The organism is Corynebacterium haematomassiliense, from assembly GCF_013978595.1.
Classification (GTDB): Bacteria; Actinomycetota; Actinomycetes; order Mycobacteriales; family Mycobacteriaceae; genus Corynebacterium; species Corynebacterium lehmanniae.
On record NZ_JACDTZ010000001.1, the window covers coordinates 1,424,522 to 1,482,192 of the forward strand.

At 64.0% G+C, this 57,671-nt stretch carries 41 protein-coding genes (2 of these 41 running past the window's edge); 10 read left to right on the forward strand and 31 right to left on the reverse strand.

Features of this window, described 5'->3' with window-relative positions; all coding sequences use genetic code 11:
• Positions 1-432 carry the 3' portion of a transporter substrate-binding domain-containing protein gene (locus H0193_RS06830; protein WP_181889136.1) on the forward strand. It extends 576 nt beyond the left edge of the window, so the window shows 432 of its 1,008 coding nt (coding positions 577-1,008); its start codon lies beyond the left edge, outside the window; it ends in the stop codon at positions 430-432.
• Positions 429-2,846 (forward strand): tetratricopeptide repeat protein, encoded by a 2,418-nt coding sequence (locus tag H0193_RS06835; RefSeq protein ID WP_181889137.1) that lies wholly within the window; start codon positions 429-431, stop codon positions 2,844-2,846. Before H0193_RS06830 ends, H0193_RS06835 begins: the two co-directional genes overlap by 4 nt.
• 158 nt (positions 2,847-3,004) lie before the next feature.
• Here the strand turns inward: H0193_RS06835 and H0193_RS06840 are convergent, their stop codons facing one another.
• The 11 genes from H0193_RS06840 to H0193_RS06890 all read right to left on the reverse strand — a co-directional run bounded on the left by H0193_RS06840 (position 3,005) and on the right by H0193_RS06890 (position 25,075).
• Positions 3,005-5,437 (reverse strand): hypothetical protein, encoded by a 2,433-nt coding sequence (locus H0193_RS06840; RefSeq protein ID WP_181889138.1) that lies wholly within the window; start codon positions 5,435-5,437, stop codon positions 3,005-3,007.
• Between the two features lie 6 nt (positions 5,438-5,443).
• The gene (locus H0193_RS06845; protein ID WP_181889139.1) at positions 5,444-9,883 is read right to left on the reverse strand and encodes a Rib/alpha-like domain-containing protein; all 4,440 of its coding nucleotides are present in this window, start codon (positions 9,881-9,883) and stop codon (positions 5,444-5,446) included.
• 480 nt (positions 9,884-10,363) lie between these two features.
• Entirely contained in the window at positions 10,364-11,569 is a 1,206-nt protein-coding gene (locus H0193_RS06850; RefSeq protein ID WP_181889140.1) for an acetate kinase, read from the reverse strand.
• A complete protein-coding gene (gene pta, locus H0193_RS06855; protein ID WP_181889141.1) occupies positions 11,570-12,913 on the reverse strand; it encodes a phosphate acetyltransferase in 1,344 nt (447 codons plus the stop codon).
• A 78-nt stretch (positions 12,914-12,991) separates the two neighbouring features.
• Positions 12,992-14,167: an ATP-grasp domain-containing protein gene (locus H0193_RS06860; protein ID WP_236883426.1), complete on the reverse strand. Its 1,176-nt coding sequence runs from the start codon at positions 14,165-14,167 to the stop codon at positions 12,992-12,994.
• 69 nt (positions 14,168-14,236) lie between these two features.
• Complete coding sequence (locus H0193_RS06865) at positions 14,237-15,040, reverse strand: hypothetical protein (RefSeq protein ID WP_181889142.1); 804 nt, start codon at positions 15,038-15,040, stop codon at positions 14,237-14,239.
• Positions 15,037-16,083: a type IV toxin-antitoxin system AbiEi family antitoxin gene (locus H0193_RS06870; RefSeq protein ID WP_181889143.1), complete on the reverse strand. Its 1,047-nt coding sequence runs from the start codon at positions 16,081-16,083 to the stop codon at positions 15,037-15,039. The genes H0193_RS06865 and H0193_RS06870 overlap by 4 nt, the downstream gene beginning before the upstream one ends.
• Positions 16,084-16,237: 154 nt before the next feature.
• Positions 16,238-17,581: a hypothetical protein gene (locus H0193_RS06875; protein ID WP_181889144.1), complete on the reverse strand. Its 1,344-nt coding sequence runs from the start codon at positions 17,579-17,581 to the stop codon at positions 16,238-16,240.
• A 69-nt stretch (positions 17,582-17,650) separates the two neighbouring features.
• Entirely contained in the window at positions 17,651-22,816 is a 5,166-nt protein-coding gene (locus tag H0193_RS06880) for a YPDG domain-containing protein (protein ID WP_181889145.1), read from the reverse strand.
• A gap of 581 nt (positions 22,817-23,397) precedes the next feature.
• Positions 23,398-23,760 carry a hypothetical protein gene (locus tag H0193_RS06885; RefSeq protein WP_181889146.1) on the reverse strand — a complete coding sequence of 121 codons (363 nt, stop codon included), beginning with the start codon at positions 23,758-23,760 and terminating at the stop codon, positions 23,398-23,400.
• 25 nt (positions 23,761-23,785) lie between these two features.
• The gene (locus tag H0193_RS06890) at positions 23,786-25,075 is read right to left on the reverse strand and encodes an adenylosuccinate synthase (protein ID WP_181889147.1); all 1,290 of its coding nucleotides are present in this window, start codon (positions 25,073-25,075) and stop codon (positions 23,786-23,788) included.
• Between the two features lie 52 nt (positions 25,076-25,127).
• Between H0193_RS06890 and H0193_RS06895 the strand changes: the two genes are divergently transcribed.
• On the forward strand, positions 25,128-25,922 hold the full coding sequence (locus tag H0193_RS06895; RefSeq protein WP_181889148.1) for a hypothetical protein: 795 nt from the start codon (positions 25,128-25,130) through the stop codon (positions 25,920-25,922).
• A gap of 327 nt (positions 25,923-26,249) precedes the next feature.
• Complete coding sequence (locus H0193_RS06900; protein ID WP_181889149.1) at positions 26,250-27,143, forward strand: PRC and DUF2382 domain-containing protein; 894 nt, start codon at positions 26,250-26,252, stop codon at positions 27,141-27,143.
• 108 nt (positions 27,144-27,251) lie between these two features.
• On the opposite strand, the gene H0193_RS06905 is transcribed toward H0193_RS06900, so the two are convergent.
• The 8 genes from H0193_RS06905 to H0193_RS06940 form a co-directional block, all read right to left on the reverse strand.
• Positions 27,252-28,424, reverse strand: a complete 1,173-nt coding sequence (locus H0193_RS06905) for an FUSC family protein (RefSeq protein ID WP_181889150.1) — start codon at positions 28,422-28,424, stop codon at positions 27,252-27,254.
• Positions 28,425-28,722: 298 nt separating this feature from the next.
• Positions 28,723-29,757: a class II fructose-bisphosphate aldolase gene (fbaA, locus tag H0193_RS06910; protein WP_181889151.1), complete on the reverse strand. Its 1,035-nt coding sequence runs from the start codon at positions 29,755-29,757 to the stop codon at positions 28,723-28,725.
• A gap of 48 nt (positions 29,758-29,805) precedes the next feature.
• Positions 29,806-31,002, reverse strand: coding sequence for a glycoside hydrolase family 76 protein (locus tag H0193_RS06915; protein WP_181889152.1), 1,197 nt, complete (start codon positions 31,000-31,002; stop codon positions 29,806-29,808).
• Between the two features lie 227 nt (positions 31,003-31,229).
• Complete coding sequence (locus tag H0193_RS06920) at positions 31,230-31,940, reverse strand: TrmH family RNA methyltransferase (RefSeq protein WP_181889153.1); 711 nt, start codon at positions 31,938-31,940, stop codon at positions 31,230-31,232.
• A complete protein-coding gene (pyrE, locus tag H0193_RS06925) occupies positions 31,885-32,412 on the reverse strand; it encodes an orotate phosphoribosyltransferase (protein WP_181889154.1) in 528 nt (175 codons plus the stop codon). Before pyrE ends, H0193_RS06920 begins: the two co-directional genes overlap by 56 nt.
• A 4-nt stretch (positions 32,413-32,416) precedes the next feature.
• Positions 32,417-33,325 carry a type III secretion system chaperone family protein gene (locus H0193_RS06930; RefSeq protein WP_181889155.1) on the reverse strand — a complete coding sequence of 303 codons (909 nt, stop codon included), beginning with the start codon at positions 33,323-33,325 and terminating at the stop codon, positions 32,417-32,419.
• A gap of 29 nt (positions 33,326-33,354) precedes the next feature.
• On the reverse strand, positions 33,355-34,197 hold the full coding sequence (locus H0193_RS06935) for a sulfurtransferase (RefSeq protein WP_181889156.1): 843 nt from the start codon (positions 34,195-34,197) through the stop codon (positions 33,355-33,357).
• A 21-nt stretch (positions 34,198-34,218) separates the two neighbouring features.
• On the reverse strand, positions 34,219-34,641 hold the full coding sequence (locus tag H0193_RS06940; RefSeq protein ID WP_181889157.1) for a DUF4265 domain-containing protein: 423 nt from the start codon (positions 34,639-34,641) through the stop codon (positions 34,219-34,221).
• A 70-nt stretch (positions 34,642-34,711) separates the two neighbouring features.
• Between H0193_RS06940 and panB the strand changes: the two genes are divergently transcribed.
• Positions 34,712-35,530, forward strand: a complete 819-nt coding sequence (panB, locus tag H0193_RS06945; protein ID WP_269951842.1) for a 3-methyl-2-oxobutanoate hydroxymethyltransferase — start codon at positions 34,712-34,714, stop codon at positions 35,528-35,530.
• A 23-nt stretch (positions 35,531-35,553) separates the two neighbouring features.
• Here the strand turns inward: panB and panC are convergent, their stop codons facing one another.
• From panC to H0193_RS06960, 3 genes are all read right to left on the reverse strand, one after another.
• Complete coding sequence (panC, locus tag H0193_RS06950) at positions 35,554-36,348, reverse strand: pantoate--beta-alanine ligase (protein ID WP_181889158.1); 795 nt, start codon at positions 36,346-36,348, stop codon at positions 35,554-35,556.
• A gap of 11 nt (positions 36,349-36,359) precedes the next feature.
• Positions 36,360-38,906 carry an ATP-dependent chaperone ClpB gene (gene clpB, locus H0193_RS06955; RefSeq protein WP_181889159.1) on the reverse strand — a complete coding sequence of 849 codons (2,547 nt, stop codon included), beginning with the start codon at positions 38,904-38,906 and terminating at the stop codon, positions 36,360-36,362.
• 1,000 nt (positions 38,907-39,906) lie between these two features.
• Positions 39,907-41,235 (reverse strand): sodium/glutamate symporter family protein, encoded by a 1,329-nt coding sequence (locus H0193_RS06960; RefSeq protein ID WP_181889648.1) that lies wholly within the window; start codon positions 41,233-41,235, stop codon positions 39,907-39,909.
• Between the two features lie 80 nt (positions 41,236-41,315).
• Between H0193_RS06960 and H0193_RS06965 the strand changes: the two genes are divergently transcribed.
• Positions 41,316-42,329, forward strand: a complete 1,014-nt coding sequence (locus H0193_RS06965; RefSeq protein WP_181889160.1) for a ferredoxin reductase domain-containing protein — start codon at positions 41,316-41,318, stop codon at positions 42,327-42,329.
• On the opposite strand, the gene H0193_RS06970 is transcribed toward H0193_RS06965, so the two are convergent.
• Positions 42,319-43,149 (reverse strand): carbon-nitrogen hydrolase family protein, encoded by an 831-nt coding sequence (locus tag H0193_RS06970; RefSeq protein ID WP_181889161.1) that lies wholly within the window; start codon positions 43,147-43,149, stop codon positions 42,319-42,321. The two genes, H0193_RS06965 and H0193_RS06970, sit on opposite strands and share 11 nt — an antisense overlap.
• Positions 43,150-43,240: 91 nt before the next feature.
• On the opposite strand from H0193_RS06970, the gene H0193_RS06975 reads away from it, so the two are divergent.
• Genes H0193_RS06975 through H0193_RS06985 form a run of 3 tightly spaced genes read left to right on the forward strand, consistent with a single transcriptional unit; the run spans position 43,241 to position 46,459 of the window.
• Positions 43,241-43,492 (forward strand): hypothetical protein, encoded by a 252-nt coding sequence (locus H0193_RS06975; RefSeq protein ID WP_181889162.1) that lies wholly within the window; start codon positions 43,241-43,243, stop codon positions 43,490-43,492.
• A complete protein-coding gene (locus H0193_RS06980) occupies positions 43,489-44,634 on the forward strand; it encodes an alpha/beta hydrolase (RefSeq protein ID WP_181889163.1) in 1,146 nt (381 codons plus the stop codon). The genes H0193_RS06975 and H0193_RS06980 overlap by 4 nt, the downstream gene beginning before the upstream one ends.
• Before the next feature lie 58 nt (positions 44,635-44,692).
• On the forward strand, positions 44,693-46,459 hold the full coding sequence (locus H0193_RS06985) for a pyruvate dehydrogenase (protein ID WP_181889164.1): 1,767 nt from the start codon (positions 44,693-44,695) through the stop codon (positions 46,457-46,459).
• A gap of 154 nt (positions 46,460-46,613) precedes the next feature.
• Here the strand turns inward: H0193_RS06985 and H0193_RS06990 are convergent, their stop codons facing one another.
• Together H0193_RS06990 and H0193_RS06995 are read right to left on the reverse strand one after the other, a co-directional pair.
• Positions 46,614-47,018, reverse strand: a complete 405-nt coding sequence (locus H0193_RS06990) for a hypothetical protein (protein WP_181889165.1) — start codon at positions 47,016-47,018, stop codon at positions 46,614-46,616.
• 25 nt (positions 47,019-47,043) lie between these two features.
• Positions 47,044-47,463 carry a hypothetical protein gene (locus H0193_RS06995; protein WP_181889166.1) on the reverse strand — a complete coding sequence of 140 codons (420 nt, stop codon included), beginning with the start codon at positions 47,461-47,463 and terminating at the stop codon, positions 47,044-47,046.
• A gap of 198 nt (positions 47,464-47,661) precedes the next feature.
• On the opposite strand from H0193_RS06995, the gene H0193_RS07000 reads away from it, so the two are divergent.
• Positions 47,662-47,997 carry a hypothetical protein gene (locus H0193_RS07000; protein ID WP_181889167.1) on the forward strand — a complete coding sequence of 112 codons (336 nt, stop codon included), beginning with the start codon at positions 47,662-47,664 and terminating at the stop codon, positions 47,995-47,997.
• A 307-nt stretch (positions 47,998-48,304) separates the two neighbouring features.
• Here H0193_RS07000 and H0193_RS07005 read toward each other — a convergent pair whose 3' ends face one another.
• The 6 genes from H0193_RS07005 to dnaK form a co-directional block, all read right to left on the reverse strand.
• On the reverse strand, positions 48,305-50,809 hold the full coding sequence (locus H0193_RS07005; protein WP_181889168.1) for a zinc metalloprotease: 2,505 nt from the start codon (positions 50,807-50,809) through the stop codon (positions 48,305-48,307).
• Positions 50,810-50,818: 9 nt separating this feature from the next.
• Entirely contained in the window at positions 50,819-53,872 is a 3,054-nt protein-coding gene (locus tag H0193_RS07010) for a Rib/alpha-like domain-containing protein (RefSeq protein ID WP_181889169.1), read from the reverse strand.
• Between the two features lie 188 nt (positions 53,873-54,060).
• On the reverse strand, positions 54,061-54,471 hold the full coding sequence (locus H0193_RS07015) for a heat shock protein transcriptional repressor HspR (protein ID WP_181889170.1): 411 nt from the start codon (positions 54,469-54,471) through the stop codon (positions 54,061-54,063).
• A 21-nt stretch (positions 54,472-54,492) separates the two neighbouring features.
• Positions 54,493-55,674, reverse strand: coding sequence for a molecular chaperone DnaJ (gene dnaJ / locus H0193_RS07020; protein WP_181889171.1), 1,182 nt, complete (start codon positions 55,672-55,674; stop codon positions 54,493-54,495).
• Between the two features lie 147 nt (positions 55,675-55,821).
• On the reverse strand, positions 55,822-56,517 hold the full coding sequence (gene grpE / locus H0193_RS07025; protein ID WP_181889172.1) for a nucleotide exchange factor GrpE: 696 nt from the start codon (positions 56,515-56,517) through the stop codon (positions 55,822-55,824).
• A gap of 36 nt (positions 56,518-56,553) precedes the next feature.
• On the reverse strand, positions 56,554-57,671 hold the 3' portion of the coding sequence (gene dnaK / locus H0193_RS07030; protein ID WP_181889173.1) for a molecular chaperone DnaK. Its footprint extends 724 nt past the window's final position; only the last 1,118 of its 1,842 coding nucleotides appear in the window; its start codon lies beyond the right edge, outside the window; it ends in the stop codon at positions 56,554-56,556.

Sequence of the window (57,671 nt, forward strand, 5' to 3'; positions counted from 1 at the left end):
CCGCGGGACCGGGGCGTGGAGGACATCAACCAGCTCGGCGGCAAAACGGTGTGCATCGTCGACGGCACGAACCTGACCCAGATCGCGCGCACGTACACCCCACACTCGAACATTCTGCGCACCCGCTCCTGGTCCGACTGTTTGATGGCCACCCAACAGTTCCAGGCGGACGCGATCGTGGCGGACGATTCCATCCTGGCGGGCCTGTCCGCGCAGGACCCGTACGCGACGATCCTGCCGGGCACGCTGGCGACGCAGTACTACGGCGTGGGCATCCCGAAGGGCCAGACGGACCTGGTGCGGCAGGTCAATTCGACGCTGGAGCGGATGCGTAACGACGGCACGTGGTACGAGCTCTACTCCACCTGGCTCGGGGGCTCCATCGCGGAGTCCTCCCCGCCGCCGCTGATGTACCGGAAGGAGGAGCAGTGAGCACTGAGCAGGATTCGCAGGACCCGCTGGAGCAGCGCACCGAGGCGGTCGCGTTCGACCCGTTCGCGGATGATGAGGAGGAGGACAATCCGGGCACCGAGGCCGTCGCGTTCGACCCCTTCGCAGACGACGATGACGACGACGGCTGGGACTCCGACGGCGAAACCGACTACTCCGCCATGGGCGAGATGGCCGGCCTGCTCAAAGACTTGGACAAGCTGCGCAAGGGCGGCAACCGCGAGGACCCCTCGCAGCGCTCGCGCCGGCTCGCCCTGGACACGTTCCGCGAGCGCCGCGGCACCCGCCGCGCCACCCGTGTCGTCGCCGACGGCATGGTGGAGCTGCCCTGGGTGGAGCCCACCGAGCCGAAGGAAGCGCTGATCGACCCGGAGCCGGCCGTGGTGAAAAAGGGCATCGCCCCGCCGGTGCTCAACCCGGGCGACGTGGTGGCCAGCCAGTACGAGATCATGGGCGTGATCGCCCACGGCGGCATGGGCTGGATCTACCTGGCCCAGGACCACCACGTGGCGGGCCGCGTGGTGGTGCTCAAGGGCCTGCACTCCACGGACAACCCGGACGAGGCGGCCGCCGCCGCTGCCGAGCGCGAGTTCCTGGCGGAGATGACCCATCCCGGCATCGTGCAGATCTACAACTTCATCGACGACCCGCGCGTGCCCGGCGGGTTCACCGTCATGGAGTACGTGGGCGGGCCGAGTTTACGGGCATGGCGGAATGCGTCGACAAGCAAAGTGCTCCAACCCGACATCGCCATCGCCTACATGCTCGAAGTCCTGCCGGCGCTGGACTACCTGCACTCGCGCGGGGTGGTGTACAACGACCTGAAGCCCGACAACATCATCGTCACCGAAGACCAAGTCAAGCTGATTGACATGGGCGCGGTCTCCGGCATCGGCGCCTTCGGGTTCATCTACGGCACGAAGGGGTTCCAGGCGCCGGAGGTGGCCACCGAAGGGCCATCCGTCGCCTCCGACGTGTACACCGTGGGCCGCACCTTGGCGTCGCTGGTGGTGGACCTGCCGCAAACCGACGGCGTGTACGACCTAGGCATCCCCTCCCCCGCCGACGAGCCGCTGTTCCGCCAGTACACCTCCCTGTACCGGCTGATCACGCGCTGCTGCAACGAGGACCCCGCGCAGCGCTTCACCAGCCTCACCGAGCTGGAGGCGCAGATGCTCGGCGTGCTGCGCGAGATCGTCGCCGTGCGCGACGGGCGCACCTACCCCGCGCAGCACTCCCTGTTCTCCCCTCAGCGTACGACGTTCGGCACCAAACACCTGGTGTTCCGCACCGACCAGCTCATCGACGGCATCGCCCGCAGCGTGGACATCACCCCGCAAGAGGTCGTCGCCGCGCTACCGTCGCCGCTGGTCAACCGCGACGATGTCGGCGCCGCCATGCTCCAGGGCTCCTCGTATGCCGAACCACGCGAAACGCTGGAGACGCTGCGCCAGGCCATGACCACCCCGCAGTACGAGCACTCCATCGAAATCCCCTTCGGCGTCGTGCGCACCATGATCGACCTCGGCCTGACCACCCAGGCGCGCACCTGGCTGCGCTCGCTTTCGGAGCGCTTCGGCGACAACTGGCGCTACTCCTGGTACGCGGGCGTGGTGGAGACGCTGCTTGGAGACTTCGCCTCCGCGAAGGGTTCGTTTTCCCAGGTGCTCAACCAGCTACCCGGCGAGGCCGCCCCCAAACTCGCGCTCGCCGCAGTCAGCGAGCTCATCCTGCAGGAGGGCGGGTATCAATCGAGCGCACTGCTTCACGACGAGCTCTCGCCCGCCGCCGCCGGCCTCACCCACCACCTCCGCGACGTGCCGGACGCCGTGTTCGAGCGCATGGCCGCCGACGGAGCCACAGACAACACGTGGTCGCTGACCGTGACCGCCCCCGGAGGCCTGCGCTTCCACGCCACCCGCCTCTACGCCCTGGTGTGGATGACCAACCCCACCACCGTCTCCTCCGCGTTCGGCCTGGCTCGGATGCTCATGTGCGAAGGCGAAGTGGAGTTGGCGATCAAGGCCCTGGACAAGGTGCCCAACGCGTCGCGCCACTACCGGATGGCGCAGCTGACCGCCATTTTGTGCCTGGTTGCCGAGGGCGCCACCGAAGACCACATCCGGCTCGCCGCCCGCCGCCTCGAGCAGATCCCCTCCACCGAGCCGCGCTTCTTGCAGATCAAGGTCGCCGTCATCGAGGCCGGCCTGACGTACCTGCGCGCCCACCAGGCCTCCACCAACGTGGCGCTGTTCGAGTACCCCTTCACCATCCGGGGCCTGCGCCGCGGCCTGGCCCAGACGTTGCGGGACCAGGCCCGGGTGGCGCCGTACCCGAAACACCGGTACGCGCTGGTGGACCTGGCCAACAAGGTCCGCCCCGCCACCTGGTTTTAGGGGTTTGGGTTCGGGGGTTTGGGCGGCGGAGACCGAACGGAGCGGAGGCCCGCCGACACATCGCGGCGGAATCTGTCAGGCGGGCCTTATCGTCCCTGGTCATCGCAAACGGCCGCCGTAATCTGTCAGGATTACGGCGGCCGTTTCGGCGGGGGTGCTTAGATGAAGCCGCCCATCGCGGCTGCGGCGCCGCCGAGGCCGACGACCGCCAGGATCGCGATGATGATGCCCACGATCGCGCCGGTGCTGCCGCCGGATGCCTTGCCGCCCTTACCGGTCTCTCCGGTCTGGTTGTTCGGGGCCGGCTCGTTCCGGCTCGGGTTCTGCGTCGGGTTCGTGCCCGGCTTCGGCTTCGGCGCAGGCTGGGTTGCGCCGTTGAGCTCGGTCACGGCCGGGCGTCGATTGCCAGTCCGCACAGGCTGGTTGTTCTTGGTGGGCACCGGTGCCGGTTTGGCCAGGGTCGGCTTCGCCGGGTCCTTTTTGCCCACGGTGTCGCGCGCGGCCTGGAGGTGCTTGGAGTTCTTCTTCTCCAGGTCCTTGACCAGCTGGTCCATCTGCTCGGTGGTGTAGTTGAGCACGGAGAACTCGTTGGTCTCCTCGGCTACCAGGCGGCCGTCGGCGTTGAAGACGCGGAACTTCACCGGCATGGAGGAATCCTTGTAGCCGGCGGTGTTGGCAATCGGCACCTCGACGTTGTACTTGCCGTGCTCCTTGAGCACGCCTTCCACCGGGTAGGTCTTGCGGAACTTGCCGCCCGGGTAGTCCACCTGGAGGGTGAACTCGTGCAGGTCGATGCCCAGGTTGGACAGCTCCAGGTACACCTTGGAGTCGGAGCGGTTGGCGATGATGACGTTCTTCACGCCCTCGCGCTCGCCAAGCACGCGGATGCCGGCCTTGCCGTTGTTTTCCTCCGCTGCCATGAGCACGAGCTCATCCACTTGCGGGTGGCTGTGTCCGGACTCGGACGGGTCCTCGGACACGCCGGTGGAGCCGGTGGCCTTGGCGATCTCGCCGTTGACGATGTCCAGGTTCTGCCAGTCCGGTGCGATGTCGTAGCTGCCGGTGAAGCACTTGGCGGTGCCGTCGTAACAGGCCTGCGGAATGCTGGTGTTGTCGTTGTCTGTGGAGTTCTTGTCCGAGTAGTCGAAGTGGCTGAACTGGTACAGGTAGTTCATCACGGACTTGTACTTGGGCACGTAGGAGCTGTTCGGCTTGTCCACGTTGGACGCGCCAGAGTGGGTCAGGCCCAGGTTGTGGCCGAATTCGTGGAGGATGGTGTTGCGCATCTGCTCCTGGGACGTCATCAGGTAGTTCTTGGCCACGTAGAACGCGCCGTCGGAGATCAGGCCGTTGCCGGAGGACAGGTTGCCCGCCTCCTGCTGGTCGCCGATGATGCCCACGCGGAAGACGGACTGGCGTGCCCCGAGCAGGTTCTTGCGGTCCTTGACCAGGCGCACACCGGGCACCTCTGCGCGGCCGTTGCCGTCCTTGAAGTAGATCGGCGCGTACGGGATCGTGTCGCCGCCCTGCGGCGTGATGCCCGGGATGTTGCTGTAGTAGTCGCCGGCGTCGATGTGCAAGTTGTAGCCGCGGCGGTCGAACAGGTCCACCAGGTCGTTGAGGATCTTGCGCGACGGGCGGTAGACGTTCACGTTCGCGTCGGCGCACTCCAGGAACTCGCCGAAGTCCTTCTCCGTTGCCGCGTATTCGCGCTTCTCGGAGCAGCCCTTGGTCTCCCACTCGGACTGCATCCAGTTCAGCTGCAGGAACAGGTCCGGCTTGTTCGGGTCTGCGCCCCAGCGGTGCAGCGGGAACTCGTTGCCGTCGGCGTCGGTGTAGCCGTTGATCTCCCAGTCGTCGGGCAGGCCGTCGCCGTCGGAGTCCTTCAGCGCTTCGTTGGCGTCGCCGGCGATGGTCATGCGTGCGCTGAGCCTATTGTCGTGGCGCTGCCACACGCCCGCGTAGTAGCGGTCGCCGTCGTTCCTGCCGGCTTCTGCGGCCTGCTGGCTTTCACCGGTGCCGGTGGTGTCGGCGCCCTCGAACTTGGTGTTCAGCTTGTAGCGGCTGCCCACGTCGATGGTGTACTCGTTCGGGTCGGCTTCCTCGGAGCTGAACGGGTAGTCGTAGGACATCAGCCCGTCCGTAAGCACCAGCTTCAGGTCCCGCTTGCTGTCGCTTTTCAGCTCCACCCGCACGTCCACATTTGCGGGGGTGACGGTGAAGGTGCGCACGAGCTCCACGCCGAGGTTCGGGTCGGTGTGGGTGAGGGTGACCACGTCGCCCTCACTGTTGGAGGCGGGCTCCACCTTGGTCTTCTCGCCCGCGAACTCGACCTTCTGGCCGTCCGCGTAGGCGTCCAAGTAGAAAGCGGTGGGCATCAGGCCGTAGGTGAGGCTGTTGTACATCAGCCAGGACACTCGGCCCTTGTTCACGTCCACGTTCTGGAAGCCCTCGGCGGCGCCGGTGGTGACGCCGACCTGGTAGCTCTTGGACAGATCCACGGCCGCATCGGCCTGGACCGGCAGCGTGACGCCGGCGGTGAGGCCTAGCGCGACAACAGCCGCGATTGCTCTTTTACCTGTGTGCATCATGTGTCCCTACACCCACTGCTCTAAAAAGTGTTGAAATTTATCGCAATTATCGTACAGAACCTTGCCAGCTGTACCCAACAAACCGAGCACCGCCAGCGCCCACACCCACGGCGAGGGCTTCGAGGAGCCATTGCTTTGCGACGACCCTCCGGCCGCAACGCCATCCACTTCCACCGTCACATTGAACTGGCCCGTGGAGCCGTCGGCGAAGCGCACGTTCACCGGGATCTGCTTGACCTGGCCGGCGGCGTCGGCCGGGACGCGGAACTCGAGCACGCCGCGGGCACGGTCCAACGAGACTTCCCAGCCCTCCGCGTCGAACTCGCCCAAGCTGAACGGATAGTCCGCGGCCTTCTTGGGCACCGGCAGCGTGACTCGTGTGGTGAAGTCGGGGCGGCCGACAGCGGAGACGTCGTCAAGCAATGTGCTCTCGGCGAGCGTGCTCATGCCGGACTTGGTGCGGACCTCAACCCGCGCCGAGGTGATCGTGCTCGAGGAATCCTCGAACGTGACCTGGACCGGAATGTCGCGCGGGCCCGGGACGGTGCCGTCGTAGCTGACGACGGTGAGCTCGCCCGTCACCGGATCGATCTGCGTGCGCAGCCCCGGGATCGGCTTGACCAGGGAGAACGACGCCCCCGCGACGCTCGGCCGCAAAATTGCGGTCTGGCCAGCGTTGATGACCACACGCGGGTACTCCACATTCGCCACCGCCGCGGTGCCGCGCACGGTCGTTGCCGGCACCTCGACGACGCGCTGCGAACCGTCCGCGAACGTCACCACAACCGGAATCAGCGCCGCCTGCGGGTCGTCCTCGTCGCCGTTGCGGGCGACCGTGATCTCGCCCGTCTTCGGATCAACAGACACCTGCCAGCCCTGCGCGTCGAAGGACGCGGCCAGCGCGTAGGTCGTGCCCGCCGGGGCCTGGCTCGGCGCCACCGTGACCGGGGTGCCGGCCTCGGTGACCTTGACCGGACGCCAGGACACCACCTGGTTTGCGGCCTCCGACTTAGTGGACACCGGCACCGTGATCTCCTGCGCGGAGCCGTCCGGAAGCGTCAGCTTCAACGGGATGTCAAAGTTCGCGCCAACCGGAGCATCCTCCGACACCTTCACGGTGATCGCGCCCGTTTCCGGATCAACCTCCACCGGCAGCGCCGTCAGGCCGGTCTGCTCGAAGGTCGCACCCGGGGGCATCGAGCCCGTGGGGAACATGCGGATGTTGCCGTCCGCGTCGAAGAACGGCTTGCCGTAGCCCGCGGCCTCGGTGGAGTCCGCCAACGACTGCCCCTTAAGCGCCGCGATGCGGGCGAAAACGGTGGGCTCGTTGTCCTTGTCCGAGACCGTGCCGTCGGAGTACAGCACCGTCACCGGGACAGTAATCTGCTCCGGGTGCTCCTCCGGGGCGGTGGCGTAGATGTTGCCGGTGTCCGGGTCGATGCTGATATCCCAGCCGTTGTAGGCCTTGTCCGCGCCGAGCTCGTTGCCCTTGTCGTCGAACACCGGGGCCAGCGCGTACTGGCCGATGTTCTGGCCGTCCTTGTTGACGGGGAACGTGCCGTCGAGAAGCGGCACCACAACAGTCTTGCCCGGCTGCGCGCCGAGACCCTCCTGGTAGGCGGGCTTGTAGGCCTCGTTCTGCGCGCCGACGTCGACGTGGAAGACCGCGGTGGCCTTGCCCGTCGTGCCGTCCGGGTAGGTGAAGTCGACCGGGACCTCGATGGTCTCGCCCGCCGGAGTGCGCAGCGGCGCCTTCACAGTGACGACGCCGGTGTCCGGGTCAACGGTTCCCTCGGCACTCTTGGTGGAGAACTTCGTGCCGGCCGGAAGCGGCTGACTCTTGTACTCGATGCCGTCGCGGTCAATGGTGGCGATCGGCTGGCGGCTGGAGTTCGTCTTTCCCGCCTGGACGTAGGAGTCCTTGTACTTCACGCCGCTGATGCGGTCGGCGTCGCTCACCGGAGCGGTGACGTTGACCGTGATGATGTCGCGCTCCCCCGCTCCGGAAACCACGTCGACCGTGTACTCGCCCGGCTTGACGTCGCGGCCCGGATCGGCCAACACCTGACCATCCGACGCCACGGACAGCCACTCCGGCGCATCGCCGTCGACGCGCACGTTGACGGTTTCGGACGGCTTGCGGGAAGGCACGGTCACCTTGGTGGTGCCCGCCTGCACGGTCAGCTTGTCCCAGGCGAAGTCGTCGACCGACGGGGCCGGCTGCGCACTGGTCGTCGGTTGCGGTGCGGGCGTAGTGGGTCGCGCCGAGGTCGGCTTGGTGGTTGTCGGCTGGTCGGAGGTCGGCTGCGCCGCGGTTGTCTGGCCCGAGGTCGGCTTGGTGGTTGTCGGCTGCGGCTGAGTCGTCAGCTGCCCAGAGGTCGGCGTCGCTGCGGTCGGCTCAGAGGTAGCCGGGGCAGACGGCTCCGGCGCGGACGTGGTCCGGCCCGAGGTCGGCTGAGCTGTAGTCGGCTGGCCCGAAGTCGGCTGGCCCGAAGTCGGCTGACCGGACGTTGGCTGCGCAGTAGTTGACGTCGGCTCCGGCTGAGTCGTCAACTGCTCGGAGGTCGGCGTCGCAGAGGTCGGCTCAGAAGCAACCGGGACAGACGGCTCCGGTGCGGACGTGGTCTGGTCGGAGGTCGGCTGGTCGGAGGTCGGCCGCGCCGTGGTCGACTGACCGGACGTTGGCTGCGCAGTAGTTGACGTCGGCTCCGGCTGCGTGGGCACCCAACCAGACGTCGGGGTCGTCGAGGTCGGCTCGGAAGAACCCGGCGTGGACGGTTTTGTCGTCGGCTCCGGCGCGGACGTGGTCTGGTCGGCGGTTGTCGGCTGGTCGGAGGTCGGCCGCGCCGTGGTCGACTGACCGGACGTTGGCTGCGCAGTAGTTGACGTCGGCTGCGCAGAAGTTGACGTCGGCTGCGGCTGAGTCGTCAGCTGCCCAGAGGTCGGCGTCGCTGCGGTCGGCTCAGAGGTAGCCGGGGCAGACGGCTCCGGTGCGGACGTGGTCCGGCCCGAGGTCGGCTGAGCTGTAGTCGTCTGGCCCGAAGTCGGCTGGCCCGAAGTCGGCTGACCGGACGTTGGCTGCGCAGTAGTTGACGTCGGCTCCGGCTGTGTCGGCACCCAACCAGACGTCGGGGTCGTCGAAGTCGGCTCAGAGGTAGCCGGGGCAGACGGCTCTGGCGCGGACGTGGTCTGGTCGGTGGTTGTCGGCTGATCGGAGGTCGGCCGCGCCGTGGTCGGCTGGCCCGAGGTCGGCTGACCGGACGTTGGCTGCGCGGTAGTTGGCGTCGGCTGCGGCTGAGTCGTCAACTGCCCGGAGGTCGGCGTCGCAGAGGTCGGCTCAGAAGTAACCGGGACAGACGGCTCCGGTGCGGACGTGGTCTGGTCGGAGGTCGGCTCCGGCGTCGAGTCTTCAGGCGTCGTCGTTGCCGGTGTCGTCGATCCGCCTGCCTCCTCCACCTGGATGTCGATGGTGTCGGTGATCACCTTGGCGTCGTTAGTAATGATGTCGATTCTCGCCGTGCCCGACGTCGTCGGCTTACCGGTGATCTTGCTGTTTTCCTGGTCATAGGTCAAGCCTTCCGGCAGGTCAGTGACCTCGACGGACGATGCGTTCTCTGTGGGAATGGCGATGTTGACCTCCTCACCGGGCTTCACCGGTGCCGGATCGTCAACGATGTTTTGTGCGACCGGAGCCGGCAAATCTGCAGAGTCTTTCACCGTGATCGTGAAGGTCTGCTCGAGTGGCCCGTCGGCGCCGGCAACAACGCTTCCGCCCTCCACCAGCTGGGTTTTCACCGTGAAAGTGCCGGTTTCAGTCGGGGTGCCCTTCAGGAAGATGTGCTTGATATTGCCGAAGTTACGCAGCGTGGCGGTGACACCTGGTGGCAGCGTGGACTCATCGATGGTGAGCGCCGAACTCCGGGGAGCTTTGTTCACCCGGATGTCGATAGCGTTGATTGCTTTCCCAGTCCAGAACACCTTGTCGCTCTGGTCTACGTATTCCGGGTCGGGTTGCACGCTAACGGCGGCGTCGACGGTCTTGGTGGAGCCATCTTTGAACGTGAATTGAACTTCGATCTTGTCGCTCTCTCCAAGATCGGCGTCCGGGTCCGGAGTGATTGAAATTTCTCCGGACTCTGGGTCGATTGTGGCCCCCCAGCCCGGGTTAACGCTGTCGGCGAGCTTGTATCCGTTCGGTGGGTAGACAGTCAGACGGTTAACGTTCGGGCTGATTTTGGTTGTCTCACCGTAGTTCACGCTTGTGGAGGTTGGGTACCTCACCAACGACTTTTGCGCATCGGTCAGCAGCTGCGCCGACGCCTGCGAAGCGGTCTGCGGGGCTGCAACCGGCTGGACACCCGTCACCACAAGCGACAGGCCGAGCGCGCACGCGGCTACCGATGTCCCGCGCCGGCACGCAATCGCGCGGTCATGCTTTCCAGTCATTGCAAGACCCCTTTTCTGAATCTTTTTATCTACCGCCGACTCAATCAACAGCCAACAATACGGTTTTCTGCTTCTGTAAATCTATAGCGCGCAATCCCATGAAAACAACACAATTATGCTTTCGGGAGTTGCAAGACGCTCCGCCCGAGGTCAACGCAGACCTCTACCCTGCTACGCCCGAGTTCAAGAGAACTTTTGTGCAATCCATCACAGGGCTGGCAATCGTCATATTTTTAACCAAGGCGCGGTCGACGCGAAAACAGACCAGCCCACCAGTCGCAGATCGTCTAGTAGCCGCCTCGTCCTGCTATACGATCCGGCACCCCGCTACGCATTTCCCCAGGTGTTGATGGCATTGAGTTTCAGTATGGGGCTGATCGTCTAGCAGCACCGCACAACCTGCTAGACGATCAGATAAAAGCGCAGCAGAAAGCCCCGGCACCAGAACTCGCGAACCGGTGCCGGGGCTGAAAAGCCGCACTACCCCACGCGGGCGGCGACGGCGGCGGCCTTCTGCGCGATGGCCAGCTCCTCGTTGGTGGGCACGACCAGGACCTTCACCTTGGAGTCGTCGGTGGAGATGATGCGCGGGCCGTCGTTGGGCAGGGCGTTCTTCTCCGGGTCGACTTCGATGCCGTACATCTTCAGGTTGTCCAGGGCGTCCATGCGCACGTGCTGGTCGTTCTCGCCGACGCCGGCGGTGAACGTGATGGCGTCCACGCGCCCCAGCGCGATCATGTAGGAACCGATGAAGCGGCGCAGCTGGTTCAGGTAGACCATGTAGGCCAGCCAGGCGTTTTCGTTTTCTTCCTCGATCATGGAGCGCAGCTCGCGGAAGTCGTTCACGCCGGACAGGCCCTTCACACCGGACTGGCGGTTGAGCAGGTTGTCAATCTCGTCGATGGACATGCCGCCCTGGCGCACCAGGTGGAAGATGATGCCGGGGTCGATGTCGCCGGAGCGGGTGCCCATGGCCAGGCCGGCCAGCGGGGTCAGGCCCATCGAGGTGTCGATCGGGTGACCGTTGGCCACGGCCGACGCGGAGGCGCCGTTGCCCAGGTGCAGCACGATCTGGCGGGTGTGGTTCGGATCGCGGCCGATCAGCTCCGGCACCTGCGCGGAGACGAACTCGTGGGAGGTGCCGTGGAAGCCGTAGCGGCGGATCAGGTTCTGCTCCGCCACCTCGGCGTTAATCGCGTACAGGGCGGCGGCCGGGGGCAGGTCGCGGAAGAAGCCGGTGTCGAACACCGCCACGTGCGGGATGTCCGGCAGCAGGGCGCGGGCGACCTCGATGCCGTCGATGTTGGCCGGGTTGTGCAGCGGCGCCAGCGGGATCAGGTCGCGGATCATGTCCACCACCGGGTCCAGGATCAGCTCCGGCTCGGAGAAGACCATGCCGCCGTGCACGACGCGGTGGCCTGCGGCGACGATGTCGAGTTGCGTCGGGCCGATGCCTTTGGCGTCGAGAAGCTTGAAGGTTTCCTGCAGGCCGTCGGCATGGGTGGGCACTGCCTTTTGCACGACGAACTTCTGGCCCTCGTACTTGATGGTGATGCGGCCCTGCGGCTCGCCGATCTGCTCGACCAGGCCAGAGACGAACGGGTCCGCGGACGCGTCCGAGGTCGGGTCGACGATCTGGAACTTGATGGAGGAAGAACCGGAGTTAATGACGAGTACGTAGGACATTTACTTCGCCCCCGCCTGGATCGCCGTGATGGCCACGGTGTTGACAATGTCCGGCACGGTCGCGCCGCGGGACAGGTCGTTGACCGGCTTGTTCAGGCCCTGCAGCACCGGGCCGACCGCGAGCGCGCCGCCGGTGCGCTGGGCGATCTTGTAGCCCGCGTTGCCCGCCTCCAGGTCGGGGAAGATGAACACGTTGGCCTGGCCGGCGACCGGGGAATCCGGGGCCTTCTTCTTACCGACGCCCGGGTCGCAGGCGGCGTCGAACTGCAGCGGGCCGTCGATGGCCACATCCGGCGCGAGCTCCTTGGCCTTCGCGGTTGCCTCCACGGCGCGGTCCACGTCCGGGCCGGAGCCGGAGGTGCCGGTGGAGTAGGACAGGATGGCCACCTTCGGGTCGATGCCGAACTGCGCGGCGGTCTGAGCCGACACGGCGGCGATCTCGCCGATCTGCTCCGCGGTCGGGTTAGGGTTCACGGCGCAATCGCCGAACGCCCACAGGCGGTCCTGCATGACCATGAGAAAGACCGAGGACACCACGGACGCGCCCGGGGCGGTCTTGATGATCTGGAACGACGGCTTAATAGTGTGCGCGGTGGTGTGCGCGGCGCCGGAGACCATGCCGTCGGCAAGCCCCTTGTGCACCATCATGGTGCCGAAGTAGGAGACGTCCTTCATGGTCTCGCGCGCCTCTTCGATGGTCACACCCTTCTTTTTGCGCAGCTCCGCGAACTCGGCGGCGAACTCCTCGGCGAGCTCGGATTCGAGGTGGTTGACCAGGTTCGCGCCGGTGAGGTCCAGGCCCAAATCGGCTGCGCGGCGGTTCATGTCGTCCACGTCGCCGAGGATGGTCAGCTCGGCCACGCCCTGCTTGAGCAGCTGGTCTGCGGCCTGCAGGATGCGGTCGTCCTCGCCCTCCGGCAGCACCACGTGCTTGCGGTTGGCGCGCGCCTGCTCGATCAGCTGGCGCTCGAACACCACGGGGCTCATCACCTGCTGGGCCTCGACGGGCTCAACGTTGTCAAAATCGCCATTGCTTATCGACGCCACGGTCGCCCCCAACTCCCCAATCCTCGCTTCCGCGAGCTTGGCAGCCGTTTCGTCGCCTGCGGCGAGCAGCACCGGGGCGCCGAGGGCTGCGGCGAGCTGAGCGTCGAAGTTGTAGTCGCCGGTGCCCGCGTACAGCGCCGGCTCTTCGGTGATCTGCTCGGAGTTGAAGATTTCTGCCACGCTGTCACCCGAAAGCCGCACCAGGGGCAACTCCAGACGGCTTGCAAGCTGCTGCAGATCCAGTCCGTCGAAGGTGCGGTTTGCGAGGGTTACCAGCAATGATTGGCGTTGAGACATGGCTTCACCTTTCGTCGTGGGCAAACATGCAACAGTTTACCGGTGCGACCCCCGCCAAGACGAACTGAATGGTGTGATCTAATTCTCGCTGGGTTTGCCGTCGACGTTGTAGATCTCCCGGACGGCCTCGTCAGTGCGTTGGCGGGCCTCCGCCGCGGAATCGGCCGTGGCGAGGACCAGGGTGCCGTCGCCAAGCATTCGCACCGTGACCTCCTCGACCGCCATGGCCGCGGCGAGCGCGGCCTGCGACGGGTGGCCCTCCAAGAAGCGGACCGCACCCGGGCTGATCAGCGTCGAATCGATGGGCAGCCGCTGCGTGGCGTGCGCCTGGAGGTCGAACTGGTTGATGCGCTGGGTGACGAATGTGACCAGGCCGTCGCGGCTCGGGCGCGGCGTGACCTGAGAGAAATACACGTCGTCGCCCGAGACGAACATCTCCACCGAGAAGATGCCGCAGCTGGCCAACGCACCGGTGATGCGCGCCGCGATCGAGCGGGCGTTATCCATCGCCGCCTCAGGCAGCGGCGCGGGCTGCCAACTCTCGACGAGCCGGCCCTCCCTGTGGCGGGTGCCAATCGGCTCGCAGAACCACGTGGCCAGCTCGCCCGTGCTCGGGTCAATCGAGCGCGCCGCAAGAATGGTGACCTCGAAGTCAAAGTCGATGAAGCGCTCCACCACCGCGCCCTGCCCCATACCCCGATCGGCGGCGCGCCACGCGTCCGCGAGGTCCGCGTCGCTGTGCACGAAGCTGAACCCCTCGCCGTCCTTGCTGGTCGGCGCCTTGACCACGCACGGGTAGCCGATGCGCTCCACCGCGTCGTGCATCTCCTGCGGAGTCGCGGCGAACTCGTAATCCAGGACGGGGAGGCCCAGCTCCTCATTGGCCTGCTTGCGCACCGCCATGCGGTCCGCGGTGTGGCGGCACGCCTCCACCGACGGCGCCACCACAGCACCGACGCGCTCCGAGATCTCCTGGACCGTCTCGATCGTGTCCTCAGCGTCGCCGGAGGTGACGATGATGCCCGGGTAAAACGCCTCCGCAATACTCGCGGCGCCGATGCGGGTGTCAAAGCCCATGCGCTTGTAGGCCTGCTCTAGGTCCAGCGCCATCGCGGACTCGCCCAAGATCAGCGCGCGGCGCGGCATCTCCGCCGGTTCCTCGCTGGCAGCGGGTGCAGCGGGGACGGTGGGGATAGCGCCCGTGTCGTCGGCGGAGTGGTCGGTGGGGTGCTCTGCAGAGTGCGGAACAGTCATGGGAACGGATTATCCCACAGTTCCGAGTGCGGGCTGGTACGCAAACGCGTGAGCTGGGTAAATACCCCTCTAGTCCTGAGCCGGCGTCAACGCTCCCACAAGGTCAGACACCTGCTGTCGACGCCGGCGGAACGGGAGGGGGCGCTCGCCCTGCACCGTCAAGTTTTCTGCGAATCTATCCAGCTCGCTATTCGTCTCTTCCTCAAACCGATCTGCCAAAAACGCCGCAGCGGACGGACCGAGCAGCTGCCGGACCTTGCGCCCCAGTACAGCTGCCGCCATTCGGTCCGTTTCGCCGATTAGATCTTCATCTTCTACCTCGTCGAAATTGTCCCAGAGAAATTCATCCTCAGCTTCATACCAAGCAAGCACTAAAGCTAAGTCAGTCGCATCTTTGAAGACCCCACCTGAATGCCTGTCCAACCAGGCGTGAAGCTTCAACGCGGCAAACCCAGGCACGGTCGGAATACCAATCTTCATACCGTTGGAAAGAGAAAAGAACTCCCGAGCGTCAAAAACCTCTTGGAATCCGGCAACGTTCATCTCCCATCCTTTCCCCGACGCAACCGTCCCTGGCGGGCGTTCTACAGTCCCAAAGGGAACAACATCAACTGGAAGAGAACCAATGGTGAGCTTCTGCCAGGCATTCGACTTAGACGGAAAGAGTTCCCGCAATGTTTCAAACGGCTTCCATCCATCTACGGCGAGAGCGAGATCCACATCCTCGGTAGTTCTCGCCGGCAAAGTGTCGCGGTACCTCAGCTGGTGTATGTCACGACATTTAGCACCAATGAGCATCACGGCTTCTAAATCGACATGTTCGTTCAGTTCTTCAAACAAGACGCACAACTCTGCGTCTTCAAACTTCGTCACCAGTTCCCCCGATCGTTCATGCGCTGCCGAATCTCCTGAGCAATTTCAGCCAAACGCGGATCCCCCGCTGTCCACAGATCCGCATACAGCAGCGCAAGCGGGACCTGAGGCCGCCCACCTAAACTAGCGGATTCTTGCGCCACTACTAACGCTTGCTGCTGGACTACATCAAGATCCCAGAATGCCTGTCGTAGCGTAATAGTGCCTTCCGGGGAAGAACGGATCCTGCATGCACGTATGATTCGTGCAGCGTCATCCGGGTCTTCGAGGTACAGCTGCACTGATTCTCCGCCGCGAACCAGTTCCGGCACCGCCGCCTCGCCGCTTACCCAGACACCACCAAACTCTTCCTTCAAACGATGAATATCGCCGAACCCGCGGTAGATCTCGATATTCTTTCCTAACCCGGCCGGGAATGCGTCAGCCCACGACTCTGCAAAAGCGTCGAACCGATGACCGGCGAGGGCAAGCTCGGAACCGCGTGCGACCAAGTACCCAGTTTCCGCAAAGAGATTCAAAGCGTTGACAGTGGTTCCGAAAGAGACTCCGGATGCCTTTGCAATATCCCGCACCGACATCGACAACACTTCCGGATAGGACAATATGAGCGCGGCCACCTGCGCACGCTTGGGTGCAAACAGATTTACCGCACGTGTGGACCGGTTTGCTGTCTTCTTTCGGTCCGGCATTTCAGTGCGCCCACGAACATCGATCACCACCTGCCCTTCCCGAAAAAAACAATTCCCTCGGACATCGGCGAAAGCAGTTCCCGAACGCCTTAGGCGTTCTGCAACGGACGGCTGGATCTTCTCCGCAAGCACCATAAACCCGTCTCGCTCCAGGCGAGGCTGCTGCCGTGGACTAAATCCGCCCGTCGTCACAAATACGGGCAATTCAAAGGTCGACGAACCACCTTCCGTATCAACCGCGACGAGCGCATGTCCACACTGGCCACCTTCACAGGGGAAGGTTCTCAGCTTGGAAATACTCAACGGCAGTCTCTGACGCTCTAAAGCTTCGTTAATACGATGCCTCATATCCATATTGAGCAGCATACTTCACAAATAATGATCGATCATTAAAAGTGATCACACGGATCGGGGCGAGGAACTGCGGCGGCCCAACGACGAAGCGCCCCCGCCTCCCAGTGCGGGAAGCGGGGGCGCTCGGCTCGGCTAGGGACCGGGCCCTACTCGGTTACTTCTTCTCGGAAGAACCGGCGTAGGTCTTGCCGGTGGAGCCCTTCAGCTCGAGGTCCTGCACGGAGCTGCCAATGCCGCCGGGGGTGCAGTTGTCGTAGATGACCGTGCCGGTGAGGATGCCGGCGGCGATCAGTGCGAGGCCTGCGCCCACGGTTGCCACGTCCAGGCCGAACTGGCGCAGCTGCTTATTAATCACCTCGACCTGCAGCGCAATCTCCGGATTGAACACGCCCAGCTCCTGCTGGATCCGGGCGTTAGCCAGGCGGATCTGCTCGGAGTACTGCTCCACCACAGGGCTCAGGCCCGGGATGGCGGTCTGGGTGGCCAGGCCGATCGGGATCAGCGCCAGCAGCGGCAGACCGAAGCCGACGGAGGTGGCGATGCAGCGCTTGCGCTCGTCGTCGGTCAGGCCCGGCTTCTCCGGCTCCGGAGCCGGCTTCTCCGGCGCATCCTGGCCCTCGGACGGCGTGGAGTCCGCGTCGAACGGGTCGGACTTGCCCTCGATCTCGTCGCGGTTGGACACGCCGTCGCCGTCGAAGTCGCCGTTCGGGTCCAGGATGGAGCGGCCGTCCTGGCCCACCAGCTCGAACTTCGCCTCGCCGGTCAGCGGATCCTTCACGCCGTCGAGCGTGATGGTGCCGGTCGCGGACGGGTTGGCGATGCCGTCGAACTGCTTCACAAAGTCGTCCCAGGTGGTCTTGCCGTTCGGGAACTTCTCGGTGAAGGAATCCTGGAGCTGCTCGTTCGTCGGGGCCTGGCCGGTGATCACGCCGGAGGTGCCGTCGATAGTAAAGCTCCAGTTGTCCGCGCCCTTGGAGCCTTCGACCTCGGCGCCCACCACTGCGGCGGTGAGGTCCTGGCCCGCGAACGGATCCTTGGACGTGCCCTTCTCGCCCGGCTTCACCGCGGTGGCGTCGCCGTAGTTCGGGGCGACGATGTTGACGCGCAGGTCGTAGCCGTCCTTGTCGGTGACGCGTTTGCCGTCCTTGTCGCGCACGGCCACGAAGGCCTCGCGCGGGTCGGTGCCGGCCGGCACGGTCACCTTGATCTCGCCGGTCTCCGGGTCAATCTCGACGACGCCGCCCTCGATCTCCTTGCCAGAGCGGTCCACGAGCTTGCCGGTGTAGCCGCCGTCCTTGTCCGGGTTGTCCACGCGGCCGACAACGTGCGCGTTGCCGTCCGCCGGGACGTCCGGGGTGGTCACGGACGCGGTGTCGGAATCGTTGTCGTCACGGTTCTTCTCGTGGCCGTCCACCGGCACCTCGGCCTCGACTGCGCCGTTGGGCAGGTTCGGGTCGGTGACCGTGATCGGGCCGTCGACATCGGTACCAGGCGTCACATAAAGCAGTAGCCCCTGCCCTCCCATAAAGGGAGAACAGGGGCTACTTAGCCGGGCTACGCGAAACTACTACTTCTTGTCAGCAGCCTTCTCGCCAGCCTTGTCCTCCTTCTTCGAAGAACCAGCGTAGGTCTTACCGGAAGAACCCTTCAGCTCCAGATCCTTCACAGAGCTGCCGCCACCATTCGGGGAGCAGTTGTCATAGATCAGGGTGCCAGCCAGGATGCCGGCCGCGATCAGCGCCAGACCACCGGCAACGGTGCCGATGTCAGTGCCGAACTGCGCCAGCTGACGGTTCGCCGCATCAACCTGCGCGGCAATCTCCGGGTTGAACAGACCCAGCTGCTGCTGGATGCGGGTGTTCGCAGCCTGCAGCTGAGCGTTCGCGTCAGCCACAACGTTGGACAGACCCGGAATCTCCATCTGCGACGCCAGACCCAGCGGGATCAACGCCAGCAGCGGCAGACCAAACCCGAGGGACGTAGCAACACACTTACCGGTGTCAATACCAACCTGAGCCGGGGTCTTGTTACCAGCACCGTCGGAAACGATCACCTTGTCGCCCGGCTTGAGCTCAACACCAGCTGGAACATCAATGGTCCACTTGCCGTCCTTGTCGGTCTTGGTCTCGACCTTCTTGCCACCCGGCAGCTCAACGATGATGTCCTCGTTCGGACGATCACCCGTACCGGAGATGGTCTTATCACCCGGCTTGATCGGGTTCACGGTCGGCGGAGTGGTGTCCTTGACATCGTCGCCCTCAGAAGGCTTGGAGTCCTTGTCAGCCGGGTTGGTGCCCTTCTCGATCTCGTCCTTGTTGGTGTGGCCGTCGCCGTCGAAGTCGCCATTCGGATCCAGCAGGGACTTACCGTCCTTGCCAAGCAGGTCGAAGTTCGCGTCGACGCCTTCGTCCTTCGAGTCATCCTCGTAGGTGAAGTCCACCGTCACGGTCGGGCGAGCGTACGGGGTGAAGGTCTCAACGAACTTCTCCCAGCTCTTGTCAATGGTGGGCAGCTGCTCGCCGACAGCCTCGCCAACCTCAGCCATCGTCGGTGCGGTGGCCACGATGACACCGTTTTCCTGCATCTGGAACTCCCAATCCTGGGAGCCGTCCGATGCCTTGGAATCGATGTTCTTCAGCGGCGCATCTTCCCCGCCGAACGGGTTGTTGGTTGCCTTGTCACCGTCGACCGTTACCTGGGTGAGCTCCTCGTAGTTCGGGTCGAAGGTCTCGGCCTGGGTGGCATCCGGATCGGTGACCGTCACCGTGACGGTGTCGATGACCTTGCCCTCCGGATCCTTCACATCAACGACAATCTTGTCGCCCGGCTTCGCCTCATCAGACGGAGTCACCGTGATCTTACCGTTGTCATCAATCTCAGCGGTGCCCGGGCCATCAGTGACCTCAACCGTCGAACCCGGCGTGAAATCACCGGAGTTCGGATCCTTCTCGATCTCGACCGGCTCACCCGGAGTAGTGGTTTCGTCGTTCCAATCCGGGGTCTTTGCCGGCTCGTCGACGGTGACGGTGACATCAACAGTGTCCTTCGTGCCATCCGGGTAGGTCACATCCACCGGAACCGTGATCTTGTCACCCGGCTTCGCGTCCTGCGGCACCTTCACGGTGATCTCACCAGTGTTCTCATCAACGGTCACACCCTCCGGAGCACCCTCACCCGGAGTGAACTTCGTGCCGTCCGGAGCAGTGGTCTCCTTGCCGTCCTTATCCGTAAACGTCGGAGCCGGAACCGTCACATCCTCGCCCGGCTTACCAGAACCATCCTCGTACCCAGGCTGGTACTTTTCATTGTCCTTCTCGGCCGGAGCCGGAACATCCGGCTCATCGACGGTGACAGTGACATCAACAGTGTCCTTCGTGCCATCCGGGTAGGTCACATCCACCGGAACCGTGATCTTGTCACCCGGCTTCGCGTCCTCCGGCACCGGAACAGTGATCTCACCAGTGTTCTCATCAACCGTCACACCATCCGGAGCACCCTCCCCCGGAGTGAACTTCGTGCCATCCGGAGCAGTGGTCTCCTTGCCGTCCTTATCCGTAAACGTCGGAGCCGGAACCGTCACATCCTCGCCCGGCTTACCAGAACCATCCTCGTACCCAGGCTGGTACTTTTCATTGTCCTTCTCGGCCGGAGCCGGAACATCCGGCTCATCGACGGTGACAGTGACATCAACAGTGTCCTTCGTGCCATCCGGGTAGGTCACATCCACCGGAACCGTGATCTTGTCACCCGGCTTCGCGTCCTCCGGCACCGGAACAGTGATCTCACCAGTGTTCTCATCAACCGTCACACCATCCGGAGCACCCTCCCCCGGAGTGAACTTCGTGCCATCCGGAGCAGTGGTCTCCTTGCCGTCCTTATCCGTAAACGTCGGAGCCGGAACCGTCACATCCTCGCCCGGCTTACCAGAACCATCCTCGTACCCAGGCTGGTACTTTTCATTGTCCTTCTCGGCCGGAGCCGGAACATCCGGCTCATCGACGGTGACAGTGACATCAACAGTGTCCTTCGTGCCATCCGGGTAGGTCACATCCACCGGAACCGTGATCTTGTCACCCGGCTTCGCGTCCTCCGGCACCGGAACAGTGATCTCACCGGTGTTCGGATCAACCTCGACGCTCTCCGGAGCACCCTCCCCCGGAGTGAACTTCGTACCATCCGGAGCAGTGGTCTCCTTGCCGTCCTTATCCGTAAACGTCGGAGCCGGAACCGTCACATCCTCGCCCGGCTTACCAGAACCATCCTCGTACCCAGGCTGGTACTTTTCATTGTCCTTCTCGGCCGGAGCCGGAACATCCGGCTCATCGACGGTGACAGTGACATCAACAGTGTCCTTCGTGCCATCCGGGTAGGTCACATCCACCGGAACCGTGATCTTGTCACCCGGCTTCGCGTCCTCCGGCACCGGAACAGTGATCTCACCAGTGTTCTCATCAACCGTCACACCATCCGGAGCACCCTCCCCCGGAGTGAACTTCGTGCCATCCGGAGCAGTGGTCTCCTTGCCGTCCTTATCCGTAAACGTCGGAGCCGGAACCGTCACATCCTCGCCCGGCTTACCAGAACCATCCTCATACTCAGGCTCGAAGTCCAGGTTCTGGTTCGGAGCCTTCGGGTTGGTGCCGTCTTCCTTCTCCTGGTCATCCGGAATGCCGTCACCGTCATCGTCGGTGTCTTCATTATCCGGTTTGCCGTCACCATCGGTGTCCAGCTTGAACTTCGCTTTAACCTCTTTGTCCGTGGAACCATCCGGGTACGTCACCGTCACCGGGACATCGAACTCCTCAACGGTATCCGCGTTCAGCTTGGACTTATCCGGGAACGTCACCGTGATCTCGCCGGTGTTCTCATCAATCGCGACCTCGTAGCCCTCCGGAGCCTTAAAGTCCCCCGGAATCGCGAACTTCGAACCCTCAGGAGCCTCGACCTTTTCTTCAGTCGGGTTACCTTCCTCGTCCACCTTGGTGAAAATCGGCGTGGACTTCGTCTCCTCACCCGGGACAACAAACTTGTCCTCGTACGCAGGCGTGTATTCGTCCGAGTCCTTGGTGACCAGGACGGTCCACGCGGAAACGTCGTTGCCACCAGAAACCAGGACTACGTTGAAGTAATCGCCCTTTTCTGCATCCTCCGGGATGTCAAAGGTACAAGCTGCAACTTGAGCCTTAATGCCCTTGGACTGGTCAAGCTCGCAGGTCTTGAGAACCTTGCCCTGCTGGTCACGCCACTCAACCTGCGAGGGCAGCGTAGAGAGGTCACCACTGAACTCTGGGGTCACCGTAGTGCCCGGTGCCGCCGGCTTATCAGTGGCGTTGTAGTCAGCAACGATCGAAACCGGGGTGTACGGCATGAGTGCGTAGTTGACGTTGTAGATCGAATTGACCTGCTTGCCGTAGCGTGGCTTCCCCTGGTCTTCAACCCGGGAAGTAACAGTTCTGTTCCTGGCCGGGATTGCCGATGCACGGAAGTTTCCACCATCGTTGTACTTCTGGAAGACAGGAGTGTGGAAACCGGTGTAGCCGTTCTGAACCACACCATCCTCGTTCTCCACCCACACGAACACGTTGTCCTTGTTGAGGGAATCTTCGTTGGTCTGATTTGCATCAGTCAGCTCCCCGAACCGCAGCGAGTAGTACCCGTCTGGATCGGTCTTGCCGTAGACGGTCTTGAGGATGTACTCAGGGTTATCCTCAAGCATCTTCTTGGTCGCATCCGCCAGCTTGTTCGGGTCGTCCTTGAACTGCTCGTGCAGTTTCTGGTTTGCTGCGGCGCCGTCCTTGGTCAGCGTCGATGCGTACACCGTGTAACCGTCAGCGGGTTCGTCGATGGAGTTCATCGCAGGGCCAGTTGCCACAATGCCCTTATCCGGGCCACCAGTTTCAAGCCAAACACGGCCGGAAAGCACGTTGGATTCATTCAGCTGCGTAGCCGGTGCGTCGATCGGACCCTCCGGATCCTCAACGAGCTTGTCACCCTTGGCTGCCATCCAGCTGGTTTCGTGGTTCGGCGGAACCTCTTGGTAGAACGCGGCCGTCAACTGGATGTTGCCATCCGCAGCGGCGAACGAACCAAGGGGACCTTCAACGAGACCATTGAAGGAACCCGGGACGAAGCCGTTTGCCTGACGGAACATTACGACCTTGTTTCCACGGTCGTTGGTGTACGGCTCAACCCAGATGCGGTGCTTTTGATCCGTACGAGCAGCCCATGTGTGCTCAACGCCCAGCTTGTCGGTCCAAGTAATGCCCTTATCCTCGGTTCCGAAAGCGAACGTGCCTTTACCGCCGTTACCACCGACCACATTTGGCAGGGTGTGGGTCTTAGCGGAGAAAATCGGCGAGTAGGAGCCATCCTTGTCCTGGAACTGCGCGTAGACCGTGACACCATCGAGCGGAATGTTGCCGTTGTCAATGGTCGATCCCGGATTACCCTTCGGCCCCGTCATATACACGTGGCCCGAGATAAGCCCCTTACCGACGCCCTGCGCATCAGTAAGGTTTGCTGCCTTAGTAACACGCCCGCTTGCGATGGCGTCAGCATCAATAGTTTCGCTCTGATCGGCTGCTGAGGAAGCGTCGGCAGTCTGGTCAGCAACAGCAGCAGGAGTTTCCTGAGCAACAGCCACCGACTGCGCAAACGGCGCAACCAACGCAAACGACAGTGCCGCTGCAGCCACGGAGGTTCCACGGCGACGAGCGATGTAGTTCTTCTTCATAAAAGTCCCTTTCGAGGAATCTCTGAAACAACAGAACGCTGAGCCCGAGACATGTGTACAGCTAGGCAACTGTCCATAAGGGGCCAACATGGGCAAGCGTACGGACGCTCCAAGGACACTGCAATGACGTTTTTATGCATGTTTACGCATGTCAACCCACGTCCGCGGTTGACTAAATTGACATATGTCGAGCACAGCCCAACCAAATGTCGACGGTCACCCCGACGAAAAAATCAAAGCATTACAAGTTGGTCAACGTCCGGAAAACGCCGTTCTTAACAGACTGCTGAGGGGCGGCAATGGCGCATATATCCCGTCCGACCAAGCCGGGCAAACCCTCCACATACAGAACCGCAGCTAGAAAGTTCGGGACACAAAACTTCCTGGAAGGCAACTGTGCGCGCGCAGATCCTGGAGGCACTTGCAGGTGATGCGGAACGAGACGGTTCTTAATTTCGAGTAAGAATGTGACGCAGCGCTGCGTTTTTCACCCTTATGGGGGTGGCCGGAGGGGCGTCGATAGGCAAAGGCCCCCACCCTCCCTCGCGGGAGCGCGGGGGCCAACCTGGGCTTAGCCGAGGCTACTTCTTCTCAGAAGAACCCTGCTTCGCCGCCTTCTCCTCCTTCTTGGAGGAACCGGCGTAGGTCTTGCCGGAGGAACCCTCGAGGCGCAGCTCGTTCACGGAGCTCTGGGAGCCCTCCGGAGCACACGCGTCGTAGATGATCGTGCCAGCGAGGATGCCAGCCGCGATCAGAGCCAGTGCGCCAGCGACGGTACCGAGATCGGTGCCGTACTGAGCCAGCTGCTGGTTAATCACATCCACCTGGACTGCAACCTCCGGGTTGAACAGGCCGATCTGCTGCTGCAGCTGGGCGTTGACGTCGCCGACCATGTTGGAGAGACCCGGGAGCTCAACCCCAAGGAGTTGCTGAGACTTTTGCAACTACCGCCAACGGCGCTGAACCCCACTACCGCTGCATCACATCGTGGCGCACGATGGTCTGGTCGCGGCCCGGGCCGACGCCGATGTAGGAGATCGGCGCGCCGGAGAGCTCTTCCAAGCGCAGCACGTAGTCCTGCGCCTTCTGCGGCAGGTCTTCAAACTCCCGACACTCGGTGATGTCCTCGTCCCAGGCCGGCATGGTCTCGTAGATCGGCTCGGCGTGGTGGAAGTCGGTCTGCGTCAGCGGCATTTCGTCGAAACGCTTGCCGTCCACGTCGTAGGCCACACAGATGGGGATCTCCCCGATGCCGGTGAGCACGTCCAGCTTGGTCAAGAACAAGTCGGTGAAGCCGTTGACGCGAGAGGCGTAGCGGGCGATCACGCTGTCGTACCAGCCGGTGCGGCGCACGCGACCGGTGTTCACACCCACCTCGCCGCCGGTGACCTGGAGGAACTCGCCCCACTTATCAAACAGCTCCGTGGGGAAGGGGCCTGCGCCGACGCGGGTGGTGTACGCCTTAATAATGCCAAGCACACCGGTGATGCGGGTCGGGCCGATGCCGGAACCCACACAGGCGCCGCCGGCGGTGGGGTTGGAGGAGGTCACAAACGGGTAAGTGCCGTGGTCCACATCCAGCATCGTGGCTTGGCCGCCTTCCATGAGGACGTGCTCGCCGCGTGAGAGGGCGTCGTTAAGCACACGCTCCGCATCCACCACCATGGGCGCGAGACGCTCGGCGTAGCGGCCGAAGTAGTCCATGGTCTCGTCCACGGAGATCGCGCGGCGGTTGTACATCTTCACCAGCATCTGGTTCTTCACGTCCAGGGCGGACTCGATCTTCTGGCGCAGGATGGACTCGTCAAAGACGTCCTGCACGCGCAGGCCCACGCGCGCGACCTTGTCGGCGTAGGTGGGGCCGATTCCGCGGCCGGTAGTGCCGATGGCGCGCTTGCCCAGGAAGCGCTCCTGCACGCGGTCCAGCTGCTGGTGGTACGGGGCCACCAGGTGGGCGTTGGCGGAGACCTTCAGGCGGGACGCGTTGGCGCCGCGGGCCTCCAGGCCGTCGATCTCCTCGAACAGCGCCTCCAGGTTCACCACCACACCGTTGCCCAGGATCGGGGTGGCGTTCTCGCTGAGCACGCCGGCGGGCAACAGCTTCAGCTCGTACTTCTCCCCGCCCACCACAACGGTGTGGCCCGCGTTGTTGCCGCCGTTGGGTTTAACCACGTAATCAACCTTGCCGCCGAGGATGTCGGTCGCTTTGCCTTTGCCTTCGTCGCCCCATTGGGCGCCCACAATGATGATGGCGGACATCGCACACTCCTTATATATGGCGCAATAACGGCCATATTGTAGCGTGAGCGCCATGCGGCTCATCCACTGCGCGTGCGGCGACGCGCCCGTCATCCCCGGCGCCCAGCGCTTCGACCTTCCGCAGCACCCCAGCCAGCGTGACCTGAAGTTTTTGGTGGACATCGCGCGCGAGGTGATGCCGGAGGACCCCACGCCGTCCCTGGACGAGATCCAGGCCAGCCCCAACGTCTCCCACCTGGGCGAACCGTCGTTTGCGCCGCAGCAGCCCTCCGAGCCCGTGCGCGTGGTGGTCTCCGGCGACGACCGCGCCTTGGGGCTCGTCCTCACCCGCCTGATGCGCGCGGATGTGATGTGGGTGGAGGTCGGGTACGTGCCCGTCGATAGGCAATCGCCCGCGGCTGTGATGTGGGGCGCCGGCGATGCGGCGCTCGCGGTCGAGGGGGCGGTGCGGCCGATGCCCTGCATACGCACGGATTTCGGCGAGGTGGTCGCGGGTTCCGCCGAGCTATTTACTGGCGACGGCTCCGCGCCGTACGTGGGCGAAGTTGTGGTGGACTCCGACGTACTCGTCGGCGGCGGCGAGTACGGGGCGCGGCTCGTACCCACCGTAGACGCGCCCGGGCTGGTCGCGGTGCCGTTTGTCAGCCCGCTTGTGCCCACGCGCCGCTTCCTACGGCGACAGCCCGTGCGCCGCACCGACGCCTCCCGGGTCCTCGCAGGCCGCGCGCTGCAATCAGGGGGCGAGGAAATCGCCGTGCTTATCGACGGCATCCGTCGCCCCCGCCCCGTCACCCGCGTCACGTTCTACCGCCATCTGCGCGACATCCAGAGCGTCCGCGAGGGCTAAATTCTAGAATGTGAGTTATCTCACAGTGGGAATTTTGTGGCGTTTGGTTAGCGTTTCGTTACCTCGCCGGTACTGAGCCTTGTTGTAGGTTTTGGCGGTTTACGTGGCGTCGATAGGCAAAGGCCCACGTCAAAGGGGTGTGACTAGGGCTACCTGAAGTGGGCGGGTTTGTCGCTCGAATTTTTGTTCTAACCGCGATTTTGAACGGACGTCCAAACGCGCCGTGGAACTCTTCCCTACATTCGTTTTTGTTCCCGCAAGGACCGCTCCAGACGGAAACCGCGGTAGCAAAATAAATTTACTAGCCAAAACCTTTAAGGAGAAATCATGGCTGACTTCAACCGCATCGAGGACCTCGCAAACGCAACCGCATACGACGTCGACGGCGACAAGGTTGGCGGCGTCAAGGACGTTTACGTCAACGACACCACCGGCCAGCCGGACTTCGTTTCCGTCAACCACGGTCTCTTCGGTGGCGGCGACTCCATCGTCCCGCTGCGCGGCCACAGCCTGCGCGACGGCGAGCTGCACCTCGCATTCCCGAAGGAGCGCATCGAGGACGCACCGGACCTGGACGAGAACGGCCACCTCACCACCGAGGACCAGGACGCGTTCTACCGCCACTACGGCCTGGAGAACACCCAGGACGTGACCACCTACGAGACTGGTAACCGCTTCGCAGAGACCGGCGCTGCTGGTGCGGGCGCAGCAGGTGCTGCAGGTGCTGGCTACGCTGCCGGCGAGCGCCGCGACGTCGAGACCGACGTCGACGCTGAGCGCCGCGAGTTCGCCGACACCGACCGTCACGACGTCGCAGACAACGGCGAGATCATCCGCTCCGAGGAGCAGCTGAACGTCTCCAAGGACCGCGTCGAGACCGGCCAGGTCCGCCTGCGCAAGTACGTGGTCAACGAGACCGAGACCGTTGAGGTCCCGGTTGAGCGCGAAGAGGTCCGCGTTGTCCGCGAGCCGATCACCGACGCTGACCGTGCCAACTACGACGGCAACATCGGCGAGCAGGAAGCTTCCGTCACCCTCTCCGAGGACCGCGTGAACGTTTCCAAGGAGTCCGTCCCGGTGGAGAAGGTCTCCCTGGAGAAGGACACCGTCCGCGACACCGAGCGCGTCTCCGAGGAGGTCCGCAAGGAGCGCTTCGAGACCGACGGCGTCGTCGAGGGCGACGTCGAGGGCGACGTCGAGGGCGACATCAACAAGCGCTAAACACTATGCGCTAAGCGCCTGAGCGCTAGACGCCTCAAACCCCGGCTGGGTTTTCCAGCCGGGGTTTTCGCTGTGCGGGTTGGTTTGGGCTGCCAAACCCGACGCCCGCTAGTCGAAGTCGAACGATTCCGGCTCGACCTTGGGCGTCTTCGAGGTGGGCGCGAGAGCGGCGAGGGCGGACTCGTGGGACATGCCGCACACCATCAACAGGTCCACGATCAGTGAGCGTGTCTGCGCCAGGATGGCGTACGCGGACAGCACGCCGTTCTCCGGGATGACGTCCATGCCAGCTTCCTGAGCGGCCTGGCGCAGCTCGTTGACGCATTGCGGGATCACGGTGGCCTGGGCGACTCGGGAATTGACGTCGTAGACCTCGGAAAGTTCGAGGCACACCTGGGAAAGGGTGTCCAGGAGTTGGATTTGGGCGGGGGTGGCGGAATCGTTGTCGTTGGCAAGCACGCCCGCCCTGCGCGCCAACACACGAGTCGTGCGCACCGCATTATCGACGGGCGGGATCACGCGCGCGAGCGAATTAATGTAGCGGCGCGTGCCCCACAAAAACGGCGAGACCCGCGACGTTTCCTGGCCGGCCTTAATGGCGGCGGCGAGGTCGTCGATGCCGGTCTGGGTGCCGCGGATCAGGTCGAGAGCCTCGTCGATGCTCGCGGGGTCGTTGTCGCGCAGTCCGTCCGAGACGTCGTCGAGCACCGACGACATGATGCCCAGCACCTTGGACACCTCCGCGCGGGCCGACTGCATCGGCGCCTGCGGGATCAGCGCGATAGTAGCCAAGGCGACCAGGCAGCCGATGATCGCGTCCACGGTGCGGTCGATACCCGTAACCTCCGCGCCCGGCGGCATGATCGTGGCGATTAGGATCGCGCCGATCGCGGCCTGGTTGTTCACCAGGATCGAACTGGAGAAAAACGACGCAATAAGCAGCGAACCAGCGACGATCACGGCGATCTGCCAGCCGCCGTCGCCGAGCCGGTAAAAGATGAGGTCGCCAACCAGCACACCAAGGATGCAGCCGAGCGCCATATCCACAGATTTGGACACTCGGTCCCCGCCCGTCATGCCGATGATGATGACCACGCTGATCGGTGCGAAGAACGGGCGCGGGTGTCCGGCGACGTCGCGTGCCAGGAAGTACGCCAGTCCGGCCGCGAGGCCGATCTGCAGGATCGGGAGCAGACGCTTGCGCACGCGTTTCAGGCGCGCCTGCACCGATTTGTCCACCAGCTGAAGACGCTCCCGCGTACCCATCCTCTGCTTCGCCATGGTTAGACAGTCTAGGCGGGAGGGGAACCGGTCGGGCATGAGAACGGTTGAGGCCTAAACGAAACGTGCAAAAGTCGACATCCTGGACAGGTGCGCAGATTTACTGTTGCAGGTCAGGAGGCTATAAGACCTCGCGCATGTAATGTTTTACAAACACTGACCCGAGGCCTGGGGCGGGTGTGGCGCAGGAAGTTGTTGGGGCTGGTGTGGTTCGCGCCCGGGAAAGTTCGCACCAGACCGAAACAGGGCAAAAGGAAAACCTCCGGGGATGGCCGGAGGTTCGTCGAGAAGCAAATGCTTACTTGGACACGGACTTGCCCACGGAGTGGAGGTCCTGGCACGCCTCGATGACGCGCTCGGACATGGCCTGCTCGGCCTTCTTCAGGTAGGAACGCGGGTCGTAGGTCTTCTTGTTGCCCACCTCGCCGTCGATCTTGAGCACGCCGTCGTAGTTGGAGAACATGTGCGCCGCGACCGGGCGGGTGAACGCGTACTGGGTGTCGGTGTCCACGTTCATCTTGATCACGCCGTAGCGCAGGGCCTCCTCGATCTTCTCCTTCTCGGAGCCGGAGCCGCCGTGGAAGACGAAGTCGAACGGCTGCGCACCCTCGTCCAGGCCGAGCTTGCGGGCGGCGACCTTCTGGCCCATGTCCAAGACCTCCGGACGCAGCTTCACGTTGCCCGGCTTGTACACGCCGTGGACGTTGCCGAAGGTGGCGGCCAGCAGGTAGCGGCCGTTCTCGCCGGTGCCGAGGGCATCGACGGTCTTCTCAAAATCGGCTTCGTTGGTGTACAGGTTCGAGCCGGCGCGAGCCTCGACGCCGTCCTCCTCGCCGCCGACGACACCGATTTCCACCTCGAGGATGATGTTCGCCGCGTGCGCCTTAGCCAGGAGCTCCTGCGCGATCTCGAGGTTCTCGTCGATCGGCACTGCGGAGCCGTCCCACATGTGGGACTGGAACAGCGGCAGCTCGCCGCGGTCCACGCGCTCCTGGGAGATGGCGATGAGCGGACGGACGTAGTCGTCCAGCACTTCCTTCTGGCAGTGGTCGGTGTGCAGGGCGATGTTGACGTCGTAGTGCTGCGCCACCTCGTGCGCGAACGACGCCAGCGCCTTCGCGCCCGCAACCTTGTTCTTCACGCCCAGGCCAGAGCCGAATTCGGCGCCGCCGGTGGAGAACTGGATGATGCCGTCAGACTCCGCCTCGGCGAAACCCTTGATAGCCGCGTTGATGGTCTCCGACGAGGTGCAGTTGATCGCCGGGAACGCGAAGCCGCCCTTCTTGGCGGTGTCCAGCATCTGGTTGTAGACCTCGGGGGTTGCGATAGGCATGGAAATCCTCCTGCTAGGGGTTGCAGTTACGCACCCAGTATGCCCGTTTTACGCCTGCGCTGCAGCCACCCTCGCCGCCGCCTCCAGCAGCATCCAGCCGGAAAGTTGGACGGACAGGTCGCGCTCGTCGATACGCACGAGCCCCACCGCCTCGCTTATAGACGACGGCCCGAGCCCGTAGTTGTGCGGCAACTTCGCATCCTGGGTCCACTCCGCGGCGAACACCGGCAAACCGTCGACCTCCAGGCGGTGCGACCACAGCGACTCCGCCGACTGCATGACCAGCCGCGCCGCGATCTTGCGGGTGGCGACGTTCTCCTTCGAATCCTCCGGCAGCCGCATGGCAACCTCGGCCAGGTAGCGCGCGAGAATTCCCTTGAACAGGCCGCCGTCGCCCTCCCCAGACTCCTCCGGCGGGCTCAGCAGCACGCCCTGCGGGGTGGCCAGGTGCAGCGCAATCGCCTGCACAATCGCGCGGATGTGGGTGATGTAGAACATCGACGCGTCCGCGCGCTCCGAGTAAACGAAGGAATCGATCTGCTCGTCGTGCGCCAGGCCGACGTCCTCACGCAGCGCGAGCGCGATCTCGAGGCTGGCTCCGAGCGCGGTGCCCTGGTTGTAGGTGTACACCTTATCGACGACCTCCGGTCCGCTCATGCGCATCCGGATGCCGTCGTCAAGCAGGCCGTCCTCACGCACCAGGTTGTCGAAGATCCAGTCCACAATCTCGCGCGCCTTGTCTAGGCGGCCGGTGCGGGCGAACAGCAGCGCCGCGGTGGCGTTCGACGGCACGTTGTAGAACGTCTCGCCGCTTCGCCACGGCAGCACGCCCGTCACCGGGTCGATGCCCGCGAGCAGGTCAAACTCCAGGTCGTCCAGGTGGCGGTTGCGCTTGATCCCGCCGATGCGGGTCGCGCGGTTCCACGCCAGCGCCAGCCACGCCTTGTCGTCGTAGTGGACGTTGGTCAGCAGCTTGCCGCGGTTGCGGCGCTGCACCCCGCGCAGCGTGTCCGCGATCCGGCGGCGGCGCGATTTGGTCTCACGGCGGGTGGCGGCGTCGACCTGGCAGTCCAGGTACTGGGCCTGCCACCAGTAGTGCCAGTGCCAAAACAGGCGGTCCTTGGGGCCCGGCGGCCACGCCACCACCGCCAGGTTCGTCTTGGGCAGGCCCCAAAGCTTTTGCGCGTGGCGTTCATTTACGGCAGATTCAGCCAGGTCGGCGCGGTGCGCCCACGTTTCCGGCACAGGGGGACTCCTCAAGTTCAAACGGTTCGTACCTATATTGCCAGAGTGGCCGGATTCGTTTCACCGGTTCCGGCGGGTTGTGGGGGTGGCGGCGGGTTTTGGGCCTAGCCTCCTAAACGAAACGTGCAAAAGTTGACAATTGATACGGTCGTTCAACTTTAAACGTGCAGGTCAGAAGATTATAAGTTCTGACGCATGTAAAGTTTTGCGAAACCTGGGCGGGATGGTTACCACGCCTGGGAGAGGTCCGCGTGCAGGCGGATCCAGGCGTGCATCGCGATGCCGGCCGCGACGCCAGCGTTGATGGAGCGGGTGGATCCGAACTGGGCGATCGAGCAGGTCATCACCGACGCCTCCTGGGCTGCTTCGGTCACGCCGGGGCCTTCCTGACCGAACAGCAGGACGCACTCGCGGGGCAGCTCGGCGGTCTCCAGCGGCACGGAGCCGGGGGTGTTGTCGATGGCGACCACCGGGATGCCCTCCGCGGCGGCCCATTCCATGAGGTCGGCAACCGTTTCGTGGTGGCGGATGTGCTGGTAGCGGTCCGTGACCATCGCGCCGCGCCGGTTCCACCGCTTCCGTCCGACAATGTGCACCTCGCGGGCCAGAAAGGCGTTGGCGGTGCGCACGACGGTGCCGATGTTCATGTCGTTTTCGAAGTTCTCGATGGCCACGTGGAACGGGTGCCGGCGCTGGTCCAGGTCGGCCACGACCGCATCCAGCGACCAGTAGCGGTACGCGTCGACGACGTTGCGGCGGTCACCGTCGCGGAGAAACTCCGGGTCCAGGCGGGGGTCGTCGGGCCACTCACCTTCCCAGGGGCCGACGCCGTGGCGGCCTTCGTTCCATTCGGTGGGGCCGCGGAGCTCGTCTTCAGGCGAATTAGGCAAGGCCGAGGTCTTCGAGTCCGAGGAGGAAGCGGTACTCCAGGCCGGCATCGCGGAGCACCTTATCGGCGCCGGTCGCGCGGTCGACGACGGTGGCCACGGCGACCACCTCGGCGCCCTCCTCACGGCAGGCTTCGACGGCGGTGAGCGGCGAGTTGCCCGTGGTGGTGGTGTCCTCGACCACCAGCACGCGCTTGCCCTTGATGGACGGGCCCTCGATGCGGCGCTGCATGCCGTGCTTCTTGGCCTCCTTGCGCACCACAAAGGAATCGATCGGGCGGCCGGGGGCGTGCATGACGGCGGTGGCGACGGGGTCGGCGCCCAGGGTGAGGCCGCCGACGGCGTCGAAGTCCAGGTCGTCGGTGAGCTCGCGCAGCAGTTTGCCGATCAGCGGGCTGGCCTCGTGGTGCAGCGTCGCGCGGCGCAGATCCACGTAGTAGTCCGCCTCCTTACCCGAAGACAGGGTCACTTTGCCGTGCACCACTGCCAGCTCTTTGACCAGCTCAGCGAGTTTTTCCTTCATCGTTTTACTCCTTGTCGTCGAAAATTGAGCTCGGGCCCTGCATGCGGCGCACCCGGGTCAGGTCCACCACGCGGCGCTCGTCGCCGGCGATGGTTTCCACGTCGTCGCCGCCGATGGTGTGGTCGGCCACCTCGCCGCGCTCGCCGCCGGTGGTGCGGGTGGGCAGCTCCACGGGGTCTTCGGGGCGCTGCATCACCGGCTCGTCGTCTACCTCAGGTTCGGCCGCGGGGGCCTGGCCCGGGATGTCGCGGGTGGGGAATGGGAGGGTGAGCGGAGCATCGTCGAGAGGCGGGAGCGTCCGGGCCGCGTCCGCGAGCAACGCCAGGGGCGCAAGGGTGGCGTCCCAGTCCTGCGGGGTGGCGTCGCGGCCCAGCTGCGCAATCGCCCACGCGCCCTCGAACCAAACGGCCTGCACTGCGGCGGGCAGTTGTTCGAGCGCGGTGAGCACTCGCCTATCGACGAACCTCCGGCCCGCCCCCGCCTGCGTAGCAAAACACGTGAACCCGTGGTGCGTGTCCAGCTCCACCAGGTCATCGGAGCCTTCCGCCGCGAAATCCGTGCGGCGGAAATCCACCACCGCGCTGGTTTCCGCGCCGGTGCCCATGGCGATGACGGTGGCCTCTCCCAGGTCAGCCACGTGCGCGTCGTGCCCGTAGGCACTGCCTGTGGCAACGTTTCGGGCCGAGGCTCCCCCGGCGGCGGCGCCGCGCGACCACTCACCTGCCAGCATGTCGTCCCTGGACGCGAACGCGTAGCCGTGCTCGCGGGCCCAGGCGCGGCGGGCGCGCTTGCTGGGCTTGGCCGGTTTAGCGGGCTTTTCGGGTTGTGCGCTGCCCTCGCGGGCATCCGATGCGAACAGCGCCACGGCGGCAAGCAGCGCCGCGAGTGCGAGAACGAACAGCAGGATGACCATCGCGGCCTATGCTACCGCGCGGCCCGACACTAAATGTCCGTCGCCACCGGGTTGTCGCGGTTGCCGCTCCACTGGGACCATCCGCCCACGTAGTGCGTCAGCAGCGGCAGGCCGGCCTGCTCCATCGCGGCCAGCAGCAGGGCTGAGTGGTTGCCGGATCCGGAGTAGGTGATCACGCTGGCCGGGTCCGTGTTCTGGGTAACCCCCAGCTCGGAGAAGCGGTCGCGGATCTCATCGGTGCCCTTCACCTTGTGGGTCTCCGGGTCGAACAGGTCGTTCACCGGCAGGTTCCGGGCACCCGGGATGTGCCCGGCGCGCAAATCCAGGATCTCGCGGAGGCCCTGGAAACGGCGGGCACCTCTGGCGTCGATAAGCAATCCCTCAAATGCCCTGACGTCCTCCATGGTTGCGGACGGCAAGCTGCCCTCGGTGAGTTTGACGTCGCGCGGGACGACGATGCCGCCCGGGCCCGCGACTGTGGGGAAGCCTCCGCCGTCCCAGGTAGCGAAGCCGCCGTCGAGGATGTGCACGTCCGTGACCCCGGCCCAGCGCAGGATCCACCACGCGCGGGCGGCGAACAGTCCGTTGCCTCCGTCGTAAATGTACACCGGGCGGCCGTCCTCAATGCCCCAGCTCGCGGCGGCTTTACGCACCACGTCGATGCTGGGCAGCGGGTTGCGGCCCACCGCGCGGCCGGGCAAGCCGGCGAGCTGCACCGACGGGTCGCAGTACAGCGCCGTCGGGATGTGCTCAGATTGGAATTTGGACCACGCTTTGCCTGCTTTCGGCTCCCACAGCGCGGCGATGATGGTCTGCTTCTGGCCAGTCTGGATTCGCTCGTTGAGTTCAGCGGCGGAGACAAAGACGCTCATGGCCGCAAGTGTAACGGTGTTTTACGCCATGTACCCGGGAGCGAGCTGGATTGTGCCCTGCTCCTCTAGCCCGCTGAGCCACTCGGTGATCCCCTCGCGCGGGCAATCCGCGCCGATGCTGGCTGCGAGCATGCCGCCCGGCCCGAGCTCCACCCGGCACCCGAACGCCAGCAGGGTGCCGGCGATCTCGTCCGGGTCCAGCCCCTCTGGATCCTCCGGCAGCACGCGCACCGTCGACGCGCCGCCGCGCACCACAACGCGATCCACGTGGAACGCGCCGCCCACCGTCACGCACTCCACGATGTCGCCCATCGCTAGCGTCGTATCCACGAACGGCACGCTCGCCACCACAAAATGATTCGGCCCAATCTGGTGCGCCTGCAGCTGCTCGCTCTCAACGCCCGGGATTGCAACGCGGGTGAGGATCGTGGTGGTTGCCTGCATGCACGGCAGTCTAAACCCTTCCGCCGCCGATTTGGGATTTTTACGGTTGCTGCTGGCCTAGACTGCATGCGTGACTGGATACTTAGCCCCCACCAAGAAAATGCGCGTCGCGGACTTCGCGCGCAGAAAGTCTGACGGCGAGAAGTGGGCGATGCTCACCGCGTACGACTACGCCACCGCCCGCGTGTTCGCGCAGGCCGGCATCGAGTGTCTCCTGGTCGGCGACTCCGCGGCCAACGTGGTTTACGGCTACGACACCACCAGCCAGGTCTCCGTGGACGAGATGGCGTTCCTCGGCGCGGCCGTCGTGCGCGGCGCCGGGAATGCGCTGGTGATCATGGACCTGCCGTTCGGGAGCTACGAGGCGAGCGACGAGCAATGCGTCCGCACCGCCACCGACCTGGTGCGCCGCACCGGCGCCCACATGGTGAAGCTGGAGGGCGGCGTGCGGATCGCCCCGCGCATCCGGGCGCTGAAAAACGCAGGTCTTGCGGTATGCGCCCACGTGGGGTTCACCCCGCAGTCCGTGGACAACTTGAGCGGGTTCAAGGTCCAAGGCCGCGACGCTGGAGCGGAGCAATTGCGTGACGACGTCCACGCAGTCGTCCAAGCCGGCGCCGACATGGTGGTCTTCGAAATGGTGCCCGCGGATTTGGCGGCGGAACTTACCGCCTCGTGCCCGGTCCCGACCGTCGGCATCGGCGCGGGTGCAGGCACCGACGCCCAGGTGCTGGTCTGGCACGACATGGCGGACATGCCCGCCGGCGACCACCGCGCGAAATTCGTGCGCCGTTTCGGAACCGTCGGCGCGGACCTGGCCGCCGCGGCCGCGGACTACAAGCGCGCCGTGCACACCGGGGAGTTCCCGGCCGACGAGCACACGTTCTAGGAGGGCGCGGGTCGCTTGCAGCGCTAGAGCTCGATCGGGGCGTTGTCCAGCAGACGGGTCGCGCCGACCTTCGCCGCCACGAGCAGACGCGCCGGACCCGTGTACCCCTCCGGCAGATCTGACATGTCGGGGGCGGTGGCGACGAGGTAGTCGAGGTGGAGGCCTTTGGTGGCGTCGAGAAGCGAGCGCGCTTCGGCGAGGCTGCCGGTGGCCAGCGCCCGCGGGATGGCAAGGGCAATCTCGCGCTCCTCGGCGGAGAGGTAGCGGTTGCGCGAGGACAGCGCGAGGCCGTCGGTGTCGCGCACGATCGGGCAGCCGTGGATGCGCACGGGAAGGTGCAGGTCATCCACCATTTGCCGGATCAGCGCGAGCTGCTGGTAGTCTTTCTCGCCGAAGAACGCGTCCGCTGCGCCGGTCAGCGCGAACAGCTTCGCCACCACCGTGAGCACGCCCGCGAAATGCGTCGGCCTCGTCGCGCCCTCCAGCACCGCGCCGAGCGGGCCGGGCTGGATCGTGGTGCGCGGTCCGTGCGGGTACATCGTCTCCGGCGACGGCGCGAAGACGGCGTCGACGCCGAGGGCTTCAAGCTTTTCGACGTCCTCAGCCAACGTCCGCGGATATTTCTCCAAATCCTCTCCCGGCGCGAACTGCAGCGGGTTGACGAAGATGCTCACCACCACGGGGTTGCCCAACGCCTTGGCGGTGCGGACGAGAGCGAGGTGGCCGCTATGCAGCGCGCCCATGGTGGGGACGAGTGAGACGGGGCCGTCCGGAAGCGCGTTAGCCAGCGCTTCCGGGGTATGCACGAGTTGGGTCATGCACCCATTATCTACCTCGCGGTGACGTCCAGGCCCTCGCCACCGTCGGCGACGTCCACGTGGACCGTGTCGCCGTCGACGATCTCACCCGCCAGCAGCTTCTTGGCCAGGCGGTCGCCGATGGCCTGCTGGATTAGGCGGCGCAGCGGGCGGGCGCCGTAGGCCGGGTCGTAGCCGCGCTCGGCCAACCAGGACTTCGCGGAATCCGACACGTCGAGGGTCAGGCGACGGGCGGCGAGGCGCTCAGCCAGGCCGTCGAGCTGGATGTCCACGATGCCGACGAGCTGGTCCTGGCTCAGCGGGTCGAAGACCACCACGTCGTCGAGGCGGTTGATGAACTCCGGCTTGAAGTGGTGCTTCACCGCGTCCATGATCTGCTCGCGGTTGCCACCGGCGCCCAGGTTGGAGGTGAGGATGACCACGGTGTTGCGGAAATCCACCGTCCTACCCTGGCCGTCGGTGAGGCGACCTTCATCCAGAACCTGCAGAAGCACGTCGAAGACATCCGGGTGCGCCTTCTCGACCTCGTCGAAAAGCACCAGCGAGTACGGACGACGGCGCACGGCCTCGGTGAGCTGGCCGCCGGCGTCGAAGCCGACGTATCCCGGAGGAGCACCGACCAGGCGGGCGACGGAGTGCTTCTCGCCGTACTCGGACATGTCGATGCGGATCATGGCCGACTCGTCGTCGAAGAGGAACTCCGACAACGACTTCGCCAGCTCCGTCTTACCCACGCCGGTGGGTCCGAGGAAGAGGAAGGAACCGATCGGGCGGTTCGGATCCGCCACGCCCGCGCGGGAGCGGCGCACCGCATCGGAGACCGCGACCACGGCTTCCTTCTGGCCCACGACGCGCTCGCCGAGCACGGACTCCATGTTCAGCAGCTTCTCGGTCTCGCCCTGCATCATCTTGCCCGCCGGGATACCGGTCCAGGAGGATACGACGTCCGCGATGATGTCCGGGGTGACCTCCTCTTCCAGCATGGTCTTGTTGCTGGCCTCGGATTCCACCTTGGCTACCTCTGCCTCGAGCTCCGGGATGCGGCCGTAGCGCAGCTCGGAGACCTTGGCGTAGTCGCCCTCGCGCTCCGCGATCTCGGACTCGTTGCGCAGGCGCTCGAGCTCCTCCTTCGCGGACTGGACCTTGTTCACCTCCGCCTTCTCGTTCTCCCAGCGCGCCTTCATCTCGCCGAGGCGCTCACGCTGGTCCGCGAGCTCTTCGCGCAGGTGCTCCAGGCGCTGCGCGGAGGCGGCGTCGGACTCCTTCTGCAGGGCGATCTCCTCGATCTCCAGGCGGCGCACGATGCGCTCGAGCTCGTCGATCTCCTGCGGGGAGGAGTCGATCTGCATGCGCAGGCGCGAGCCGGCCTCGTCGACCAGGTCGATGGCCTTGTCCGGCAGGAAGCGGTTGGTGATGTAGCGGTTGGACAGCTCCGCCGCCGACACCAGCGCCGAATCCTGGATGCGCACGCCGTGGTGCACCTCGTAGCGCTCCTTCAGGCCGCGCAGGATGCCGATGGTGTCCTCCACCGTCGGCTCGCCCACGTAGACCTGCTGGAAGCGGCGCTCCAGGGCGGCGTCCTTCTCGATGTACTGGCGGTACTCGTCCAGCGTGGTCGCGCCGACCAGGCGCAGCTCACCGCGGGCGAGCAGCGGCTTGATCATGTTGCCGGCGTCCATCGCGGAGTCCCCGGAGGCACCGGCGCCAACGATGGTGTGCAGCTCGTCGATAAAGGTGATGATCTGCCCGTTGGACTCCTTGATCTCGTCCAGCACAGCCTTGAGACGTTCCTCGAACTCGCCCCGGTACTTCGCGCCCGCGACCATGGAGCCCAGATCCAGCGAGATCAGCGTCTTGCCCTTGAGCGATTCCGGCACGTCGCCAGCCACGATGCGGCGGGCCAGGCCCTCCACAATCGCAGTCTTACCGACGCCCGGCTCACCGATGAGCACCGGGTTGTTCTTCGTGCGACGGGAAAGCACCTGCACCACGCGGCGGATCTCCGAATCGCGCCCGATCACCGGGTCGATCTTGCCCTCGCGCGCACGCGCGGTCAGGTCCGTGGAGTACTTCTGCAGCGCCTGGAACTGATCTTCTGGATTGTCCGAGGTGACGGTCTTGCCGCCGCGCACCGAGGAGAAGGCTTCCTTGAGCGCCTCGAAGGTGGCGCCGCGCTTCGTCAGCAGCTCAGCGGCGTCGTCGCCTCCCTTTGCGATGCTGGCCAAAAGGACGTCGGCGGACACGAACTCGTCGCCAAGCTCGCCCGCGAGATCCTGCGCGTGTTGCAGTGCCGTCTGCAGGTCCCGGTTGATGCCCGGGTTGGCCATGTTCTGCCCCTGCGCGCTGGGGTAGGTGCTAATCAGCTCGCTGGCCTCGCGCGCGACGGTGTCTGGGTCCACGCCCGTGGCCTTGAGCACCGGGGCGGCGATGCCGTCCTCCTGCTTCAAAAGCGCTTCCAGCACGTGCGCCGGGCGCATCTCCGGGTTGCCGGCGGCAGAGGCGCGCATCTGCGCCTGCTGCAGGGCCTCCTGTGTCTTCTGCGTGTATTTATTCGCCATGATTCCATGGTCCTTTCTTGCCTAATGTTTGTTTCGCACTAGGTGTAACGCACAAGAAGTTGAGTCTGTTCCTGTCAACGGCAAAAAAGGTGCGCGGGGTTGGCTCAAAGTAGCATCGCACCAGATCACACGCGGGGGATACCCCCTTCAACAAAGAAACCCGCTAGGCGCGAAACCTAGCGGGGATTCTTATTGATACCGGATTTTAACCCGTCTTGTAGTTGCCAGTGTAAATATGAGTTCGTGCAAACGCAAACCACCTTGGCTATCACCAAAGCCTTGTCGGACGCCCGCTTCGATACATACCGGACCGTCGCTGGGGGCTCCGACGCGAAGGCACTTGAAATCTATTTATGGAATATTGGGGCGGCCGGTGCCGTCGCTGCGACCACCGGAATGGTCGAGGTGCAGCTGCGCAACAGTATCGACGCTCTACTTCAAGGGTGGAACGAGAACGAGCCCGTAAACGAGCCCGGTCGATCAGAACCGTATCCCCGCGGATGGCTTAAAGATCCTGCGCCGCGGCTCCGGCAGATTATCTCGCCCGCCAACCGGCCACCCATGTGGAAGAAGGCTGAACCCGCCCTTCTGGGCGAAGACGGCAACCCAACAAAGCCCAACCCAACGCATGACGATCTTGTGGCAGCCCTGCCGTTCGGATCCTGGTTGTTCCTTCTGCCACGCCCCGAAGTAACTTCCTCCCAGAACCCCAGGATGAGGATTTGGAACGAGGCTCTCAGTTCGGCATTTGCCCCTAAGCAGGGATCTTCGTTCCAACATGCGAGCCACGCCGTGATCTATAAGTGGGCGAGCACCGTGCGATTCGCCCGCAATCGAGCGAGCCACTTGGAACCGCTTTTGGAGCCAACCGAGCTCATGCGGTACCACAAAGTCTGTCTCCGCCTAATGAACTCGATGAATCCTGCGGCAGCGTCTTGGTTAGCCGGCCAGCAGTATATCCCTGCCGCTTTGCGCCGCCGGCCGTTCTAAGCACCAAGCTTTACGACGATCTCGCGACCGGTATCCACTTCATCGCGTAAGCAAGCACGACCACCCCGACCGCGATGGCGAAGGCGATCCAGCCGAAGACGGCGGTAAAGCCCGCGATGACCGCGATCGGCGCAATGATGGTGGTGCCGATTTCGAACGGGGCGAAACCGACGTAGGCCACGCCGTACTCGTTGAGCGTGCCGGACTTGAGCTTCGGGTCCACCATCTTCAAAAGCGCGATGCCGGTGGCCACTGCGGCGGTGGCCCAGCCCCAGCCGAACAGGCCGCGCTCGAGCCACTTGTCGCCGAAGAAGGTCGGGCCGGCCCAGAACATCCACACCACGCAGAACAGGGTGCCCAGCACGAAGATAAGCACGAGCGCCTGCCAGTAGCCGGCCAGCGCTGCGGGCACGATGGAGGCGATGCCGAAGGCGATCATGTAGTCCGTGGCCGCACCGGAAACAGAGTTGATGGTGGAGCTGTCCAGGTAGTTCGGGCGGCCGGCGAGCTTGAGCAGCAGGCGGCCGATAAGCCCGATGACGAACGCCATGGCGAACAGCGGGATGGACACGTTCGGCCACTGGCCCTTGATCACGCTGTTGACCATGTAGGCGATGAGCACGGTGAAGACGATGAAGCCGGCGTGCAGCGCCAGCGGCTCGATGGACGACGGGTTGGTGGTGGCCTTGCCGATGGAGGGGCGCTCGTCTTCGTTGTGGATGTAGCCGGTGCGCAGGTCGTCGGGAAGCGTGCCGGCGAGCTGGGAGGCCTTGCCCTTGCGGATACCCCAGTTGGCCATGATCACACCACCCACGATGGCCACCAGGGTGCCCACGGTGGCGGAGGTGAAGCCGATGGAGGACGCGCCCTCCACGCCGATCTCCTCGAGCGCGGAGCCCACGGCCGCCGCGGTGCCGAAGCCGCCGACGAAGCCGACCGGCAGCATCATGCCGAACCACGGTTCAGTGCCGAACACCGGCGCGAACAGGTACACGCCGAGCAGCACGAACAGGCCCCATTGGCCCATGAACATGGCGGTGGAGTAGCCCCACATGTTGCGGGCGCCGGAGGCGACGGAGCCGCCGAGCTCCATCGAGTAGGCCATGGACGCGAACACCACCGCGATCAGGAGCGTGGTGTAGGTGCCCACCTGGTCGGACCAGTGGATCACGCCCAGGATCTCGTCGCCCAGCAGCAGGCCGAGCAGTCCCGCGGTGATCGGAGCAGGCAGCAGCAGCGCCTGCAGCACCTTCAGCCGGTTGCGCAAAATGTTGCCGACGATGAGTAGGACCGAAATCCAGCCGATGTCCGTGAGCAGCGTATACGGGGTGAATTCCACCACAGCACCTCTTTTCTATCCACTTATCACATTCAAGCCGGGTGCAACTTTAGCCCACAGGCGCTAGGTAACCTGTTTTCATGCCTTCCGCCCACTTTGCCGAGATACTGCGCACCCACGGCCCGCAGGTCAGCCGCGCGTGGCGCGCCCGCTTCTCCGAGGCGTACCCGCAAGCAGAAATGATGCTGCCTCCTGGCGACGAGATGCCGCCAGTCCTCATGCGCGCCGCCCTCGCCGTGCTCGAGCGCCCCGCCGATAAGGTCCGCGACGATCTGAAGGCGTTGGCGCTGGACCTGCGCCGCACAGGGTTCCCGGCCGAGGAGTACCCCAATGCGGTGCACATGCTTATCGACGAAGCCGGGGCCGACGCGCCCGAACTGATCCAGGCGGCGGAGCTCATGCGCAATGCCGCCTCACAGGCGGACGTTGCTGGCGTGCCTGCCGCCACCGCCGCGCAGGTGACCAGCGTGGAGCGCCGCGGCGGGGTGCAGGTCGTGCGCCTGGAGGCCGGCACGCCGGTGCCCTACGCCCCCGGACAGGTCATCCCGGTGATGTCGCCGAATCGCCCCGGCGAGTGGACCGGCCTGGTCCCCGCGCTGCCGTCCAACCAGCTCGGGCAGCTGGAGTTCCACGTTCCCGACGAGATGCAGTTGCAGCCGGGCGACTGGTTGACGTTGGGGGCGGCGCGGGGCGGGGTACGCGGGGACGTCGATAGGCAATTGCTCCTGGTTGCCGCCGAGGGTGGGTTCGCGGCGGCGAAGGCGCTGGTCTTCCACTATTTGGAGCAGACCGATCCGCCGGAGGTGCACCTCGTGGTCGGTGCGAGCGGGCCGGAGGGGTTCTACGACACGGCGGCGCTGGACGCACTTGCCAAGGCGCAGGACTGGCTGGACGTGGCGTGGATTGCGCAGTCGCGGGTGGGTGCGCCGCTGGAGCAGGTGGTTTCCGGCGCCGGGATGTGGTGGGGCCGCGAGGTGATCGTGTGCGCGAATGAGGAGCGCGCGGTGAGCCTGGCCGCGGCGCTGGAGGTGGCCGGGGCGCGGGACGTGCAGACCGTCGCCCCCGATGCGGCGCCGGAGTGGTTTAGCGCATAGCGCTGTGCTGCCTAATCGCCTCTAGCGGCAGCTGCTTGCGTGCCTCGTCTGCGTCAGTCGGGTCGATCTCCACCACCAGGGTTTCCGGGCCGTAGCCGGCCTCCGCGAGGCGTGTGCCAAACGGGTCCACCACCACCGAATGCCCCGCGCCCGTGGGGCCTGAGGGCTCGCCGGCCTTGGCTTCGAAGTCCGGGCGCGCCTGGTCGGCCGCCGCGATGAACACCCCGGCGTCCAGCGCACGCGCGGCGGTGAGGATGTGCCACTGCCCCACCTTGCCCGGCCCGTCCGCCCAGCTCGTGGGTACCACAACCACCTTTGCGCCGCGTTGGGCAAGCTGTTGGAACTGCTCCGGGAAGCGGATGTCAAAGCAGGTGGCCACCCCCACCGTCACGCCGTCGTGGACGAACGTGACCAGCTCACCACCTGCGCGCACTGTGTCCGACTCCTTGTAGTTGAAGGCGTCGTAAGTGTGGATCTTGTCGTATCCCTTATGCACCCCGCCGCCGGTGATCAGCGCGGTGTTGTAGACGCGGTTGAGTTCCTTGCCGTCCACGGTGTTGGTGTCTGCGGGGCGGAACATGCCGGCGACGATGGTGACGCGGAGCTCGTCACTAAGCTTTTTGAGCCCTGTGGCGAACGGACCGTCCAGCTCTTCTGCCTGCGTATCCAGCCGCCCCTGCCCGAACGCCTGGCTGGCGGCCTCGGGCAGGACGATCAGCGTTGCGCCTTGGGCGGCGGCGTCGCGGACCAGCGGTTCGATGGCGGCCAAATTTTCCATCTTGTCGCTGCCGGAGGCGAATTGCAATAGCGCGATCTTCATGTGGATAACTCTAGGTGCGCCTCAAGGGAGTTATCCACAGATTTGGAACAGGGTATTGCGTCGGCTGTTGCGTTCGCGGATGGTTCGTTGCATGACATTTCTTCAACTGACCACAGAGACCGCACGTGCCGCCCGCAGCTGCATCCGCAGCTTCGGCGCCCTTCCCACCGCCCACCTGAGCCCGTCGCGCTCCGCATCCGCGCTCGCAACGTTGCAGGACACGGAGCATTTGCTTGTCGACGACACCACGTCCCGCCTTGACACCCACCTCCACGATGTCGCCGCGTTTGCGTCCGAAGTGGAGCAGGCAGATGCCCGATTCGGCAAGGAGCTCACGCCATGACATACAAACCAGCACTGATCGCATCCGAATTGTTCGCCGCGGCCGCCGCCACCAGATTGGCCGCTGAGGGTACGCGAGAGCGCGCGGAACACGCGCCGTTTTCAGCCGCTGTGATTGCGGATTCCGGGTTCCGCGGCCCCGCGTTCGAGGTCTCTGCGGCCAGGTTTGCGGACTACGGCTCGTCGCTAGGCGCAAGCGCCGAGCGGCTGGAGCAAGCCTCGGTGGCTTTGGTCGCCGCCGCCGCCCTGCAGCAGCAGTTAGACGAGGCCGCCCAGTTCATCGGCATGTACTCCCATTCCCGCGTCGTGCTGTGGCTCAACGGCATGTCCATGATGCTGGACCTGAGGCTGTCTCGGACCCTGCTGGGCGCATCTGGTAAAGAGCAGGACTACGACCCGCTGTTCGACCACCCGGACGAGTCCTTCGAATCCCTGCACGCCCGGCACGCGCAGACGGTGCCGGCCTCCACGCTGCGCGCGGTGGAGGACGCCGGCGGCGTTCTCCTGGAGGCCGGGCCGACGGCGAGCACGGTGCTCGTCGGCGACGCGGTGGACCCGGCGCGCGTGATCACCATGGTCGCAGGCGCGACCACCGGCAAACCATCGCAGCTGCCGGGCGAGCTGGAAAAGGCCCGGATGCTCTCGGAGAAAACCGGGGCCGCGGTGGTGGTGTGGCAGGGCTACGCCCCTCCCCCGCTACTCACGGACGCAGCCTCGCCCCACCGCGCCCACGCCGGCGCGGACGACCTCGCCATGTTCCAAGCCGCGCTGGAGGAGCGCTTCCCTGACGCGCAAAAGACCGTGGTGTCCCACAGCTACGGCACGCTTTTGGCCACCAAGGCGGCGCACCAGCACGGGTTGCTCGCGGACGACCTGTGGATCCTGGGCAGCGCTGGCGTGTCTGGCGAGCACGTCTCAAAGCTGACGCTCGCCGGACCGGAGGCGACGGTGCACGTGGTGGATTCCCCCGAAGACCCGATCCTGCTGCTGCGCTCCGGGCCGACGGCGGCGCTCGGCTCGTCGCCGTCGTACATCGGGTGGGGCGGCGAGCGTGTGCTGGGTGTGAGAGGCGACCACACCGACTACTTCACAGACCCCGCGTTCTTGTCTGCTTTGCAACAGCGCGCCGACCCGCCTGCGTAAATGTCGTTACCATGGCGCACGTTGAATGAAACCACCTATAAGGAGAATTAGGTAGACAATGCCCAACTTTGCAGAACAAGTAGTCAAGCGCCTAGAGGATCAAGGCATTAAGCGCATTTACGGCCTGGTGGGCGATTCGCTCAACCCGCTGTCCGACGCCGTGCGTCAAAGCGACATCGAGTGGGTCCACGTGCGCAACGAGGAGGCCGCCGCCTTCGCCGCGGGCGCCGATTCCCTCGCCGCCGATGAGCTCGCCGTGTGCGGCGCCTCTTGCGGCCCGGGTAACACCCACTTCGTGCAGGGCCTGTTTGAGTCCCACCGCAACGGCGCGAAGGTGCTGGCCATCGCGTCCCACATCCCCACCATGGAAATCGGCTCCTCCTTCTTCCAGGAGACCCACCCGGAGCTGCTCTTCCAGGAGTGCTCCTCCTACTGCGAGGTTGTCCACGAGGCAGACCAGGGCATGCGCGTGCTCCACAACGCCCTGCAGAACACCCTGGCCGGCAACGGCGTGTCCGTGATGATCGTGCCTGGCGACGTCTTCGCCGCCGACACCGCCGAGGGCCCGCACACCGCGGACTCCGTGTACGCCACCGGCGCCAACAAGCGCGTCTACCCGGACCCGCACGAGGCTGCCCGCCTGGTGGAGGCGATTAACAAGGCCGACAAGGTCACCCTGTTCTGCGGCTACGGCGCGCGCGACGCACGCGACGAGGTCTTCGCCCTGGCGGAGAAGATCAAGTCCCCCATCGGCCACTCCTTCCGCGGCAAGATGTACTTCGAGTACGACAACCCGTACGACGTCGGCATGTCCGGCCTGCTCGGCTACGGCGCCTGCCTGGACGCGATGGAAGAGTCCGACCTGTTCATCATGGTGGGCACCGACTTCCCGTACACCGACTGGCTGCCGGACGAGAACGTCGCCCAGATCGACATCGACGGCACCCACATCGGCCGCCGCACCAAGGTGGACTACCCGGTCGTCGGCGACGTCAAGAGCGTCATCGAAAACATCCTCCCGCACATCGAGGAGAAGTCCGACCGCAAGTTCCTGGACAAAATGCTCAAGCGCCACTACCAGCTGCTGGACCATGTGGTGAAGAGCTACACCTCCAAGGCCTTCGAGTCCAAGAAGCCGATCCACCCGGAGCTCGCCGCATCCGTGCTGGACAAGCTTGCGGACGACGACGCCTACTTCACCGTCGACACCGGCATGTGCAACGTGTGGTCCTCGCGCTACCTCACCCCGAACGGCAAGCGCGACGAGGCCGCATCGTTCCTTCACGGCACCATGGCGAATGCGCTGCCGATGGCGATCGGCGTGCAGGCCGCGTTCCCGGACCGCCAGGTCATCTCCTGGTCCGGCGACGGCGGGCTGGGCATGCTCATGGGCGAGCTGCTCACCATCAAGCTGCACCAGCTGCCGGTGAAGGTGATCTGCTTCAACAACTCCTCGCTGGGCATGGTGAAGCTGGAGATGATGGTGGCCGGCATGCCGTACTTCGGCACCGACCACGAGCAGGCCAACTACGCCGAGATTGCCAAGGGCGTGGGCATTAAGTCCTTCCGCATCGAGGACCCGGACGACCTCGAGCCGGTGCTCAAGGAGGCCCTGGCCTACGACGGCCCGGTGCTCGTGGACATTGTCACCGACCCGGAGGCACTCTCCCTGCCGCCGGGAATCACCTGGGACATGATGAAGGGCTTCACCAAGTCCGGCGCCCGCACCGCCTTCCTCGAGGGCGGCGTCGGCCGCCTGTTCAACCTGGCCAAGTCCAACCTCCGCCACATCGGCGGTGCCGCGGCCATCGAGTTCGGCGGTTAAGTCCGGCCCGGTAGCCTCCTCAATGCGGAAACACATCGGCGTATGTAGTGTTGTGGAGGCTTCAAAAAGCCCCTAGCCCTCCATGGCTAGGAAGCGTTTCGAATTTTTACAGCACAAACGCCCGCGCTCACGTGTTCATTGCGCGGGCGTTTTGTCATTCGGTGTCCGACTTCCACTGCCGGTATCCCAGAGCCCGCCGGATCAGCGCCGACCACCCGACAACCTGCAGCACAATGGATGCCGCACCAAATGTGGCGTTGAGCCAAAACTGATCCTCGTACGGAAACCCGGTCAGCCTCAGCACCAGGCCGACGACGTACGCGACGCCCAGGTAGCCAGCGTCAACAATGAAATCGTTCACCCGGCGGTTCTGCAGCGGAAGCCCGATGAGCAGCGCGGCGGCAAGCATCCCCAGCAGGGGGACGACAACGTGGCCGCCGAATACCGCCACGCCTGGAAACGCGACACACAAAATGGCGATCAGCAGAAACTCGGGGATGCGAAAACCCCACGGTCGCGTGTCTTTGAGCAGCGGCGGTTCGCTGACACCTACCATCATGCGGCCGAGTATACGAACTTCCGCGTCACTTCCTCTTCCACGCCAGGAGCGCGATCGCACGCCGCAGCGCCGCGGAGACACCAGTCAGGATTATGGCTGCGACGAGGTACGGCATGATGGCCGGCAGCGCACCGTACGGATTGTCACTTTTGGCCAGAATGACGGCGGCAAGAACGCCCACCACGATGTAGGCGGCATCTCCCCAAAACCTGTTCACCGGCTGGCGCTGCAGCGGAATGCCCAGCACCATGCACATCAGCAAGACACCCAGCAACATCGGAGCGACGAAAAACAATGCAAACCCAAAACCGGCGCTGATTTCACTGTTCGCGTCCTCAACCACCATCCACGCCAACGCCGCAACCAGCAGGATGACTTCCGGGAAACGGAACCGCCACGGACCGGTCTCTTTGAGCAGCGGCGGAGCGCCAGCCTTAGTCGTCATGCGGCCGAGTTTAAAACCCCGGCCGCTACCGCGCGCTGCGCCGGCGGCGTCGAGAAGCAGCTGGCTCTCGGCCCTTAGGAACAGAGCTTTCTAGGATTTCAGTAACCCCGGCGATGTGCTTTCGCAGGGATCGTTCCGGGGCTTTCGGGGGAGAGTAGACAGGGGACCTCCTCGACTCCCTCGCGCGACGTCTTAGGCTTGACCATTCTGGTGGCCACCGAGGCATCAAAGGACATTGGTTGTTTTGTGCCGATCGCTACGTATCAGATTGGATACGAACGATTTCTCAGTCCTGCATCAGATAACTGGCCGCCTTACCATTGCGGTGAATTTGTCGTAATTGCTGTACCTGATAGGAGACCGACAATTAATTTCTCGATGCAGGAATTTCTCGTCTATGCGATCCTGGCTTTCATCGTAATTGCGGTGATTTGGTGGGTAGTCAAAATTCTGAAGGGTTTCGCCAACGGGTACCGATCGGTGAATAAAGCGGATTTGCGTGCTGATACCGAAAAGCAAATGGACAGGATGTAGGGGGAGCTTGCTAAGCGAAAAAGGGCGAGGAACTATTGAAGTCCTCTCCCTTTTTGCAATTTCGCCGGCGGATCTCCCCGGCTAAGCCGTTCTGTGGGGGTTTTCGACCACGCCTTCGTCCAGACAATCACGCGTTGATGGGCTCCGAGCGCAACGCTTGTAAGGACCTACCGCGCGCTGCGCCGGTGGCGTCGAGAAGAAGCTGGCTCCCGCGTGACCACTGCTGAAAAAGGAAATTCAGTAACCCCGGCGATGTGCTTTCGCAGGGATCGTTCCGGAGCTTTCGGGGGGAGTTTACAGGACACCGTTAAAACGGCAGCTGTGGCATGCCGTTCGCGTTCACCCAGCCCCAGGCTGCGATACCGAGTCCGGTAAGCGTCATGATCAGCCCCACGACGATGGAGGCGACATTCGACGGGTTTGACGAACCGTCGCGCTGAGGCGACGCGACAGCCGGTGTCGTGGTTGTGGTCACCGTGGACGTGCGAGGCGATTCAGCAGGAGTCACCGGGCGTGTAGGGCTCGGCGACTCCGGTCGCGTTTTCAACGGGGTCGGCACCACTGGCGCGGGCGCTTGGGGAGCTGTGGCGTTGGAGGTCGGAGTGGCCGGCGAAGGAGTGGTTGTCGCTGTAGCGGTGAGAGCGGGCTTCAGCTTCTCCTCAACGGCTTTCTTCACATTTGGCTTGGCATCAGCCGGAATTTGGTCGATGACCTCGCGCAGCTCTTCCTTCGTGAAGTCCAGGACCGGCACGTTGAGGTCCTGGCTGTACTGAACCTCATTCGCTTCGTTGTACAGGCTGAAACGGATGGGCAGTAGTTCTCCCTTGTAGCCGGTAAGCCCCGTGATTGGAACCTCGATAGGCAGTGCACCTCCGGAGGGATCGTTCACGCCTGGAACGGTGTATTTCTCGGTGTAGGTGCGGCCGTCGTAGGTGTACTCCAACAGGTAAGTGTGCTCGTCTACACCGTGGTTACTCACCTCAGCGTGGATGACGTTTTCGGAGTTCGCGGTCACGATGCCATTCGGACGCTCTTCCGTATCTACCAACCGGAAGCCGCCCTTGCCGTTGTTCTTCTCCGCGGCGACGAGCACCAAATCGCGGGTGCTGGCATCCTCGTTCTTCGAGACTTCTGGGGTCTCAATGTGTCCGATCGCTTGCCCAACCTTGCCACCGGTGAAATTGAGGTTCTCCCAGTCAGAGCCAATCTCGTACTCGCCCACAAAACACGGATCCTCAATTTTCAGGGTGGCGCACCGTTCCTCAAGCTGCGATGGGTTGCGTGAAATCCCCTTTGTAAAACCGAAGTGCTCAAACTGATAGAGGTAGTTCATCGTGGACACATACCCGGGCACCCAGTTGTACCCCTCTGCGCGCTTGGGCTGGTTAATCGCACCAGAATGCCCGAGCCCGAGATTGTGACCGAATTCGTGGAGGATGGTGTTGCGCACCTGCTCGTCGCGATTCATCTGTTCGTACCATGCGACGTAGAACGATCCACCTGGCATTGACCCCAATCCGGAAGCGTCGTTACCCGGTGCCATTTCGTCGCCGATGACGCCAACGTGGAACACCGCCTCCCTGTCTTTCAGGAGCCTGGTGCTGTAGCCATCCAGAACCTCGCGTCCGCTCTTGCCGTTAAACGGGTGCTTCTCAAACTTGATGGGACCACCTTTGAGCTGCCCCGGTTCAGCAGAGACGAAATTCGAGTACCAGTTGCCCGCGTCGATGTGCAGCTTCACGCCGTTTTCATCAAATTCTTTGACCAATTCGTCCAAAATCTGTTTTGACGGCCGGTAGGCATTCTTGTTGGCCTCTGCGCATTCGACCCAGTTCATCGTCTTTTCGATGTTCTTAAGGAAACGCCCACTGACGTTGCATGCGTTGCTGTTGAGCTCCGGCTCCATCCAGTTGAGCTGGAGGAACACGTCCTTCTGATCGGGGCGCGCACCCCACTTCGCCAGGTCGAGCCTTTGCCCGCCTTCCGGTGTGAATGAGCCCCGCTCCCACTCGTCGGGAATGCCGTCTTCATCTATGTCTTGCGTACGCAGCTGCGGCGTGAGCTCGACGCTTATCGACGCCGTCACGGTCTCCCCCGACTTCCAGCCACGCCACCAACCCGCTCCCTGCGAGGACGCATCGCCATCTGGAGCCTGCGCTCCCTTCGGGCCATCCTGCCCCCAACTGGCGTTCGGAATGGCTTCACTGGGTTCCCCTGCGAACCCAGACGTCTGGTAGTCGCCACCGAATTCCACCTGCATGTCGTAGCCCGGAGTGACAGAACGGGCGATCATCTTTCCGTCTTCGACCTCACCCACGAACTGCGTTGGATCATCCATGGATGCGCGGACAAAGTGGCGAAGATCAAGTTGCAGGTTCTGCTGTCTAGGCGTGGTGTTCGTCGCCTCAATGGTGACGTCGACACGCGAGTCGTGCATTCGAATCGTGCGGACGACTTCAATTCCCGTCCCCGGGTCAACGCTCACCAACTCGACTGCGTCACCGGTTCGATTCACCTGTGCAGGTGTGGTGAACTGCGGCGCACCGCCGATGTACATCGACGTTTGGATGTCCGTACGCAGCCTTCCCGCTGCGGACAGCGGCGCGTTCCAGGTGAACTCCAACTGCGAATACTGATGAGTTGCGTCGAGGGTTGCGGCTGCAAGCGAACCAGCGCCATCGCGGGTGTATTTGGCAACCTGCCCCTCTATCTCGGTGGCTGCATTTGCGGGACTACCCGGAGCGACCGCGAGCCCACCCAGCGCAAGCGCAGTGGTGGCGGCGAGAGCAACAATTGTCTTTGGTTTACGCATGATGCCTTCCTAAAAGTTGATCCCGTTCTGGCGCAGTACATCGCGGATGAGGTCCTGGTTTTGTACGGCGGCGAAACCCGCACCGCCGATGAGAGCCAACGCACCAAGCACGAGGGCAAGAATGCTTCCGACACTCGATCCGCTGTTTTGAGCTGGCGGAGCCGGAGCGGTGACAGTTGTTGTCACCACCTTGCTGGTTGGTGGAGTAGGTGTCTGCGCAGTCGGTTTGGTCCGCTTGGCTGCCTTCGCACGGACCTTCACCTCCTTCTGGGAGTTATCTTCAAACGTGGCCACAACCGGGATAACAACCTCTTCGTCCACCCGCACGTTTTCATCTGCGCGAACGGTCAGCTCACCGGTGGCCGGATCGATGCTGACGTCCCAGTTTGGTGCCTCGAAGGTGTCCTTCAACGCGAAGGTGGTGTTGTCCGGCACGTCGCGCTTCGTGTCCTCTGAAGTCGTGTCTCCTACCGGGACCGACAGCTCGGCCCACTCCGGCTTTGCGGTGCGCGCGATGGAATCCGCCACTACCTCTGCGGTGATGAACTCGCTGGATCCGTCTGCATATCGAACCTCCAGGACGGGGAAGTACCTCGTCCCAGGTACTGCGTTCGCGGGCACCGTCGCCTTGAAGGTGCCATTTCGCTTATCGACGACTACGTCGGCCAACCCTGCGGCGTCGGCAAGCGCGAAGCTCGTGTTCGCTCCAACATTGCCGTGGCGAGCCGACGTAGCCTGCTCACCTGCCTTGGCTACAGCTTCGCGGTAGACGGGCTGGTACTGGTCAGCGTCTACGCGCGCCTCGGCGACGCCAATGATCGTGGTGATCTCCTTGGTGGAGCCGTCCGCAAACAACGCGACCGTGGTGAAGGACAACGGCGTGGCGTTCTCAGGTGCAGTAGCACGCAGATCACCGGTGTGCGGGTCGACGGAAACACGCCAACCGCGCAAGTCGTTCTTGTGCCCAGCGATAAACTCCACGTCCGCCGGCAGGTCACGGGTACCTGTTTGCACAATTTTCACCGCGCGGTTGGGCGCCGCTGCCTTGCCCGATTCGTAGCCCAGCGGTGTCTCATCGGCCTGAGTCTTTTCCACGATTTCGAACGGCACCAGCACTTCATCGACGGATCCGTCCGGGTAGACCACCTCAACGGTGACCTCATGTACCTCGCCCGGGGCTGCGTCAGCTGGCGGAGTGTACTCAACCAGTTGGCGAATGGTGCCGTCTTCCCCAGGAACCCGAACAATCTGCGTACCCGGAGTCTTCGCCTTCAACGTTGTTCCCACCGGCAGCGGCTGGTTGTCAAACATCTCGCCCTGGTCATGCAGCGTTGCCAGCGGATCGACCGAAAGGCTTGTCTTGTCAGCTCGGGCATACGCGGTTGGGAACGTCGGCGTGTACCGGTCGCTGTACCTCTCGGCTGAATCCGGCGCGACGCTCACCGTCGGACGAGCAAGCGACGGGGCTGGTGTGGTCGGCTTCGGTGTCGAAGGAGCGGTAGTCGGAGTGGGCCTCGCAATTACCTGAACAACGCCTACGGCAACATTGGAGCTTTCGTCCGTGTATATTGCTTCAACTGGCACCGCGATCGTAGTGCCTGGCACCGCATTTTCTGGGACCCGTACTTCGAATACACCCCCGCCGAGTGCACCTACTACTGGGGGCGAATAGCTGTAGCGAATGTTCGTCGGCTCGTCCACGACTTTGTCCGATGAATAGAAAATTGCACGCAGCCGTACTTTCTCACCGGGATAGCCAGAGACGCCCTCTTCAAAGTGAATCTGATTCCAATCTGCCATTGCTGGTGCCGAAATTTCGAGGGGCTCGGCTAAAATTCTGAAAGTCGTCTGTATGGCAAACCCGTCTGCGCCGAAGATAGAGGACCCGTCTTCATCAACGAGACTCACAGTTACCTCGAATTCAGAGCGCTCATTCACGACACCCACGATCCGCTGGCCGAGATCCGAATAGGACATGGTCTCAGGCAGGCCTCGTACCTCAATTCGGGAACCATTCGGCATGTTCGACACTTCAACGGGAATTGAGAGGTACTCACCCGTTGTCACTTGCTGTTCAGGAATTGGGGTGATTTTCGCGGGTTTGGAGTTCGAGTCGAACGGATTGGAGCCAGCTAATACCTCTGTAGCAGTATCAACCTCGTCGCCGTCAGGGTCCCCCTCCATGGCCCAAAATGTCCAACCCCCACCGTTGTCGCTAGGTCGATCCAGTTCGATCGAACTCACTACCCTGAGATCACGTTCCGACCCGTCCGCAAAACGGAAGGTCAGAACGGCTTCATCATCAGAGGGTGCTGCCTGGATGAATCGGTTCCAGTCAACTGGTTTTCCCTCAAAACGAGCATCATAAGATCTCGCCATATCTTCCAGGGACGGAACGTGAATTAGGTATTCACGAGTCAACGCATCGTATCCGTATTTCCACACTGAATGCTCAGCGAGAGAACGGTAGACGACTTCTACGGGATTGGGCTTATCGAGATCAGCTGGCGGCACAGGTTCACGCACAACACTCCCGATTTGATTCTCACGAAAAGTTCCGAAAGGCAGATAAGAGGGGGAGTAATCCGCATCCGAACCAGGCGTGATGAACAAAACCGGGAAGGGATCATCATGAATCCTATTTCCCGCGGAATCGAAGATCTCAATCGTGCCCCGAAGCGTTTGAGGGCTATCAGAAACCAAAATATCGTAGGTCCACAGCGTATTGTCTTCGCCGGACTTCCGAATGTCAGCAGAGATTTCTACGCCGTCGCCATCTCGAATCACAACCCAGACCGGCTCTTCTGGATCAACTAATTCCAATTTGAGGCGTTCCCAGCCACCCGTTCTAATCTCCAATGGCAGATCTGTATCAGGTAGCTTCACCTTCGTGCTCGAAGCGCGATCTGCGCTCACTTGTGCTTCGGCGAACTCAGGAGTGTCAGTCACTGCCTGGACTGCCGATACCACCAGCGCCAACGACACCGCAGCTGCCGCAATTGTTGTACCCCGCCTGCGCGAGCCGAGGGAACGTGGACCAGAAACAGAGCGGGATGCGCCCATAGGATCTCCTTTATCAGGACCAGAACTTGGCAGAAACTGGAGCGACCCTGTCCAAACCCTGGAAGTGTTACCAAAAGGAGAATATGGCGAAAGCCCGAGCCTTTCAACGGCTCGGGCCTATTTTATGCAGATTAAAGGCGCTGCTTAGACACCTTTTAGCTACACCACCCCCAACCGGCGGTGTGTACCTACCGCGCGGAGCGCCGGCGACGTCGAGAAGCAGCTGGCTCCCACGTGACCACCGCAGTGGAGCGGGGCACGTGCACGAGCTCGCCGCCCCGGCGAGAACCGGACTGCAACTTCTGGCGCAGCTCCTCGTTGTGGCCGCGCTGGGTTTCCAGCTCGTCTTGGAGGTCCTCGATCTGTTGGGACAGCTCGATGATCGTCTTGATGCCGGCGAGGTTGACGCCCTCCTCCTGGGAGAGGTGCTGGATGCGGCGCAGCATGGAGATGTCGCGGCGCGAGTAGCGGCGGCCGCCGCCCTTGGTGCGCATCGGCGTGACCAGGCCGAGCCGGTCGTAGGTGCGCAGGGTCTGCGCGTGCATGCCGGTCAGCTCGGCGGCAACGGAGATGACAAAGTACTCCTGTTTTTCATCCATCGTCTACACCTCCTTCCTGGGCTAGAGCCCGGCCCACCCGGCGCGCGGGTCGAAGCCGGAGTCCTTCTCAGCCTGGGCGTAGGCGCGCAGCGCGGAGGTGGCGGACGGATCCAGATCCTTGGGCACCTTCACCTCGACGGTGACCATCAGGTCGCCTGCGCCGGAGCGCTTCGGGATGCCGCGGCCCTTCACGCGCAGGGTGCGCCCATTCGGGGTGCCGGCGGGGACTTTCACCTTCACCGGGCTGTCCAGGGTGGGCACCGTGATGGTCGCGCCGAGGGCGACCTCGGAGAACGCGACCGGGACGGTGACCTCGAGGTCGTCGCCGGAGCGGGTGAACACCTCGTCGCCTCGCACGTGCACGGTGACAAACAGGTCGCCGGCGGGCGTGCCGTTCGGGCCCGCCTCGCCTTGGCCTGCCAGGCGCACCTTCTGCCCGTCGATCACGCCGGCGGGGATGCGCACGGTGATCGAGCGGGTGCGCCGCACGGTGCCGGTGCCGCCGCAGGTGGTGCAGGGGTCCTCGATGATCTCGCCGGTGCCGCCACAGTTCGTGCAGGGACGCGCCATGCCGAACGCGCCGGAGTTCTCGCGGATGAAGCCGGAACCGGAACACGTCTGGCAGGTATGCGTCTTGCCGTCCTTGGAGCCGGAGCCGTGGCAAGTGGTGCACGGCGCCTCGCCGGTGAGCTCGACCGGGATGGTCGTGCCCTTGGCTGCTTCGCGGAAGTCGAGGGTTATTTCCGTTTCGACGTCGGCCCCCCGCGACGGCCGAGCGTTCCTGCCAGCACCGCCGCGGCCGCCAAAGAAGCCACCGAAGATATCACCAAGGCCGCTGTCTCCAGCTTGTCCACCAGCGGCTGATCCGAAGATGTCGGAGAGGTCGAATTCCGCTTCCGTGCCGCGAAACCCGCCCGGAAAGCCGGACCCTCCTCCCCGCCCGAACCGGCCGAAGCCGCCCGAGCTGATCATGGATTTCAGCTGGTCGTATTCCTTGCGCTTCTGCTCGTCGCCGATAACGTCGTACGCCTCGGCCACCCGCTTGAACTTCTCCTCCGCCTTCTTGTCGCCGGGGTTGGAATCGGGGTGGTTTTCGCGTGCGAGCTTGCGGTATGCCTTCTTAATGTCGGCAGCGCTTGCCGACGAGCTCACGCCCAAGTCGCCGTAATAATCCTTATCTGCCCATTCTTGCTGCATAGCCATCTCGCACCCTCCTTTCCTCTACAAAGAGTATTGAGTCTGTCTCGCTAAAGTTTGTTCACTAATTTATCTAAGTACAAAGGCCGGGGACGAGGCCGCGTGGGTCTCCGCGCTACCTCATTCCCCGGCCCTGGCATCCGAGCGTGTTGGTTACTCGGTGGTGTCGGCTTCTGGCTCGCCGGCCGGCTCGGCGGGATCGGCTGGATCCGCAATGATCACCATGGCGTTTCGCACCAGGCGGTCCCCGATCATGTAGCCCTTGCGCAGCACCGTGCCCACGGCCTTGGTGTCGCCCTGGGACAGGTCCTGCACTGCCTCGTGGATCTCCGGGTTGAACGCATCGCCCTCGGCGCCGAACTCCTTGATGCCCTGGCCGGCAACGATCGTGCGGAACTTGTCGGCAAACGCCTTCAGCGGGCCCTGCTCCAAGTCGCCGTGCTGCTCGGCCAGATCCAGGTCGTCCAGAAGCGGCAGCAGCTGGGTGGCGAACTTCGCCTTCGCAGTGTTGGCCAGCTCGCCGCGCTCACGCTCGGTGCGGCGGCGGTAGTTGGCGTACTCCGCGCTGACTCGCTGGAGCGACTCGGTGCGCTCCGCCAGCTGCAGCTCGATGTCGCTGACTGCGCCATCCCCGTCCACATCCGGGTCGATCTCGTTCTCCGCGATCTTCGCGGCGTCCTCGAGCTCGGCGTCCGCGGCTAAGAGGGGGTCTTCGTCCGTGGCAAGCGCCTCGGACTCAGCGGCCTCGTCGGCGAGCGTTTCCGCCTGGTCGGGGGACACGTACTCGGGGTCCGTGGCCTCCGGAGCGCCCGGGTTGTCCGGCATCTGCTCATTGTGCGGGTTCGTCATCAGAGGTCGCCTCCTTTCTCGGTTGCTGGGCCGGGTCTACTTGTTGTCGGAATCGGTTGCGTCGTCGTCCTCGACAACCTCGGCGTCGACCACGTTGTCGTCGCCTGCGGCGGCGTCAGCCTGGGTTGCGCCCTCGTTCGCCTGAGCCTCGTAGAGCGCGGTGCCCATTGCCTGGGACTCGGTGTTGAGCTTCTCCACGGCGGACTTGATGGCGTCCAAGTCCTCGCCCTTGAGTGCCTCGTCCACGGCGTCGGCAGCCTCGGTCACGCGGCCCTTGATGTCCTCCGGCAGCTTCTCGCCGTTTTCATCCATGAACTTGCGGGTCTGGTAGGCCATGGTCTCCGCGTTGTTGCGGGTCTCCTGCTCCTCGCGGCGCTTCTTGTCCTCGTCGGCGTGAGCCTCGGCGTCCTTGATCATGCGATCGATCTCTTCGTCGGACAGACCGGAGCCGTCCTGGATCTTGATCGTGTTCTCCTTGCCGGTGGCCTTGTCCTTCGCGGACACGGACACGATGCCGTTGGCGTCGATGTCGAAGGTGACCTCGATCTGCGGCACACCACGCGGAGCCGGTGCGATGCCCGCCAGCTCGAAGGAGCCGAGCAGCTTGTTCGCGGACGCGATCTCGCGCTCGCCCTGGAAGACCTGGATCTGCACGGACGGCTGGTTGTCCTCAGCCGTGGTGAAGGTCTCCGAACGCTTCGTCGGGATGGTGGTGTTGCGCTCGATGAGCTTGGTCATCACGCCGCCCTTGGTCTCGATGCCGAGGGAAAGCGGAGTGACGTCGAGAAGCAGCACGTCCTTGACGTCGCCGCGCAGCACGCCAGCCTGCAGAGCAGCGCCCAGCGCCACAACCTCGTCCGGGTTGACGGACTTGTTCGGCTCCTTGCCGGTCAGTTCCTTGACCAGCTCGGACACGGCCGGCATGCGGGTGGAGCCGCCGACCAGGACCACGTGGTCGATGTCGCCGACGGACATGCCGGCATCCTTGACCACCTGGTTGAACGGGCTCTTGGTGCGGTCCAGCAGGTCGGAGGTGATCTTCTGGAACTCGGTGCGGGTCAGCGTCTCATCCAGGAACAGCGGGTTCTTCTCGGAGTCCACCGTGATGTACGGCAGGTTGATGGAGGCCTGCTGTGCGGACGACAGCTCAATCT

What these genes read in the sequence shown, in the direction of transcription:
- H0193_RS06840 (WP_181889138.1), bottom strand. Translation starts at nt 5,437, where the DNA reads ATGATGCACACAGGTAAAAGAGCAATCGCGGCTGTTGTCGCGCTAGGC.
- H0193_RS06845 (WP_181889139.1), bottom strand. Translation starts at nt 9,883, where the DNA reads ATGACTGGAAAGCATGACCGCGCGATTGCGTGCCGGCGCGGGACATCG.
- H0193_RS06850 (WP_181889140.1), bottom strand. Translation starts at nt 11,569, where the DNA reads ATGTCCTACGTACTCGTCATTAACTCCGGTTCTTCCTCCATCAAGTTC.
- pta (WP_181889141.1), bottom strand. Translation starts at nt 12,913, where the DNA reads ATGTCTCAACGCCAATCATTGCTGGTAACCCTCGCAAACCGCACCTTC.
- H0193_RS06860 (WP_236883426.1), bottom strand. Translation starts at nt 14,167, where the DNA reads ATGACTGTTCCGCACTCTGCAGAGCACCCCACCGACCACTCCGCCGAC.
- H0193_RS06870 (WP_181889143.1), bottom strand. Translation starts at nt 16,083, where the DNA reads ATGGATATGAGGCATCGTATTAACGAAGCTTTAGAGCGTCAGAGACTG.
- H0193_RS06880 (WP_181889145.1), bottom strand. Translation starts at nt 22,816, where the DNA reads ATGAAGAAGAACTACATCGCTCGTCGCCGTGGAACCTCCGTGGCTGCA.
- H0193_RS06890 (WP_181889147.1), bottom strand. Translation starts at nt 25,075, where the DNA reads ATGTCCGCCATCATCATTGTGGGCGCCCAATGGGGCGACGAAGGCAAA.
- H0193_RS06895 (WP_181889148.1), top strand. Translation starts at nt 25,128, where the DNA reads ATGCGGCTCATCCACTGCGCGTGCGGCGACGCGCCCGTCATCCCCGGC.
- H0193_RS06900 (WP_181889149.1), top strand. Translation starts at nt 26,250, where the DNA reads ATGGCTGACTTCAACCGCATCGAGGACCTCGCAAACGCAACCGCATAC.
- H0193_RS06905 (WP_181889150.1), bottom strand. Translation starts at nt 28,424, where the DNA reads ATGGCGAAGCAGAGGATGGGTACGCGGGAGCGTCTTCAGCTGGTGGAC.
- fbaA (WP_181889151.1), bottom strand. Translation starts at nt 29,757, where the DNA reads ATGCCTATCGCAACCCCCGAGGTCTACAACCAGATGCTGGACACCGCC.
- H0193_RS06920 (WP_181889153.1), bottom strand. Translation starts at nt 31,940, where the DNA reads ATGCCGGCCTGGAGTACCGCTTCCTCCTCGGACTCGAAGACCTCGGCC.
- pyrE (WP_181889154.1), bottom strand. Translation starts at nt 32,412, where the DNA reads ATGAAGGAAAAACTCGCTGAGCTGGTCAAAGAGCTGGCAGTGGTGCAC.
- H0193_RS06930 (WP_181889155.1), bottom strand. Translation starts at nt 33,325, where the DNA reads ATGGTCATCCTGCTGTTCGTTCTCGCACTCGCGGCGCTGCTTGCCGCC.
- H0193_RS06935 (WP_181889156.1), bottom strand. Translation starts at nt 34,197, where the DNA reads ATGAGCGTCTTTGTCTCCGCCGCTGAACTCAACGAGCGAATCCAGACT.
- H0193_RS06940 (WP_181889157.1), bottom strand. Translation starts at nt 34,641, where the DNA reads ATGCAGGCAACCACCACGATCCTCACCCGCGTTGCAATCCCGGGCGTT.
- panC (WP_181889158.1), bottom strand. Translation starts at nt 36,348, where the DNA reads ATGACCCAACTCGTGCATACCCCGGAAGCGCTGGCTAACGCGCTTCCG.
- clpB (WP_181889159.1), bottom strand. Translation starts at nt 38,906, where the DNA reads ATGGCGAATAAATACACGCAGAAGACACAGGAGGCCCTGCAGCAGGCG.
- H0193_RS06965 (WP_181889160.1), top strand. Translation starts at nt 41,316, where the DNA reads ATGCCTTCCGCCCACTTTGCCGAGATACTGCGCACCCACGGCCCGCAG.
- H0193_RS06970 (WP_181889161.1), bottom strand. Translation starts at nt 43,149, where the DNA reads ATGAAGATCGCGCTATTGCAATTCGCCTCCGGCAGCGACAAGATGGAA.
- H0193_RS06975 (WP_181889162.1), top strand. Translation starts at nt 43,241, where the DNA reads ATGACATTTCTTCAACTGACCACAGAGACCGCACGTGCCGCCCGCAGC.
- H0193_RS06980 (WP_181889163.1), top strand. Translation starts at nt 43,489, where the DNA reads ATGACATACAAACCAGCACTGATCGCATCCGAATTGTTCGCCGCGGCC.
- H0193_RS06985 (WP_181889164.1), top strand. Translation starts at nt 44,693, where the DNA reads ATGCCCAACTTTGCAGAACAAGTAGTCAAGCGCCTAGAGGATCAAGGC.
- H0193_RS06990 (WP_181889165.1), bottom strand. Translation starts at nt 47,018, where the DNA reads ATGATGGTAGGTGTCAGCGAACCGCCGCTGCTCAAAGACACGCGACCG.
- H0193_RS06995 (WP_181889166.1), bottom strand. Translation starts at nt 47,463, where the DNA reads ATGACGACTAAGGCTGGCGCTCCGCCGCTGCTCAAAGAGACCGGTCCG.
- H0193_RS07005 (WP_181889168.1), bottom strand. Translation starts at nt 50,809, where the DNA reads ATGCGTAAACCAAAGACAATTGTTGCTCTCGCCGCCACCACTGCGCTT.
- H0193_RS07010 (WP_181889169.1), bottom strand. Translation starts at nt 53,872, where the DNA reads ATGGGCGCATCCCGCTCTGTTTCTGGTCCACGTTCCCTCGGCTCGCGC.
- H0193_RS07015 (WP_181889170.1), bottom strand. Translation starts at nt 54,471, where the DNA reads ATGGATGAAAAACAGGAGTACTTTGTCATCTCCGTTGCCGCCGAGCTG.
- dnaJ (WP_181889171.1), bottom strand. Translation starts at nt 55,674, where the DNA reads ATGGCTATGCAGCAAGAATGGGCAGATAAGGATTATTACGGCGACTTG.
- grpE (WP_181889172.1), bottom strand. Translation starts at nt 56,517, where the DNA reads ATGACGAACCCGCACAATGAGCAGATGCCGGACAACCCGGGCGCTCCG.